The sequence below is a fragment of the Cellulomonas jepli genome, from assembly GCF_047229345.1.
GTDB lineage: Bacteria > Actinomycetota > Actinomycetes > Actinomycetales > Cellulomonadaceae > Cellulomonas_A.
This window is the reverse complement of the sequence record NZ_JBFTER010000022.1, coordinates 1-52,279: the sequence shown is the minus strand read 5'-3', so window position 1 is coordinate 52,279 and position 52,279 is coordinate 1. Positions and strand designations below refer to the sequence as shown.

Below are 52,279 nucleotides of genomic sequence, written 5' to 3'. Positions count from 1 at the left end.
GCCCGGCCCGGCGCGGCCCGACGTGCGCGTGACCGTCGGCCAGCTGCGCGTGACCGCCGACCGCGGGGCCGCCCGGGAGGTCGCGCTCGACGCGCTCGCGACCGCGGCCCGTGCCGGTGCCGACCTGCTGGTGCTGCCGGAGTACGCCTCGGCGTTCGACCCGCGTGGGGTCGGCCCCGAGCACGCCGAGCCGTTGACCGGGCCGTTCGTGACCGCCCTGCGCGAGCGCGCGGCGCGCACGGGCGTGGCGGTGCTCGCGGGCACGACCCTGCCGGGCACGACCCTGCCGGCGCCGACCCCGCCGGGCCCGGCGGCGGAGGGCGGGGGTGCGGGTGCGGCCCCGGGAGCCACCGGCACCGCGCGGGCCGTCAACGCGGTGGTCGCGATCGACGCGCACGGCGAGCTCGTCGGCACGTACCGCAAGGTGCACCTCTACGACGCGTTCGGTGCGCGGGAGTCCGACCGGCTCGAGGCGGGGCCGCCCGACGCGCCGCCGCTCGTGCTGGACGTCGGCGGCCTGCGGTTCGGCGTCCTGACCTGCTACGACCTGCGCTTCCCGGAGTCGGCGCGGCGCGTGGTGGACGCGGGCGCGGACGTACTGGTCGTGCCCGCCGCGTGGGCGTCGGGCGAGCTCAAGGCGATGCACTGGCGGGCGCTCGCCGTCGCACGCGCGATCGAGAACACCGCGGTGGTGATCGGCGTCGGTCAGGCGGGCCCCGGGGTCGTCGGCCGGTCCCTCGTCGTCGGGCCGGACGGGGTCGTCGGGCTCGAGCTGGACGAGCGGCCCGACGTCCGCACGGTCGACGTCGACGGCGCGGGCCTGGCTGCGGTGCGGGCGCGCAACCCGTCGCTCGCGAACCGGCGGTACGCGGTCGTCCCGCGCGGCTGACCCGGCCGCGCCCGCCGTCAGGTGCGCGCGATGGCGACCGCGACGGCCGCGAACGTGCACGCCCAGCCGATCACGGTGAGCACGTGGAAGATCTCGTGGAACCCGAACCACCGCGGGCTCGGGTTGGGCCGCTTCGTGGCGTACACGACGGCGCCCAGGATGTACGCGACGCCGCAGCCGACGATGAGCGCGACGATCGCGGCCCCGCCGGCCTCGGCGCGCGCGAACTGCGGCAGGTAGCCGAGCGCCGCGCACCCGAGCAGCACGTAGAGCGGCGTGTAGAGCCAGCGCGGGGCGTCGAGCCACAGGACCCGCATGAGCAGGCCCGCGAACGCCCCGGTCCAGACGATCCAGAGCAGGACCGTCGCGTCCCGGGGGCTCAGCAGGAGCACGGCGAGCGGCGTGTAGGTGCCGGCGATGATCAGGTAGATGTTCGAGTGGTCGAGCCGGCGCAGCACGCCCGCGACGCGCGGCGACCACGTGCCCCGGTGGTACACGCCGCTGGTGCCGAACAGCAGGATCGACGTGATCCCGAAGACGGCGACGGCGGTGCGCGGGGCGCCCGCGGGTGCGGCGACGAGCAGCAGGACCGCCCCGACCAGGGCCACGGGGAACATGCCGGCGTGGATCCAGCCCCGCAGGCGCGGCTTGACCGCGGCCGCCACCTGCTCGGCGGCGTGCTCGACAGAGCGCGGGATGTCCACGGGCGGTCCTCCTCGTCGGGCGCACGGCTCGGGTGGCGGTCGCCGAGCACAACTTACGTCTCCGTAGGTTACGTCAGCGTAGGTCCTTCGTCCGCACCGGGCGCCAGGATCCGGACGTACCGTCCGTCGCACGCAGGGTGGGCGAGTAGCGTGAGCGCGGACCGTCCCCAGCCCGCTGACGAGGAGTTCGAGCGTGCGCCTGCCCCATCTGCTGTACGGGCTCTACGAGCGCCGGATCGCGGCCTCGCTCGACCCCGCGCAGATGCCGCGCCACGTCGGGGTCATCCTCGACGGGAACCGGCGCTGGGCCCGCAACCTCGGCGAGTCGGCCGCGACGGGCCACCAGCGCGGTGCGGACAAGATCGTGGACCTGCTCGGCTGGAGCGAGGACATCGGTGTCGAGGTCGTCACGCTGTGGATGCTCTCGACCGACAACCTGACGCGCTCGGCGGAGGAGCTGGACGCGCTCCTGAGGATCATCGAGGACGCGGTCGACGACCTCGCCGCGAGCGGGCGCTGGCGCGTCCAGGTGGTCGGGTCGCTCGACCTGCTCCCGCGGGCGACCGCCGACGCGCTGTGCGCCGCGCAGGAGCGCACGCGCGACGTGGAGGGCCTGCACGTCAACGTCGCGATCGGCTACGGCGGCCGGCGTGAGATCGCCGACGCGGTCCGCTCGTTCCTGCGCACGCACGCCGAGCGCGGCGCGAGCCTCGACGAGCTCGCCGAGCAGTTCGACGTCGAGCACATCGCCGAGCACCTGTACACGCGCGGCCAGCCGGACCCGGACCTCGTGATCCGCACCTCGGGCGAGCAGCGGCTCGGCGGCTTCCTGCTGTGGCAGAGCGCGCACTCGGAGTTCTACTTCTGCGAGGCGTACTGGCCGGACTTCCGCCGCGTGGACTTCCTGCGGGCGGTGCGCTCGTACGCCGCGCGCGAGCGGCGCCTCGGACGCTGAGCACGCAGCGCGGGCGACGGGAGGGCGCGGAGCACGCCCAGCGGGCGACCGGCGGGCGGACGCCTGGATCGGCCCGGCCGCGGCCCGTGTGTGTCGCCCGGGTATCCATCGGATGAAGATGTCGCCCGCCGCGCGCGTCCGTGCCCCGCGTGTCGGAGCCCGGGCGTAGCGTCTGGCTCACCGGACGGCGCCCGCCGTCCTCGGGAGGCCAGCCCATGGAGCAACCGCTCCGGGAGGAGGGCCGGTCCTGGCCCTGCGGGGCCGGCCGACCTCGTCTCGTCGCCGACTGCCGGCGCACACCGCTCACGCGGGCCGGCACGAGGTGCCCGATGCGGCGCTGACGCGCCGGAGGGAGCCTGCCGTGGGCAACAAGGATCTGGGACCCCGCACGAGCGCGGCCGCCACCACGAGCACCGCGGGTGCGACAGCGCCGGTCGGGCCCGACGAGGGCCTGCGGACGCACGTCCTCGACACGTCGGTCCTGCTCTCGGACCCCAAGGCCGTCTACCGCTTCGCCGAGCACGACGTCGTCCTCCCGATCGTCGTCATCACCGAGCTCGAGGCCAAGCGGCACCACGCCGAGCTCGGGTACTTCGCGCGGTCCGCGCTCCGGCTCCTCGACGACCTGCGCGTCGCGCACGGCGGGCTGGACCACCCCATCCCGCTCGGCACCGCGGGCGGGACCCTACGGGTCGAGCTCAACCACGCCGACGTGAGCGTGCTGCCCGCCGGCTTCCGGCTCGGCGACAACGACACGCGGATCCTCGCCGTCGCGGCGAACCTCGCGGCCGAGGGCAAGGACGTCACGGTGGTCTCGAAGGACCTGCCCATGCGCGTGAAGGCGTCCGCCGTGGGGCTGCGCGCCGAGGAGTACCGCGCGGAGCTCGCGGTCGACTCCGGCTGGACCGGGATGGACACGCTCGACATCTCCGAGCAGCAGATGGCCCGGCTGTGGGAGCACGAGTCCTTCGCGCTCGCCGACCTCGACCAGGACCTGGAGGCCGGCGGCGTCGAGGAGCTCGCGACGAGCGCCCGTGGCGCGGCGGCCCGCGACCTGCCGTGCCACACCGGCCTCGTGCTGCACAGCCCGCGGGGCTCGGCGCTCGGGCGCGTGACCGCCGACAAGCACGTCCAGCTCGTGCGCGGCGACCAGGACGTCTTCGGCCTGCACGGGCGCAGCGCCGAGCAGCGCGTGGCCATCGACCTGCTGCTCGACGAGGAGATCGGCATCGTGTCGCTCGGCGGGCGCGCCGGGACCGGCAAGTCGGCGCTCGCGCTGTGCGCCGGGCTCGAGGCGGTGCTCGAGCGCCGGCAGCACCGCAAGGTGATGGTGTTCCGGCCGCTCTACGCGGTCGGTGGCCAGGACCTCGGCTACCTGCCGGGCGGGGAGTCCGAGAAGATGAACCCCTGGGCGCAGGCGGTCTTCGACACGCTGAGCGCGGTCGTCAGCAAGGAGGTCGTCGAGGAGGTCCTCGACCGCGACCTGCTCGAGGTGCTGCCGCTCACGCACATCCGCGGCCGGTCGCTGCACGACGCGTTCGTGATCGTCGACGAGGCCCAGTCGCTCGAGCGCAACGTGCTGCTCACGGTGCTCTCGCGCATCGGCCAGAGCTCCCGCGTCGTCCTCACGCACGACGTCGCGCAGCGCGACAACCTGCGCGTCGGGCGGCACGACGGGATCGCCGCGGTCATCGAGGCGCTCAAGGGCCACCCGCTGTTCGGGCACGTGACCCTCACGCGCTCCGAGCGCTCGCCCGTCGCGGCGCTCGTGACCGAGCTGTTCGAGGGCATCGAGATCTGACGCGACGGGCCGCGCGGGCGACGGCCGGTCGGGTGAGACCCGCACCCGGGACCAAGGTCCCGGGTGCAACCCCTCACGAGCCTGGGAGCGCGTCCGAAGGGGCGGGTGCCACCGCTGGTCGTCCAGGGGGCTGGCGGACGACCGGCACCGCCGTCTCGTCCCCGGGAGCCCTCGCGTGCCTGACCTCACCTCACGTCTCCGCCGGAGCCTGCGCCTGCAGCTCGTCGCCACCGGGGGCGGCGCCGTCGTCGTCACGGCGGTGCTGCTCACCGCGCTCGGCGGGTCGCAGGTCGCGGGCCTCGCCTCGAGCGCCGAGCGGGACGTCCGGACCCTGACCGACGAGTCGATGCGCCAGACCTCGCAGCAGGCGCTCACCCTCGTCGAGACCCAGGTCGCGACCGTGACGGAGCGGCTCGAGTCCGAGCTGCGCGTCGCGTCGCAGGTGCTCGCGCAGCGGGGCAGCGTCGCGTTCGCCGAGCCGGAGCGGTGGACCGCGACGAACCAGGTGACGCAGGAGCGGACCGAGGTCGAGGTCCCGCGCCTGACGGTGGGCGGGGCCGACCTCGGCCGCAACGCGGACCCGGCGGTGCGGACGCCCGTGGTGGACGACGTGACGGAGCTCCTCGGGTCCGCCACGACGCTGTTCCAGCGGGTCAACGAGGCGGGCGACATGCTGCGCGTCGCGACGAGCGTGCAGAACGCCGAGGGTCGGCGCGCGATCGGGACGTACATCCCCGCCGTCGGACCGGACGGCACGCCCAACGCGGTGGTCGCGGCCCTGACCGCGGGCCAGCCGTTCTACGGCACCGCGACGGTCGTCGGCCAGCCCTACGTCGCGGCCTACACCCCGCTCCTCGAGGGCGGGCAGGTCGTCGGCGCGCTCTTCGTCGGGACGCCCCAGGCGGCGGTCGACGAGCCGCTGCGCGAGGCCCTGAGCACCGTCACGGTCGGCGAGCACGGGTACCTCACGGTGCTCTCCGACGCCGGCGAGTGGGTCGTGCCGCCGCCGGGTGCCGACGCGGGACCGGCGCTCGAGGCGACCGACGCCGACGGCGAGCCGTACGCGCAGGCGCTCGTCGACGCGGCCGCCGGGGCGAGCGGCGACGAGCCCGTGCAGCACCGGGTCGAGCTCGCGGGCGACGGGTTCGCGACGGTCGACGTCAGCCGCTACGCGCCGTGGGGCTGGACGGTCGCCGCGTGGGGCTTCGACAGCGACCTGCGCGCGGTCCCCGACCGGCTCGCGGACGGCTCCCGCACGCTCATGACGACGCTCCTGCTCGCGGGGCTCGCGGTCACGGTCGTCGCCGGGACGGCGGTCGTCGCCCTCTCGGGGCGCATCGTCGCCCGCGTGTCCCGGCTCACGGCGGCGCTGCGCCGGGTCGCCGCACGGGACCTCGCGGTCGACGTGCGCGGGGAGGGCGTCGACGAGATCGGCGTCATGGGCGACGCGCTCGGCGAGGCGATCGACGGCATGCGCGGCGCGGTCGTGCGGATGCAGGCGGGTGCCGAGGCGGTGCGCGTGACCGCCGGCCGGCTCGACGCGTCGAGCGGCACGCTCGAGGGGGCCGCCGGGCAGACCGTCGAGCGCGCGGACGGGGCCGCGCAGAGCGCCGTCGTGGTGAGCTCCGAGGTGCAGGCGGTGACCGCGGCCATGACGGAGATGCGGGCGTCGATCGAGTCGATCGCGCACGGCGTCCACGCGGCGTCGGCCGAGGCCGCGACGGCGGTGACCGCGACGCGCGCCGCCGCGGAGAACGCCGAGCGCCTCGGGTCCTCGTCGTCGCAGATCGCCGCGGTGCTCGACACCGTCACCGCGATCGCCGGGCAGACGCACCTCCTCGCGCTCAACGCGACCATCGAGGCGGCCCGCGCCGGGACCGCGGGCAAGGGCTTCGCCGTCGTCGCGGGCGAGGTCAAGGAGCTCGCCGACCAGACGTCCACGGCCATCCAGACGATCAGCCCCGTGCTCGACGCGGTCGCACGCGACTCGGCCGACGTGCGGGCCGCCGTGGAGCGCATCTCGGCCTCGATCACGACGGTCGACGAGCACCAGGCGTCGATGTCCGCGGTCGTCGAGCAGCAGACCGTCACGACGTCGGAGATCGAGCGCAACCTCGTCGTCGCGGCGGGCAGCTCGCGCGACATCGCGGACAGCGCCTCGCACGTCGCCCAGGCCGCGGGGAGCTCGTTCGACAGCGCCGAGGACGTGCGGCACGCCGTCGGCGAGCTCGGGCGGGTCGCGTCCGAGCTCGCCGCCGGGGTGGACGAGTTCACGCTCGCCTGACCGCGGCAGCGCGTGGACGGGCCGCTCGCCGTGGCGGGGTGGGCGGCCCCGCCCGACCGCGCAGCCGTCCCGCCCCCTCAGCCCTCGACGAGCCGCCCGTCGGCGAGCCGCACGACGCGGTCCGCGAGCTGGATCATCAGCGGGTCGTGCGTCGAGACGATCGCCGTCATGCCCTCGGCCTGCACCACCGCCCGCAGCAGCGCCATGATCGCGAGGCCCGTCTCGGTGTCGAGCTGGCCGGTCGGCTCGTCGGCGATGAGCAGCCGCGGGGAGTTCGCGAGCGCCCGCGCGAGACCCACGCGCTGCTGCTGACCGCCCGAGAGCTCGCCCGGCCGCTGCTTGGTGTGGGCCCCGAGCCCGACGAGGTCGAGCAGCAGCTCCACGCGCGCCTCCCGGACCGCGGTCGGGACGGCGTGCAGGCGCAGCGGGACACCCACGTTCTCGGCGGCCGAGAGCACCGGGACCAGGCCGAACGTCTGGAACACGAACGACACGACGTCGCGCCGGAGCTCGACGAGCCCGCGCTCGTCCAGCCGCGACACCTCACGCCCGTCGACCACGACGCGCCCCTCGTCGGGCCGGTCGAGACCGCCGATGATGTTGAGCAGCGTCGTCTTGCCCGAGCCGGAGCGGCCCACGAGCGCGACGAGCTCCCCGGGCTGCACGGTGAACGACACGTCCTGCGTCGCGTGCACCGCGGCGGGTCCCGAGCCGTAGGTGCGGCTCACGTGCTCGACGACGACCATCGGTGCGGCCGCGGCGGGGGCGCCGCCCACGGCGGACCAGGGGGCGGTCCCCGTGACGGGTGTGCCGGTCATGACTCCTCCTCGCGGGTCTGCTGCTGCGTGCCGGGGCCGGCGGGGGCGCCGGTCGTGCTGTGCCGGCCGGGGCGCGGCCGGTCGGGCCACACCTCGACGTGGCGGGCCTCGAGGGCGAGCCGGACGCGGCCCGAGAGCTCGAGCGCCTCGCGGTAGTCCGCCGGCAGCTGGACGCGTCCCGCGCGGTCGAGCACCGCGTACTCCTCGGCGACGACCTGCTCGGTGCCGTGCTCGTCGGTGTGCGTGCGGCGCAGCACCTCCGACGACGTCCGGCCGTCGCGGATCTCCACGGTGCGCTGGACGTGCTCGCTCACGCTCGAGTCGTGCGTGACGATCACGACCGTGACGCCGAGCTCGCGGTTCGCCGCGCGCAGGGTGTCGAAGACCTCGACGGAGGTCGCGCTGTCGAGCTCGCCGGTCGGCTCGTCGGCGAACAGCACCTGCGGGGAGTTCGCGAGCGCGACCCCGATCGCGACGCGCTGCTGCTCGCCGCCCGAGAGCTGGCCGGGGCGCCGGTCGGCGCAGTAGCCGACGCCCAGCGCGTCGAGGAGCTCGACCGCGCGACGGTGCCGGGCTGCCGACCGGACGCCGGCGAGGGCCTGGGGGAGCGCCACGTTCTCGGTCGCCGACAGGTACGGCACGAGGTTGCGCCCCGTCTGCTGCCACACGAAACCGACCATGCTGCGCCGGTACTCGACCCGCTCGCGCGCCGACATCCCCATGAGGTCCCACGGCCCGACGCGCACGCGCCCGGCCGTCGGCACGTCCAGGCCCGAGAGCACCGACAGCAGCGTCGACTTCCCGGAGCCCGACGCCCCGACGATCGCGATCTCCTCGCCGGGGTCGACGAGCAGGTCCAGGCCCTGCAGGGCCTGCACCTCGATGCCCTCGGACTGGTAGATCCGCACGAGGTTGTCGCACGCGATGAGGGCGTGCTCGCCGTACGCGCCGGGACGTGCGCGCGCCCGGTCCTCGAGGGTCGCGAGCGACTGCTGCGGGGTCTGCGTCGTGGTCACCGGGCTGCTCCTCGGACGGTGGGCGGGACGGGTGCGGGGGCCGGGCCGCGGGGCGGCCCGTGACGGGGGAGCGCCCGGCCGGCGCGAGCGCCGCTCACCGGTCACCGACCCGCAGCACGTCGCCGAGCCGGTCGCGCCGGCGCACGGCGGCCTCCGCGACGACGCTCACGAGGAGCGCCAGCACCGCGACGCCGACCGCGAGGGCGAAGGGCAGCGGCGTGACCACGAGCTCGGTCGTGCCGAGCTCGCCGGTGACCCGGCGCAGGCCCAGCGCGCTCGTGAGCACGACGGGCACGGCCACCCCGATGAGCGCGCCGGCGAGCACCGCCGCGACGACGAGCGGACTGAGCTCGCCGAGCGTCACGAGCCGCGCGCCGCGTGCGTCGAGCCCGAGGGTCCGCAGCGCCGAGAGCGTGCGCCCGCGCTCGGGGGCGGTCGCGACGACGGTCAGGACGAGCGTCACCGCCGCGAACATCGCGAGCACGAGGCTCGTGAGGAGCAGCAGCTGCTGCAGCGCGCGGACGAGCGCGGAGGACCGCTCCGAGGCGAGCCGGTCGGCCCGCACGGTGACGTCGAGGTCGACGGCCTCGACCTCGACGATCGCGCGCTCGACGGCGGCCGGAGCGCCCGGGCCGGAGACCCACAACGTGTCCTCCGCGAGCGGGACCTCGGTCGCCGCGGTGTAGGTGCCGAGGTCCGCCACGACGACCGGCTCCGGCCCGAACGTCATCGTCGTGTCGCCCACGACGTCGAGCACCACGCGCTGCTCGCCGTCGTAGACCCGGGCCCCGGCGACGTCGGTCTCGGCGCGCAGCGACGGGCTGACGAGCACCCGCGGACCGTCGGTCCCGGCCCCGTCGAGCCCGGCCAGCTCGCCGCCGTACCGCGGGTCGACCGCCGCACGGACCCGCTCGTAGGCCGCGGCCTCGAGGAGGACGAGCGTCACGACCTCACCGCCGTCGCCGTTGAGCCGGCGCGTGCCGATCGTCGTCCCGAGCGCGGCGGAGTCCACGCCGTCCTGCCGCAGCACCTCGTCCGCGAGCTCGCGGGTCACCCCGCCCTCGACGAGGACGTCCGCCCCGACCTGCTCGATCGACGCCCGCTCCTGCCCGACGCCGACGGTCGCCGCCGTGAGGCCCGCGAACACGACCAGCGCGAGCGCGACCGTGAGCGAGAGCAGCGGGACGCCGAGCCCGGCGGCCTGCGCCGCGCGAGCCGCCGCCACGACGCCCACGAGCCCGCGGCGCCGTGCCGCGAGCCGCCCGATCGCGCCGAGCACGACCGGGAACGCCCGCAGGACGAGGATCGTCGCGCCCGCCGCGAGGAGCGCCGGGGTCGCGGCGAGCAGGAGGTCCACGCCGGACGTCTGCGTCTGCAGCAGCCCGCGGCCGCGCACCGCCGACGCCGCGCCGGCCGCGAGCACCACGACCGTGACCTCGGCCGTCCGGCGCTGCGCGCGCCGCCGGCCGAGGACGCGCTCGCGGTCCTGGCGGTTCGCGGGCAGCTGGCGCCCGGTCCACGCGCGGGCCACGAGCGCGGCCCCGAGGACGGGGGTGGCGAGGACCGCCACGACCGCGACGGCGATCGCAGGGCCCCACACCACGGCCGTCGGGCCGGGCGTCGCCAGCAGCGCGGCCACCAGGCCGAGGACCAGGCCGACGAGCGTGACCGGCACCGACTCGAGCAGGAGGCGCAGCGCCACCGACGCGACCGACGCGCCGCGGGCCCGCTCGGCCTCGAGCAGCGTGCGGCGCCGGGTGACGAGCAGGCGCGCCGCGAGGACGAGGGCCAGGCCCGCGACGGTGACGATGCCGACGAGGAGCAGCGACGCCTGGGCGGTCACGCCGCGCAGCCGCGTCGCGAACTCGCCGAGCACCTCGTCCAGCCCGGTCGACACGGCCAGGGTGCGCCCACCGGAGAGGACCAGCTGCTCCGGGTTCGCCGTGATCGAGGCGACGTCGTCCGCGACCGCACCCGCTCGGGCCGCGGTGAGCGCCGGGACGTCGACGGCGAGCCGGACGATCGTGCGGTGGCCCGAGGCCGGCAGCGCCGAGCGGGCGTCCGCGATCGACTCGCGGGAGAGGAGGAGGCCCGTCGTCGTGTGGTCGCCCCGCTTGGCCTGCCGGACGACGGGTTCGAGGAGCTCCGGAGCGCCGGCCCAGGTGTCCTCGGCCGCGTCGACCGGCTGGAAGATGCCCGTCACGACCGCCACGGCCTCGTCGCGCACCGCGCCCGCGAGGCCGATCTCCGACCCGACGGACAGACCGAGGACGTCCGCCGTGGCGCGCGTGACCCCGACCTCGACGCGCTGCGGGCGGAGCTCGACGGGCGCGTCGTAGCCGGCAGCCTCGCGCTCGGCCGCGTACTCGGCGCGCACGTCCGGCGAGGCGCCGGGCTCGGCGCCCTCGACCCAGCGGACCCCGGCCGAGCGCTCGCTCCACACCCAGCCCAGGCGCAGCGCCCACAGGCCGGTCTCGGGCGGGGCGGCCAGGCTCAGGTCCGTGCTCTGGAACGACAGCACGGGCTCCTGGACCGTCGCCCGCAGCTCGTCGGGCAGCACGGCGCGCAGGTCGTTCGCGGCGGACTCGAGCTTGTCGGCCAGGCGCGGGTCACGGACCCCCTCCCGTACCGTGCCCATCGCCGGCGGCATCTCCGCGAGCACGTCGCCACGGGAGCCGGCCTCGGTCACGGCCTGGCGCACGCCGCGGTCGGCGGACTCCACGAGGTAGCGGGGGCCGGCGAGCGCGAGGAACGCGGTCACCGCGACGAGCGCGAGGCACACCGCGACGAGGCCGCGGTCGGCGATCGCGCGACGCCGTGCGAGCAGCGGCGAGCCGGCGACGAGGGGCAGCACGCGGGGCGCCCTCATCGGTCGTCCCCGAGCCGGAGGAGCTCAGCGGACGCGCGGCGCAGGAGGGTCATGGTGGTCACCCCGACGGTGATGGCGATGGCGGCGAGCAGGGACAGGAGGAGCACGGCCTCGTCGGCCCAGGGCCACTGCACGAGGACCGGGGGGACCGGCCGTCGGCCGTCGGCGGCGACCGTGAGCAGCGGGGCCACGAGGTGACCGAGCAGCAGGCCGAGCAGCAGCCCGGCGGCGCTGCCGAGGACGGCGAGCAGCCCGTGCTCGGCGAGCACCGCCCGGACGAGGGCGCCGCGCGAGGCCCCGAGCGCCTGCAGGCGCGCGAGCTCGAGCCGGCGCAGCCGCACCGAGACGGTCGCGCTCATCAGGAACCCGGCGATCGCGAGCGCGACCGCGGCGATCGTCACGATCCACAGCGCGGCCTGCATGCCGACCCGCAGCGGGCCGTCGGTGAGCAGGTCGCGGACCTCGACGCGGCTCTCGATCGTCCCGTCGTCGCGGCCGCGGACGTCCGCGAGGGCCGGGGCGAGGCCGTCGTCGGGCACCGCCGCCCACCACTCGTCGATCATCGGGTCCGTCAGCCCGATGCCGGCGAGCGCGCGCCACAGGGTGTCGTGGTCCGCGAGCGCCGCCGGGCGCGTCGGGCTCCCGGGCACGTGGGGGACCCCCGCGACCAGCCGCACCGGCACGGTGACGGCTCCGAACGCGAGCAGCGCCTCGTTGCCGACCTCGGACTCCAGGAGGTCGAGCATCGCGTCGGACGCGATCACCGGGATGTACTCGGGGGCCTCGAACGCGGTGACCGAGAAGCCGCGCCCGCCCTCGATCATGTCGTCGAGCGGCAGGGTGCCCCTCGCGCTCAGCGCACCGGCGTCCCCCGCGGTGAGGTCGACCGGCGTCACGATGCCCCAGGAGTTGGGCAGCGACCGCCCGGACCACTCGTCCGCGACGAACGCGACCGGCTCCGAGGCGGTGCCGCCGGTGCGCGCGCGCAGGTCCGTGACGTCGAGGTCCCAGAAGATCAGCGGCGAGGAGCCGTTGGGTGGGGCGACGGGCAGGGCGTCGCCGAGCGCGACGACGGCGTCCGCGGGCAGGTAGACCTGGCCGACGAGGGCGACGACGCTCAGCGGGGTCGCGAGGCGAGCGCCGGCCGCCGCGACGGCCACGGTCTGCTGCACGGGGGTGCCGTCGGCCGGCATCGGGTCGAGCTCGAAGGACATGCGAGCGCCGTGCGCGTCCTGCAGCGTCACGGTGACGAGCACCTGCGTGCCGGTGAGCGCGGGCGTCACGGACGCGGCGAGCGTGAGCTCGACCTGCTCGGGCGTGCCGGGCAGCGCCGGCCCGCGGACCGGATCCTCGGGTGCGAGCCGCTCGACCTCGCCGACCCAGCCCTCGGGGTGCGTCGACCGCCCGCGCAGCACCGCGGGCCCGTCCACGGTGTCGACCGCGAGCAGGTCGATGCTCTTGTTGGTCGACGGGAGCTGGCTGTCCGTCACCGGCCGCCCGATCCGCACGGACCGGGACGTCACCGGGCTGACCACCGTCGCGCCGGGCAGCGCGCCGATGGTCACGGACTGGTCGAACGGCGTCCCGGCGAGCCCGTCGACGCGCACGTCGGTGCCGACCCTCAGCTCGGCCTGGTCGGCCTGCGACACCCGCCACGTCGCGAGGAACGACTGCGAGAACGAGCTCACGGCGACCGCGAGCGTGAGCAGCAGCACGGCGCCCGACGCGCGTGCCGGCCGGCGGGAGACCTCCCACGCGGCGAGCGGGAGGACGAGCGAGCGGCTGCGCCGGGCGAGCCGCTCGACGCCGCGCGCCACGAGCGGGGCCACGCGGAGCGTGAGCGCGCCGCCGGCGAGCAGGAACAGCGCCGGTCCGGCGACGAGGACGGGGTCGATCCCGCCGCCCTCGACGACCGGGGACCGGTACACGCGCAGCTGCCAGAACGCGACGCCGGCGAGCGCGACGAGCGCGAGGTCGAGGCCCGAGCGGGCGAACGAGCCGCGGCCCTCCTGACGGACGAGCTGCTGCTCGTCGTCGACGGCGCTCGTCGACCGACGCAGGAGCGGGGCGAGCAGCACGGCGGCGAACAGGACGGCGGCCGACGCGCACGTGACGAGCAGCTGCAGCGGCAGCCCCGGGTCGTGGTCCAGGCCGGCGGCGGCGAGCACGGGCTGGGCGACGACGGCGCCGTACAGCGCCCGTGCGACGAACGGGGCGAGCACCGACGTGAGTGCTGCGATGGCGAGCGCCTCGATCCCGGCGAAGCGCACGAGCTGCCGCGTCGACGCGCCGCGGGACGTGAGCAGCGTGCGCTCGGCGACGCGGCGCTCGGCGAGCAGGCGGGCGGCGATGAGCAGCACGGTCACGGCCAGCACCGCGAGCATGATGCCGAGCACCGCGAGACCCACGCGCGTCACCGCGAGCTGCGTGCGCGCGCCCTCGACGGTCGTCGCGAGCTCGGTCAGGACGTAGCCGCCGAGCGCGACGTCGGACAGCGCGGCGATGAGGGCGGGCCGTGCGTCCTCGACTCGCTGCGGGAGCTCGGCGAGCGTCGCGGGCGTCGCCCCCTCGAGCCGAGGGTGGGCTACCACGCGTGCGGACTGCGTCTCGACGACCTGATCGGTCAGGACCTCGGGCAGCGCGACGAACGGGCCGTAGGCCGTCGTCTTCACGAAGCCGAAGGACCCCGGGACCGGGAAGTTGCGGTCGACGAGCGCGCCGTCGAGCAGGTCGCGTTCCCACAGCGCGAGCGCACCGGTGCGCTCGAACACACCGACGACGACGGCGTCGACGGAGCTCCGCGACGACGAGCTCGTGAGCGGGAAGGCGCTGCCGGCGCTCCACCCGAAGGCCTCCGCAGCGGTCACGGGCACCGCGATCTCGATGCGGCCGTCCCCGTCGGCCGCCGCTGCGGGCCACCGGCCCTCGACGAGCGTGGCGCGGTCGTCCAGGGCCGGCTGCGCGGCGACGTAGGCGAGCGGCGCGGGGTTCAGGTCCCCGGCGGGGATCCGGTACGGGACGGAGCTGATCCACCGGTCGTACGTGGTCGGGACGCCCTCGGTGACGGTCGCGAGCACGTCCTCGGCTGCCCCGATCGACCAGAGGGGGGCCTTCGCGCCGGGCGTCACCTCGACGTCGATGTCGGTCGCCGTCAGGGGCTCGCGGCCGAGCGCCGTCTGCAGCGAACGCGCCTCGCTCTCGGTGAGGAGCAGCCCGAACGTCCCCAGCAGGCCGGAGCCCAGCACGGCGACGGCGAGCACCGTCACGAGCAGCGACGCCTGCGTCAGCGCCCGGTGCGCGAGCAGCCGCATCGTCCAGCCCACAGTTCCCCCTCGACCTCGTCGTCGCCCGTCCTGCGCCCCGCACGGTGCTGCGCGGCTCGTCGAACGTAGTGGGGCGGGACGCGGCGGTGGGAGCGGTTGCACGCAATGGTGTGATGATCGTTACGGCCCCGTGACCTGCGTACTCAGATCGCGACGGAACCGTGACGAGCGGGACTCAACCTTTTCGCGAACGGTCTGCGGAGGCCCCCGTGCGGGTGGTCGGCGCGAGCCGCCGACGGGATCCGGCACGGGTCCCGGCGCCCTCCCGACCGCCTCCGGGCCCGGGCCCGCCCCGGACGGCGCGACGCCCGGTCCGGCACGCACGTGCGCGCCGGACCGGGCGTCGGGTGCGGCGACCCGCGGCGCGCGTCAGGCCTGCGGCGGCCGGGTCATGCTCAGCACGTCGAGGGCCTGGTCGAGCTGCTCCTCGGTGACCTCGCCGCGCTCGACGTAGCCGAGGTCGACGACCGCCTCGCGGACCGTCAGCCCCTTCTTCACGGAGTGCTTCGCGATCTTCGCGGCCGCCTCGTAGCCGATGACCCGGTTGAGCGGCGTCACGATCGACGGCGACGACTCCGCGAAGGCGCGGGCGCGCTCCTCGTTGGCCTCGATGCCGGCGACCGTGCGGTCCGCGAGCACCGTCGAGGCGTTCGCGAGCAGCCGGATCGACTCGAGCACTCCGAGCGCGATCACGGGGATCTGCACGTTGAGCTCGAACGCACCGCTCGCGCCGGCCCACGCGACGGTCGCGTCGTTCCCGATGACCCGGGCCGCGACCATGAGCACCGCCTCGGGGATCACCGGGTTGACCTTGCCGGGCATGATCGACGACCCGGGCTGCAGGTCGGGGATCGCGATCTCGCCGAGGCCCGTGTTGGGGCCCGACCCCATCCAGCGCAGGTCGTTGCAGATCTTCGTCAGGCTCACCGCGATCGTGCGCAGGGCGCCCGAGAGCTCGACGAGCCCGTCGCGCGCGCTCTGCGCCTCGAAGTGGTCGCGCGCCTCCGTCAGCGGCAGCCCCGTGTCCTCGACGAGCAGCGCGATGACCCGCTGCGGGAACCCGGCCGGGGTGTTGATGCCGGTGCCGACCGCGGTGCCGCCGAGCGGGACCTCGGCCGCCCGGGGGAGCGCCGCCTCGAGGCGCTCGATGCCGTAGCGGACCGCGGCGGCGTACCCGCCGAACTCCTGCCCGAGCGTGACCGGTGTCGCGTCCATGAGGTGCGTGCGCCCCGACTTCACGACGCCCGCGAACTGCGTGGCCTTGGCCTCGAGCGCCTCGGCGAGGTGCGCGAGCGCCGGGACGAGCGTGCCGACGACGCCCGCGGTCGCGGCGACGTGCACCGACGTGGGGAACACGTCGTTCGACGACTGGGACGCGTTGACGTGGTCGTTGGGGTGCACCGGGCGACCGAGCCGCGTGCTCGCGAGCGTCGCGACGACCTCGTTGGTGTTCATGTTCGACGACGTGCCGGACCCGGTCTGGAAGACGTCGACGGGGAAGTGGGCGTCGTGCGCGCCGGAGGCCACCGCGTCGGCGGCCGCGACGATCGCGTCCGCGACGTCCTGCTCGAGCACCCCGAGCTCGGCGTTCGCGCGCGCCGCGGCCTTCTTGATGCGCGCGAGCGCCTCGATGTGGCTGCGCTCGAGCCGCGTCCCCGAGATGGGGAAGTTCTCGACCGCGCGCTGCGTCTGCGCGCGGTACAGCGCGTCCGCCGGGACGCGCACCTCACCCATCGTGTCGTGCTCGATGCGGAAACCGGACCCGGAAGCGACGTCGCTGCTCATGCCCCGCATCCTCTCACCGGGCCCCGGGGAGCGTCAGCGGGTCACCGGCGTGGCCTGCGCCACGGCGTCGGGCTCGGACGCGGGGTCGGGCTCGGGCTCGGACGCGGGCTCGGGTGCGCGGTCCCGGCCGAGCGCGCGCCACCCGACGAGCGCCGCGAGGGCGATCCCCGCGCCGCCCGCCGCGAAACCGACCCGGGGCCCGGCGTGGTCGGCGAGCGTGGCGACCGCGAGCCCCGTCACCGGGCTGAGGCCCGGCAGCGCCATGGTCCACACCCCGAGCGTCCGGCCCCGCAGCCCGGGGGCCGCGCGCAGCTGCACGAGCGTGTTCGCGGCGGTGATGCACCAGATCGACACGAAGCCGGTGACGGCCATCGCGGCGAACGCGACCCCGGCGGTCGGGGACAGCCCGGTCAGCGCCATCGCGACCCCGGTCCCGAGCGCGAGAACCCGGACGCCCGCGCCGGTCGGCTGCCCGAGCCGTGCGGCGACCAGTGCGCCCGGCAGCGCGCCGAGCCCGAAGCTCGCGAGCAGCGCCCCGTACCCGGCACCGTCCATCCCGAGCGCGCGCGTCGCGAGCAGCGGGAACAGCAGCGAGGCGTTGAACAGCACGCCGCTCGCGGCGGCCACGAGCACGCACGCGCGCAGCACCGGCGTCGACCACACGTAGCGCAGGCCCGCGCGGGCGGCGCCGCGAGCACGGGGTGCGGAGCCGGGAGCCGGGCCGCTCGACGCCGGCCGGTAGCGCCACAGGACGAGCAGCGGGGCGACGTACGAGACCGCGTTGGCCGCGAAGCACGCGGTGGGGCCCGAGAGCGTGAGCAGCAGCCCGCCCACCGCCGGCCCGACGACGCGCGAGGTGTTGAGGATCACCTCGTACAGGCTCACGGCGCTCGCGAGCCGGTCCCGCCCGACGAGGTCCATGACGTACACCTGACGCGTCGGGGCGTCGATCGCGTTCACCGCTCCGCTCAGCGCGTTCACGAGCAGCAACGACTACAGCTGCGCGGAGCCCGACGCGCTCAGCGCCGTCAGGACCAGCGCGAGCGCGACGAAGGCCGACTGGGTGACCACGAGCAGGCGCCGCCGGTCGACGCGGTCCGCGAGCCCGCCCGTCCAGGCGCCCCCGAGCAGCACGGGCAGGAGCGTCGCGGCGGAGAGCAGCGCGAGGTCGACCGCGCGCCCGGTGAGCTCGAGCACGAGCCACGCCGTCCCGACCGACTGCGTGATGAGGCCCGACGCCGACAGGACCTGGCTCGCGAACCACGCGCGGTACGCGGGGACCTGCAACGACGCGAAGGTGCCGGGTCCGGGGCGCTGGGGGAGTCGGGGCACGCGTCGACCCTGGCATCCCCCCGCGGGTGGGGCGAACGCATTCTCGCGCCGTGGACCTCGTCGACGGCGGGACCGGCGAGCGCACCGCTGCGGGCCCGCCGCTGCGCGCCCGCCGCTGCGCGCCCGCGGAGCGGGCGGTGCCGCGTCGCGCGTCAGACCCCGGCGGGCCCGACCGACTCCGTGACCTGCGCGCGGCCGTCGGCGAGCGTGTACTCGACGCCCAGGATCGCGCAGCGGCCCTCCGCGACCGCCTCGGCGAGCGACTTCGAGTAGCCCTGCAGCATCTGCACGGTGTGCCGCACGTGCTCGTGCCCCAGCTCGGCCGCCGACAGCGACGCGAACGTGCGCCCGTCCGGGCCGCTCGCGATGTTCACGATGCTCGGGATCACGCGGTCGACGATCGCGCGCACGAACCCGTCGGGCAGCTCGCCGGTCGTGAGCGCCGTCGTCGCCGCCGCGACCGCACCGCAGCTGTCGTGCCCGAGGACGAGCACCAGCGACGCGCCGAGCACGTTCACGCCGTACTCGATCGACCCGATCACGGTCGTGTCGAGCACGTGGCCCGCGGTCCGGACGACGAACACGTCGCCGAGCCCCTGGTCGAAGATGATCTCGGCGGCGACCCGGCTGTCGGAGCAGCCGAAGACGACCGCGAAGGGCGCCTGCGCGACGCTCAGCTCGCTGCGCCGGTCGACGCCCTGCGACGGGTGCAGCATCTCGCCGCGGACGAAGCGCTCGTTGCCCTCCTGGAGCCGCTTCCAGGCCTCTGCGGGGGTGGTGGTGGGGGTCACGAGGCACATGCTGGCAGGTCGTCGGACGACCCGCGCGGTCGGCTCGCAGAGCGGTCACCCGGGGCTGTCGCCCTGGGCGGCCCAGGGTGCCGAGCTCCGGCCGTACTAGAGTTCCCGGGTGCCAGGCCGACGACTCCGACGTGCCGCCGTGCCCGCCGTGGTCGCGGCTGCGACGCTGCTCCTCGCCTCGTCGTCGGTCGGTGGGCCGCGCCCCTACGCGGAGCCCGCGCTGCGCACCCAGGCCGCGCTGCTCTCGGTCGACGACGTGGTCGTGGCGGTCGGCCCCGACGAGGAGGTCGCCCGGTTCGAGGGCAGCAACGTGACCGCCGCCGTCGTGAGCGCCGCCGACGAGGACGCACGTGCGGCCACCGAGCGGCACGCGGAGCTCGAGGCGCTCGCGGAGACCCAGCGCGACTGGCTCGCCGCGGGCACGGTGCCCGGGCCCGAGCGGTACGCGGACATGGCGCGGCAGGCGCTGCTCGACCTCGACACGCTCACGCTCGACAACGGCGCGGTCCTCGCCGGGCCGACCGCCGCGTGGCTCTACTCCTGGCCGCGGGACGCGAGCTTCGTCGCCGTCGCGCTCGCCCGCACGGGGCACGCCGACGACGCCGCCCGGATCCTGGGCCACCTCGCGCGCGTCCAGGAGGCCGACGGCACGTTCCAGGCCCGGTACCTGCCCGACGAGAGCGGCGTGCCCGACGACCGCGGCACGCAGCTCGACGGCGGTGCGTGGTACCTGTGGGCCGCCGCCGAGTGGTACGCGGCGGCCGACGACGAGACGCGCGCCTCGACGCTCGACTCCCTCGCCCCCAGCCTGACCAGCGCGCTCGCCGCGATCGAGGGCGCGATCGACCCGGTCACCGGGATGCCGCGACCGTCGCCGGACTACTGGGAGGTCCGCGAGACCCGCACGACGCTTGGCGTCGTCGCGCCGATGCTCCTCGGGGCGCGAGCCGCGCAGGAGCTCGCGCAGTCGGTCAGTGCCCGTGCGACCCCGACCGCGCCGGGCGCCGCGACCGGGCTGGACACCGCGACCGCGCTGGACACCGCGACCGCTCCGGGTGCCGCGACTTCGCCGGGCGCCGCGACCGCGCCGCGCGCCGGGACTCCTCCGGATGCCGGACCCGCGTGGTCGACGGCGTTCGAGGCGCGCGCCACGTCGGTCGAGGCGATGCTCGAGCGCGCAGTCGCGACCCGGTTCGCCCCGCTCGGGTACCCGCGGCACGACGGTGGCGACGTGCGGGACGCTGCGGTCGCCTTCCTCATGCCGCCCTTCGCGTCGGGCTCGCCCGACGTCACCGCGGCGTGGCTCGAGGCCGCGGACGGCATGGCGCGGCCCGCGGGCGGGCTCGCCCCCGGGGCCGGCTGGAAGGCCGACGGCATCTCGTGGACCCCGCAGACCGCGCTGTTCGCGCTGACGGCCGCCGGCTCCGGCCGGGTCGACGAGGCCCGCAGCCGGCTCGACTGGCTCGACGCGCACCGCACCGACGCCGGGTCGCTGCCCGAGAAGGTGCTGTGGGACGGGCGGCCCGCCGACCTCGCGCCGCTCGCCTGGACCGCCTCGCTCGTGCTGCTCACCCTCGACGAGCTCGACGCGCAGGACTGACGTCCGGCCCTGCGCGCCCGGCACGCCGTCCGCGTCGAGGTGGCCCACCGGGGCCGGGTGCGCGTACGTGCCAGGCGACCGCGGCGACCGCGCGTCAGCCCTCGCCGAGCTCCGCGGAGGTCGGGGGGTTCGCGCCCGGGCGCGAGACCGTGATGGCCGCGATCCGCACGCACCGCACGAGCACCTGCTCGAGCGTCGCCGCGTCGATCGAGCGCAGCGCCTCGCGGCGGTCCGCACCGAGCAGCCCGGCGGACCAGAGGCCGTCGATGAGCCCGGACATGAACGAGTCGCCCGCACCGACCGTGTCGGCGACCTCGACGCTCTCGGCGGCGATCGCGAGGCGGTCGCCGGACGCGGTGCACGCGAACGCGCCCTCGCCGCCGTGCGTCACGACCACGACGGCCGGCCCGCGGCGGACCCAGTCCTCGGCGATCTCCGCGGGCGCGACGCCCGGCATGAGCCAGGCGAGGTCCTCGTCGCTGACCTTGACCACGTCGGCCTGCGCGACGAGCGCCTCGACGAGCGGCAGGGTGACCGCGGGCGCGGCCATGAGCGCGGGGCGCAGGTTCGGGTCGTACGTGACGGTCGACGTCGCGCGGTGCTCCGCGAGGAGGCGGGCGACGGCCTCGCCGCCCGGGGGCAGCACCGCGGCGATCGACCCGGTGTGCACCACGACCGGGGCGCCGTCGGAGGAGTCCCACGTCGCCGGCAGGTCCCACTCGAGCTCGAAGTCGTAGGTCGCGCCGCCCTCGGTGTCGAGCGTCGCCGCCGCCGTGGACGTCGCCGGTGCGACCCGGTCCCCGCGCAGCACGTGAACGCCGTCCTGCTCCAGGTGCGCGCGCACGAGGTCGCCGTGCGGGTCGTCGCCGAGCCACGTCAGCAGCTCGGCGGTGCGGCCGAGCCGCGCGAGCCCGAGCGCCACGTTCGCCGGGCTGCCGCCCGGGTGCTCGCTGACCGAGCCGTCGGTGCGCCGGACGATGTCGACGAGGGCCTCGCCGACGACGAGCGCGCGCTCGTTCGCGGCGTTCACCGCGCACCGCCCGCGGACGCCGTGGCGTCGGACGCCTCGGGATCACGCCCGGGCTCGTCGCCCCGCGCCGAGGCGAGCCGCTCGCGCGCGCCGTCGAGCCACTCCTGGCAGCGTGCGGCGAGGACCTCACCCCGCTCCCAGAGCACGAGGGACTCCTCGAGCGTCGCCCCGCCGGCCTCGAGCCGGGCGACGACGGCGACGAGCTCGTCGCGCGCCTGCTCGTAGCTCAGGTCGTGCGCGTCGTCGAGGGGTGCAGCGGGTGTGGGCGCGGGCTCGGTCGTCTTCGGCACGAGGTCAAGTCAACCAGCACCCGCCCACCTCGCGCGCGTGCGGTCACGACGAACGATCACCGAGGTGCCCGGACCGAGGTGGCGGGGACCCGGTCGTGGGCGGCCCGTGCCCTCAGCCGCCGCTCGTGACCGCCGCGTGGATCTCGCCGTGCGCGACCCGGACGCGCAGGTCGTCGCCCGCCGTGACGTCCTGCGGGTCGCGGACGACCGCCCCGTCGGCCCGCTGGACCACCGCGTAGCCGCGGGCGAGCGTCGCGGCCGGCGACAGCGCCCGGACCTGGGCGGCGAGCCGGGCGGTGTCGGCCCCCGCGCGCACGAGCGCCTGCTCGAGCGCGCGCCGCGCACCGTCGCGCAGCCGGTGCACGTCCTGCTCGCGGGACTCGACGAGCCGCTCGGGCGTCGCGAGCACCGGGCGGCTGCGCAGCGAGTCGAGCCCCGACTGCTCGCGCGTGACGCGGTGCACGAGCGCGCCCCGCATGCGGCTGCGGGCCTGCGTGAGGCGCGCCCGCTCCTCGCCGACGTCGGGCACGACGTGCTTCGCGGCGTCGGTCGGAGTCGACGCGCGGTAGTCCGCGACGAGGTCGAGCAGCGGGCAGTCGGTCTCGTGGCCGATCGCGCTGACGAGCGGCGTGCGGCACGCGGCGGCCGCGCGCACGAGCGCCTCGTTGCTGAACGGCAGCAGGTCCTCGACGGCGCCGCCGCCGCGCGCGACCACGATGACCTCGACCCGCGGGTCCGCGTCGAGCTCGGCGATCGCCGCGCTCACCTGGGCGACCGCGCCGACGCCCTGCACCGCGACCTCCCGGATCTCGAACTCGACCTGGGGCCACCGCGCCCGGGCGTTGACGACGACGTCGTGCTCCGCCTTCGACTCCCGCCCGCACACGAGGCCGACGACGCGCGGGAGGAACGGCAGCGGCACCTTCCGGCGGGCGTCGAACAGCCCCTCGGCGGCGAGGACGCCCTTGAGGTGCTCGATCCGGGCGAGCAGCTCGCCGACCCCGACGGCTCGCACCGCGTCGGCCTGCATCTGCAGCGACCCGCGCTTGGTCCAGAACTCCGGCTTGGCGTGCACGACGACGCGCGCGCCCTCCTCGACGGCAGCCCCGGACGCGGCGAGCACCCCGACCTTGAGCGAGACGGGCAGCGACATGTCGACGTCCGTGTCGCGGAGCGTGAGGAACGCGACCCCGGCGCCCGGGCGCCGGTTGAGCTGGACGACCTGCCCCTCGATCCACACCGGAGCCATGCGCGCGACGTACTCGGCGATCTTCGAGGAGAGCAGGCGGACCGGCCACGGGCGCTCCGCCGTGGTGTCGAGCGCCCGCAGGGGCATGCGGCGCGGCGCGGCGGCGTCCGTCGGGTCCACGGGAGCAGGCGCTGCGGGCGCCGAGCCGGCCCCGGGCAGGCGCGCCGCCGCGGGTCCGGACACCGGCACCGCACCGCCCGAGGGCCCGGCTCCGCCCGTGCGTCCGCTGTCCTGCGCCTCACCCGTCGACCTCACGCGCACACCCTGCCACGACCCGCGGACACACCCGCTGTCACGGCCCAAGGCCCTGAGGTGCCCGGCGCCGCGCTCCTCGCGCCCGTCGAGGACCGCCGCGGGCCGTCCCCACACACCGTCCCCGCAGGACCTGCGCATTCCCGCCCGAGGGGTGACCCACCCCACGCACCGGCGCCGGTCCGCGCGCCCGACCCGTTGCCTAGACTGAGGACGTGAACCTCGATACCGCGACCCCCGCGCGCAAGCGGGTCCTGCTCGCCGCGCCCCGCGGGTACTGCGCCGGCGTGGACCGCGCGGTCGTCGCCGTCGAGAAGGCGCTCGACCACTACGGCGCCCCGGTGTACGTCCGCAAGGAGATCGTCCACAACAAGCACGTCGTCGAGACGCTCGCCGCGCGCGGCGCGATCTTCGTCGACGAGACCGACGAGGTCCCGGTCGGTGCGCGCGTCGTCTTCTCGGCGCACGGGGTCTCCCCGGCCGTGCACGCGGCGGCCGCCGCGCGCTCGCTCGAGACGATCGACGCCACGTGCCCGCTCGTGACGAAGGTCCACAAGGAGGCCGTGCGCTTCGCGTCGGACGACTACGACATCCTGCTCATCGGCCACGACGGCCACGAGGAGGTCGAGGGCACGTACGGCGAGGCCCCGGACCACATCCAGGTCGTCAACTCGCCCGACGACGTGGGCTCGGTGACGGTGCGCGACCCCGACAAGGTCGTGTGGATCTCGCAGACCACGCTGTCGGTCGACGAGACGATGGAGACGGTCCGCCGCCTGCGCGAGCGCTTCCCGACGCTGCAGGACCCGCCGAGCGACGACATCTGCTACGCGACGCAGAACCGCCAGGTCGCGGTCAAGAAGCTCGCCCCGGAGTGCGACCTCGTGCTCACGGTCGGCTCGGCGAACTCGTCGAACTCGGTGCGCCTCGTCGAGGTCGCGCTCGATGCGGGAGCCCGCTCGTCCTACCGGATCGACAAGGCCGCGGAGATCGACCCCGCGTGGCTCGAGGGCGTCACGACCGTCGGCGTGACCTCGGGGGCGTCGGTCCCGGAGATCCTCGTCCGCGACGTGCTCGACGCGCTCGCGGCGCACGGCTTCGGCGAGGTCGAGGAGGTCCGGACGGCGACCGAGGACCTCATGTTCTCGCTGCCCAAGGAGCTGCGGACGACGCTCAAGAAGAGCGGTGGCAACCCGGGCCGGGGCGCCCGGCGGGAGCTCAGCGTCCAGCCGCTCTGACGTCCGGCGGCGCCGGTTGGGGGGACACCTCGAACGGGGTCGCGTCGGGTCAGAGGCGCCAGTCGTACGCGTAGACCCCGACGAGGGTCAGCGCCGACCCCTCGGGCGTGCCCGCACCCCGGCGGGCGTCGTGGTCGTAGACGAGCACCAGCCCGGTGTGATCGTCGGTACGCAGCCGCGCGAGGTCGACCGCCGCCGCGTCCGCGAACGAGGCACCGGCGGAGTACCCGGTGAGCTCGGCGACCGGGTCGTCAGCGGGTTCGACGAACGCGTCCACCTCGAGCAGCTCGGGGTCCACGGAGACGAGCCCCGCGTCGACCTCGAGCCGGAACGGGCTGCGGTCCCCGTCGGCGTCGAGCGGCAGCAGGCGGTACTCGTCGAGCCGCTCCGGCTGCACGGTGGTCAGGAAGATGCTGACGACGCCGGCCCGCGCGCTGCCCGGGCCGACCGGGGCGTCCTCGCCGACCGGGGTGTCCTGGTCCGCGGTGTCGTTGTCCGCGGTGTCGTGGTCCGCGGTGTCATGATCCGTCATTTCGGTCATCCTGACATGTTCTCGGTGGATCGCACCCAGGCGCCGCGGTGCTCACGCGTTGGACGCCGCGTGGCCGCCCCCGCTCAGGTCGTCGAGCGCCACGGCGTGCTCGCTCGCGAACGCCACGAGCTCCGGGGCGCTGACGGCCGACAGGCGGGGGTTCGACGCCGGCGGGGTCTCGAGGTCACCGTCGACGACGTGCAGGTCGGAGAACCGTCGTGCGCTCACCAGGACGCGGGTCTCGAGCGAGGAGACCGTCTGGTTGTACGCGCCGGCCGCGGCGTCGATCGAGCGGCCGAGCCGGGCGAGGTGCGAGCCGAGCGTCGCGAGCCGGCCGTGCAGCTCCTTGCCGAGGCTCAGCACGGCCTGCGCGTTGGACGCGAGCGCGTCCTGCCGCCAGGCGTACGCGACCGTCCGCAGGAGCGCGAGCAGCGTCATCGGGGTCGCGATCACGACGTTGCGCTCGAACGCGTGCTCGACGATCGTCGGGTCCTCGTCGAGCGCCGCGTGCAGGAACGACTCGGCGGGCACGAACATCACGACGAACTCGGGCGCGGGGGCGAACTGGTCCCAGTACCGCTTCGCGGCGAGGTCGTCGACGTGGGCGCGCAGGTGGCGCGCGTGCGCCGCGAGCCGGTCGGCGCGCACGGCCTCGTCGGTCGTCGTCGAGGCGTCGAGGAAGCCGAGGAACGCGACCTTGGCGTCCACGACGACCTGCTTGCCGCCCGCGAGCCGCACGACCATGTCGGGGCGCAGGAGCCCGTCGTCCGTGCGCACCTGCGCCTGCTCGACGAAGTCGACGTGCGCGAGCATGCCGGCCGACTCGACGACCCGGCGCAGCTGGATCTCGCCCCAGCGCCCGCGCACCTGCGACGAGCGCAGTGCGGTCACGAGCTGGGCGGTCTCGGTGCGCAGCAGCTCCGACTGCTCGCGCATCGCCCGGACCTGCTCGCGCAGCGACGCGTGCCCCTCGACACGCGCCCGCTCGGCGGTCGTCAGCTCGGAGCGCACGGCGTCGAGCGTGCGGCTCAGCGGCTCGACGAGCGCCCGGACGGCCTGCTCGCGCTGCGCGAGCTCGCCCGCCTGCGTCTGGTGGCTCGCGGCGAGGCGCTGGTCGGCGAGCGCCAGGAAGTGCTCGTTGTTGTCGGCGAGCGCGTCGGCCGCGAGCGCGCGGAACTGCTCGGCCTGGCGGGCCTGGTCCGCCGCGAGGGCCTCGAGCCGCTCGGCGTGCGCGGCGGCCTCGGCCTCGAGCCGGGCGCGGGCGCGCACCGCGTCGACCTCGGCGGCGCGCAGGCGCCCGGCGGAGCGCGCGGCCGAGGCGAGCCAGCCCACGAGGCACCCGACGAGGAGCGCGGCGAGCGGGAGCAGGAGGTCCATGGCCGTCACCCTGCCAGAGCGCACCGACACGCCGGCCACGACCCGCGCCGTGTCCGTCCGGACCTCGCTGCGAACGTCCCCGCACGTCAGACGGCCGGTCTATCCTGACGCGATGCCGCCCGTGCCCGACGACACACCCTCCGACGCCCCGGCAGCCGCGGCCCACGCCGCACCGGCCCCCGGCGTCGCGCCCGTGCCCGACCGTCCGGCCGCCCTCGAGGTGCGCGGGCTCTGGAAGCGCTTCGGCGAGAAGATCGCCGTCGCCGGCGTCGACCTCCGGGTCCCGGCGGGGTCCTTCTACGGGCTCGTCGGGCCCAACGGCGCGGGCAAGACGACCACGCTGTCGATGGCCACCGGGCTGCTGCGGCCCGACTTCGGGCAGGTCCTCGTGCAGGGCCACGACCTGTGGGCCGACCCGGTCCGCGGCAAGGGCCTCCTCGGGGTGCTCCCCGACGGCGTCAAGCTGTTCGACCGGCTCTCCGGCGCGCAGCTCATCACCTACACGGGCCTGCTGCGCGGGATGGACCGCGAGACCGTCGCGCAGCGCGTCGGGGACCTGCTCACGGCTCTGGACCTCGCCGCGGACGCCGACACGCTCGTCGTCGACTACTCCGCGGGGATGACCAAGAAGGTCGCGCTCGCGTGCGCCCTCGTGCACGCCCCGCGCGTGCTCGTGCTCGACGAGCCGTTCGAGGCGGTCGACCCGGTCTCCGCCGCGAACATCCGCGAGATCCTCGCCGGGTACGTGGCCTCGGGCGGCACGGTCGTCGTGTCGTCGCACGTCATGGACCTCGTGCAGCGCATGTGCGACCACGTCGCGATCATCGCCGGCGGCCAGGTCCTCGCGGCCGGGACGATCGACGACGTGCGCGCGGGCTCGAGCCTCGAGGACCGGTTCGTCGAGCTCGTCGGCGGTCGCTCGACGGGAGAGGGGCTCGCGTGGTTGCGCACCTCGTCCGCCTCAAGCTGACCCTGCTGCGCAACGGGCTGCGGCGCAGCGCGTGGCAGGTCGTCGGGCTCGTGCTCGGGCTGCTGTACGGGCTCGGCATCGTGGCCGCGGTGCTCGTGGGCCTCGCCGCGCTGAGCACCCAGGACGTCGAGACGATCCGCCTCGCGCTCGTGCTCGGCGGCAGCCTGCTCGTCTTCGGGTGGTGGGTCGTGCCGCTCGTGGCGTTCGGCGTCGACTCGACCGTCGACCCGGCACGGTTCGCGACGCTCCCGCTCCCGCGGCGCACGATGCTCGCCGGGCTGAGCGCCGTCGGCCTCGTGGGGGTCCCGGGGCTCGCGACGACGCTCGTCACGCTCGGCACGGTGCCGACCTGGTGGCGTCAGCCGCAGGCGCTCGGGCCGGCGGTCGTCGGGGCGCTGCTCGGGCTCGCGCTGTGCGTGGTCGGCTCGCGCACCACGACCACGGTGCTCGCGCCGCTCGTGACCCGGCGCCGGTTCCGGGAGGTCGCTGCCGTCGCGGCGTTCCTGCCGTTCATGCTGATCGGTCCCATCGGGAGCGTGCTCGAGGAGCGGCTCTCGGGCAGCGAGGACATCTGGCCCGACGTGGTCCGGGTCCTGGGCTGGACGCCGTTCGGGGCCCCGTGGGCGCTGACGGCGGACGCGGCCGAGGGCGACTGGGCGGCGGGGCTCGCGAAGCTCGGCATCGCCGGGGCGACCCTCGCGGTGCTGCTGGTCGCCTGGTCGCGCGGGCTCGACGCCGCCCTCGTCCGCGGCCCGCAGGAGGGCCGGACGCGCAGCCGCACGCACGGCCTCGGCTTCTTCGGCCGCGTCCCGGCGACCCCGACGGGCGCCGTCGCCGCGCGGTGCCTGACCTACTGGCTGCGCGACGCGCGCTACGCCGCGGGCGTGGTGATCGTCCCGCTGCTGCCGGTGATCCTGTGGTTCAGCGCGGGCGACAGCTGGGTCATGCTCACGCTCGGCCCGCTCGTCGGCTACCTCATGGGGTGGACGGTCTCGGCGGACGTGGCCTACGACGGCACGCCGTTCTGGACGCACGTCGCGGCACCGATCGACGGGCGCGTCGACCGGGCCGGGCGCGCGTGGGCGGCCGGGGTGCTGGGCGTTCCCGTGACGGTCCTGCTCGCGCTCGTCTCGCTCCAGCTCACGGGGCGCTGGTCGCTCGCGCTGCCGGTGATCGGGGCCTCCGTCGGGGTCTTCGCGACGTCGCTCGGCGTCGCGAGCGCGGTCTCGTCGCGGCTCGTCTACCAGGTGCCCAAGGCAGGGGAGAGCCCGTTCTCGAGCGCGCAGGGCGGGGCGAGCGCGGGTCTGGTCGCGCAGCTCGTCGGCACCGGCGTGGTCTTCCTGCTGGGGCTGCCGACGCTCGGGCTCGCGGTCGCCGCCATCGTCACGGGCTCGACGCTCCTCGGCGTGCTCGCGCTCGTGGTGGGTGTCGCCGTCGGCGCCCTCGTGCTCGTGCTCGGGGTCCGGCTCGGCGGGACGATCTACGACCGGCGCGCCCCCGAGCTGCTCGAGCGCCTCGTCTCGTTCGGCTGAACGGCGCCCGCCGCTGCCGAGGCCGGGGTCCGTCGGCGCGACCCGGGGCTCCGAGCCCGGTCCGGTGTGCCCACCGGGCGTCCGCCCCCGCGACCGGGCGCCCAGGCGGGCCCGTAGGATGGCACGTCGTGGCACTCACCATCGGCATCGTCGGCCTGCCCAACGTCGGCAAGTCCACCCTCTTCAACGCCCTCACGCGCGCCCAGGTGCTCGCCGCGAACTACCCGTTCGCGACGATCGAGCCCAACGTCGGCGTCGTGCCCCTGCCGGACCCGCGCCTGCAGACGCTCGCGGAGATCTTCGGCAGCGAGCGGATCCTGCCCGCGACCGTGTCGTTCGTCGACATCGCCGGCATCGTCAAGGGCGCGAGCGAGGGTGAGGGGCTCGGCAACAAGTTCCTCGCGAACATCCGGGAGGCCGAGGCGATCTGCCAGGTCACGCGCGCGTTCGCGGACCCGGACGTCGTGCACGTCGACGGCAAGGTCTCCCCGAAGGACGACATCGAGACGATCAACACCGAGCTGATCCTCGCGGACCTGCAGACGCTCGAGAAGGCCGTGCCGCGCCTCGAGAAGGAGGTCCGCGCGAAGAAGGCCGACGCTGCGCTGCTCCAGGCGGCCCAGCAGGCGCAGGCCGTGCTCGAGGCGGGCGACACGCTGTTCCAGGGTGCGGCGAAGGCGGGCATCGACCCCGACCAGCTCGCGCAGCTCCAGCTCATGACGGCCAAGCCGTTCATCTACGTCTTCAACACCGACGACGCCGGGCTCGCCGACGAGGCCATGCAGGCCGAGCTGCGCGCGCTCGTCGCTCCGGCGGACGCGATCTTCCTCGACGCGAAGTTCGAGTCCGAGCTCGTCGAGCTCGAGCCCGACGAGGCCCGGGAGATGCTCGCCGAGAACGGCCAGGAGGAGGCCGGCCTCGACCAGCTCGCACGGGTCGGCTTCCACACCCTCGGCCTGCAGACCTACCTGACGGCAGGCCCCAAGGAGTCGCGCGCCTGGACCATCCACCGCGGCTGGACGGCGCCGCAGGCCGCGGGCGTCATCCACACCGACTTCCAGCGCGGGTTCATCAAAGCCGAGGTCATCGGCTTCGACGACCTCGTGGCTGCCGGGTCCGTCGCCGCCGCACGCGCCGCGGGCAAGGCGCGCATCGAGGGCAAGGACTACGTCATGGCCGACGGCGACGTGGTGGAGTTCCGCTTCAACGTGTGACGGTCCGGTGTGGCGGCGCTGCCGTCCGGTGCCACGCTCCGGACGAGGCCGCCGGCCACCGGTGCGGTGCTCAGGCCAGGGGGTAGATGATCCGCGTCTGCCACATCGCCGGCTCCAGCCCGCTCTCGGGTCCCGTGAGGTACTCCTCGTACATCGTGTGTCCCCCGGTGAGCCCGTTCTCCGTGATCCACCGCAGCAGCTCGTCGTAGGTCCGCTCCATGGCGTCGTACGGCCCGGTGTGGACCGCGACCACCGCTGGCCCCGTCGGCAGGTCGACGACCACGACGTCCCCGCTCGGTTCGAGCCGGTCGCGCGTCGGGAACCCGGCGGTCACGTCCACGGTCTCCGTGACGTCGCCCCGGTACAGACCTATCGGCGGCCCAGCAGGCTCCGTGCCGTGACTGCCGAGCTCGTCCGCCGCGGCGGTGAACGCTCGTGCGAAGAAGTCGGTCATCTGCGCCACGGGCACCACCTCCCGCAGCCCGACCAGCACCCGAGGCTCGAGCGTGATCCGTTCGACGTCCATGTCGTCCCTCCCGATGTTGCCGTGCACGGTCCTGCGCTTTTCATGCCTAACCCGCCGGCAGCGCGGGCGGCGACGGCCAAAGGTCCCGACATGGGGTGGTGCGCCCGTTCCGATGCACGCCACCGGGACCTACGACTCTGGCGCCGTCCGGCGCGTCGACGGGCAATGGATGTGCGGGGCGCATGAGCGACGGACCGCCGCCCCGCGCGGGAAAGGGGAACGGTGATGGACGCGAAGCAGGCTGTCCGAGCATACGAAGGTCTCGACGCCGCGGACCGCGAGGACTTTCTCAGGGACTGCGGCCTCCTGGTCCGCAGCAGCGGAGTGCCGCTGCCACCGCCCCTGGACGATGTCGCCGCGTCCGCGGAGCGGCTCGCCATAGCGATGAGCGTCCTCGGCACGAAGGACGAGCGGCGCGACGCGTCTGGGCCGGCCGCCGTGTTAGGCGGGGTGGCGACGAGCGTCGCCGCTCTGGAGGCGACCTCGACCGCGCTCGCGAAGTGGTGGGCGTCGGGAATGGCGCTCGTGGCTGCCGGAGGCACCGGACTCGTCGCGTGGCGTGTGGCGGCGGAAGGCTTCTGGGCGGATGCGGACACCGGCGTCCAGGTCGCACTGGTGATCGGCGCGGCAGTCGTGCTGTCTGCGGCCTTCATCGCGCTCGCGCTGGTTCTCGACGCTGACCTCCGGGCACGGAGCGGCGCGGGAGCCGCGCAGTACGCGGCGCGGGCGCGGATGGTGGACGCATACCTGCGGACCGCGAGATCGGGTCGCGCGGGCTCGGGAGACGACGACCTGCTCCTGGCGGCCGGAGTCTTCCACCAGCGAGCGCACGACGGGAGCTCGTCGCAGGCGACCGTCTAGGTCCTGCCTGGCTCGCGATCGGGCGTCGGCCTGGTGAGTCGCCGGTGGAGCCTCCGCCGCGACCGTGCGCCCAAAGCCGCGAGCGGGCCGCCTGGGAGCGAGCGCGGGCTTCCGGGCTGACCGCGGTCGATCAGGCGGCGGCGCGGGCCACGAGCTCGCGGATGCGCCCCTCGACGTCGTCCGAGAGCCCGGTCAGGGCGAAGGCCGTGGGCCACATCGAGCCGTCGTCGAGCCGGGCGACGTCGTTGAAGCCGAGGGTCGCGTACCGGCCCTTGAACTTCTCGGCCGCCGTGAAGAAGCACAGCACCTTGCCGTCCTTGGCGTACCCGGGCATGCCGTACCAGGTCCGGGGCGTGAGGTCCGGCGCGACCTCGCGCACGAGGGCGTGGACCCGCTCGGCGAGGGTGCGGTCGAGGCCCGTCATCTCGGCGATCTTCGCGAGCACCTCGGCCTCGGGGTCCACCTTCGCCTTGCCCTTCCGGCTCTGCGCCTTCAGCTCACGCGCGCGCTCCTTCATCGCGGCGCGCTCCTCGGCGCTGAACGTCGCGTCCCCGTCGGCGGGGGCGGTGTCGGCGTTCCTCTGGCTGGTGCTCATGGGTGGCTCCTCGTCCGGGGCTGGGGCGTCGTGTCGACCCTAGGCAGCGCGGCGTCGCTGCTGCTTCTCCGATCCTGACGGACCGACGGACCCGACGGACCGACGGACCGACTGGCTTCCGACCCCGCGACCGGCGGCCCGGCAGCCCGGCGCCGTCAGACGTCGGCGTCCGCAGCCTCGCGCGCCGCCCGCTCGAGGCGCTCCCGGTACGTCGCCCACCAGGTGCCGTCGACGTCGGGCAGGTTGTCGCCCGGCCTGCGCAGGCCGACGGAGCCGTCGACGAGCTCGCGCACGATGTCGGCGTGCCCGGCGTGACGGCTGAGCTCGGCCACCATGTGGACGAGGACGCGGTGCAGCGTGACCTCGTTGCGGTCCTCGGGCCACCACGGCACGCGGCCCACCGCGTCGAGCGGCAGCGCCTCGATGGTCGCGTCGGCGTGGTCCGCCGACCGCCGGTAGAACGCGACGACCTCGTCGCGGGACTCCTGCGCGGTGGCCCACATGTCGGCGTTGGTCTCCGCGTCGTCGGCGAGCCAGGGGAGCGACTCGCCGGAGGGGCGGCCGAACGTCACGCCGAAGTAGTCGAGCTGCACGCTCGCGGTGTGCTTGACGAGCCCGAGGAGGTTGGTCCCGGTCGGGGTCAGCGGACGGCGCGCGTCGTACTCGGAGAGCCCGTCGAGCTTGCTCAGCAGCGAGTCACGTGCCTCGCGCAGGTACCGGTGCAGGTCGGCCTTGGGGTCCGGGGGAGTGCTCATGCAGGTCACCCTGCCACCGAGCGCCGACGCTCGGGGCGGTCCTCGCGCCCCTGCCCGCCGGCCGGCGTGACGCGCCGAGCCCGATGCCACCCAGCACCAGCAGCATGCCGGCGACCTGGAGCGGCGTCAGCCGCTCCGCCGCGACCACGACGCCCAGGAGCGCGCCGGTCACGGGATTGAGGAGCCCGACGAGACCCACCGTGCCCGCCTCGAGCCGGGCGAGCCCGGCGAACCAGCAGACGTAGGCGAGGGCGGTCGCGACGAGGCTGAGGAACGCGAACGCGGCGACCTCGGTGCCGTCGAGCCGGGGCGGTGCGCCCTCGACGACGGCCGCGACGGGGACGAGCACGACGGCTCCGCCGAGCAGCTGCCACGCCGTGAGCGGCAGCACGGGGACGTCCGCGGACCAGCGCGTCGAGAGCACGAACCCGAGCGAGGACATCAGCATCGCGACGACCGAGGCGACGACGCCGCGCGGGTCGGGTGCGGACGCGCCGGTCAGCAGCATCGCACCGACGCCGACGACTCCGAGCGCCACCCCGGCCACGGACAGCCACCGCGGACGCTGGGCGAGCAGCGGCCATGCGAGCACCATCATGACCGCGGGCGAGGCCGACATGAGCGTCGCGGCGAGGCTCGAGGGCAGCAGCTGCGCGGCGACGTACACGAGCACGAAGAACGCGCCGATGGTGAGCGTCCCGAGCACGACGGAGCGCCACCACCACGAGCCGCGGGGCAGCCGCCGGGCGACGGCGAGCAGCACGAGGCCGGCGGGCAGGGCCCGCAGCACGCTGCCCCACAACGGGCTCTCGGCCGGCAGGAGCTGGCGGGTCACGACGTAGCTCGCCCCCCAGAGCACCGGCGCGACCGCGGTCAGGGCGACCCACCGCCATCTGTCTTCCATGGAAGGAACAATACCTTCCGTGGAAGATATAGTCCCGGGATGCCGCGCCGACCCGTGACCGACGCTCCCGTGCCCGCCCAGCCCGGCCGCCGCGACCTCCCCGACGAGCGGCACGAGCCGGACCGCGTCGCGCAGATCCAGCGGGAGTGGGCACGCGAGCGCCCGGACCTCGACGTCACGCCGCAGGGCGTCCTCGGGCGGCTGCACCGGCTCGCGGGCTTCCTCACGGAGGAGCTGGTCGACGTCTACCGCCGCCACGGGCTCGGCGAGGGCGACTTCGACGTCCTGGCGACGCTGCGCCGGGCCGGCGCCCCCTACGAGCGGGCGCCCTCCGAGCTCGCCGACCACACCATGGTCACGTCCGGGGCGATGACGAAGCGGGTCGACCGGCTCGTCGCGGCAGGGCTCGTGACCCGGCGCCGGAGCGAGGTCGACGGCCGGGGGCGCGTCGTCGCGCTCACGGACCGCGGCCGGGAGCTGATCGACCGCGCGATGGACGACCACATGGCGAACGAGCACCGGCTCCTCGAGGTGCTCACGCCGGAGCAGCGCGCCGAGCTCGAGGCCCTGCTCACGCACTGGCTCCGCGCCTACGGCGGCTGACCGCCGACCCCGGCGGGGGTACGGTGAGTCGCACCCGGACCAGGAGGCTGACTCATGGCGAGCACGAACCCCCTCACCGACGCGATCTCGCAGCTCGTGTCCCGCACGAACGGGGTCGTCAACGACCCGCAGGTGCGCACCTCGGTACGCCAGCTCGGCTCGGACCTCAAGGGGTTCGGCGGCGCGGTGGTGGACGGCTGGAAGAGCGCACGGACGACCGCTCCCGCCGCGTCCACGGAGGCCGCCGCGCCGCCGCCGCCCGCGCCCGAGTACCCGCCGGCCGCGGCCCCGCCCCCGGCCGCCGCCTACCCGCCGCCCGCCGCACCGCCGCCGGCCGCGTACCCGCCCGCACCGGAGCAGCCCGCGACCGGTTACGCCCCGCCCGCCCCGGAGCAGCCCACGACCGGCTACGTCCCGCCCGTGCAGCCTGCGGCCGAGCAGCCGGGGGAGCCCTACCGGCCGCAGTGACCGGCGGCCGGCCTCGGGACGCGGCGCGCGCACACGTGCGCGCGACCGCGCCCGGCACCGGACGCAGGATCCACCTCGCGGCGAGCGCCCGGAAAAGCGCGCGACCACCTCGCCGGACGTCCGTAGGTTGCTGCCGTGACCGACATGACCGACCCGACCGACGTGACCGACCCGACCGACCTGCCGTCCCCCTCGCTGCCCTTGTCCGGCCGGGTGGCCGTCGTGACGGGCGTGAGCCGTCGGCGCGGCATCGGCTTCGCGGTCGCCGCACGCCTCGCGTCGATGGGTGCGGACCTCGTCGTCCACCACTTCGCGCCGCACGACGCCGCTCAGCCGTGGGGGAGCGACGACGTCGCCGAGGTGCTCGCTGAGCTGCGCGGCCGGCTCGCCCCCGGCAGGCGCCTGGTCGACGTGAGCCTCGACCTGGGGCAGGCCGACGCGTCCGACGCCCTCGTGGCGGCGGGTGTCGCGGCGTTCGGCCACCTCGACGTGCTCGTGTGCAACCACGCGCGCAGCGGGGGCGACGGCCGGCTCGCGGACGTCACGGCCGCGATGCTCGACACGCACTGGGACGTCAACACCCGCGCGACGCTGCTCGCGACCCGCGCGTTCGCGGCGCAGCACGACGGCCGGCCGGGCGGCCGTGTCGTCTGGATGACGTCCGGGCAGCTGCACGGGCCCATGAGCGGTTCGATCGCCTACGCGGCGTCCAAGGCCGCGCTCGCGGGAGTCACCGCGTCGGTCGCTGCCGACCTCGCGGATCGCGGCATCCTGCTCAACACGGTGAACCCCGGACCCGTGAACACCGGCTACCTCGACGACCGGTCGGACCCGGGGATCGCCGGGGTGCACGCGAGCTTCCCCGGCGGCAGCGCGGGCGAGCCCGACGACCCGGCGCGGCTCATCGCGTGGCTCGTGAGCGACGAGGGGCGCTGGGTCGTGGGCCAGACGCTCAGCACCGAAGGCGGCTTCCGGCGCTGACCCGGTCCCGTGCGACGGGCCCGCGCAGGTGCGCGTCGCCGCGTCAGCCCGAGGCGTGGACCACGGGTGCGGGCCGGGGCTCCGCGCTCGGCCCGCGGCACACGGGGCCCGACGCCGTCCAGTCGAGCGGGTCGAGGCAGATCCGGCGGGCCTGCCCGTCGACGTCCCACGCGTGGTAGACCAGCCAGTCCTGGCCGTCGTCGTCGGTCACGACGCTGGCGTGCCCCGGCCCGATCGCGGGTGGGGTCGTCCGGACGACCGTCGGCAGCTCGCCGGGCTCCTCGGTCCACGGCCCGAGCGGGTGCGGGGCCGACGCCGCCGCGACGCCGTAGCTCTCCTGCTGCCAGTTCCCGCCCGAGTACAGGCACCAGTACCGTCCGCCGCGACGGACGCAGAAGGCGCCCTCGCACGTGTACCAGTCGTGCACCGCGTCGTACATCGAGCGGTCCGCGAGGAAGAGCTGCCAGTCGCTCGACGCCGTCACGACGGGCCGGGGTTCGCCCGCGAGCTGCGTGGGGCTGACGAGCCGGTCGACGACGACCACCGTGCCGACGCGTCGACCCTCGAGCCGGTCGACGCAGTAGAAGAGGTAGAGGGTGCCGTCCTCGTCGCGGAACGGGTGCGGGTCGATCGCGAACGGCTCGCCCTCCGTGAGGTCGACGCCCTGGTCGCGGTACGGCCCGCCGGGGTGGTCGGCCACGGCGACGCGGATCCGGTGCCCCGTGTCGTAGAGCCCCGCGGAGTAGTACAGGAGGTAGCGGCCCTCGTGCTCGATCACCTCGGGGGCCCAGTGGTGCGGGCGCCCGTCCGGCACGGTCGCCGCGTCGAGCACCGGCCCGTGCGGCTGCCAGGTGACGAGGTCGTCGGACACGAGGCCGAGCAGCTCCTGCGCGTGCTCGCCGCCGCCGGTCCCGAACGCCCAGAACCGGCCGCCGGCGCGCAGCACGAAGGGGTCGGCGAAGTACCCGTCCCACACGGGGTTGGTGTACTCCCGCGCGGTCGCCCCCGAGAGGCCGGACCCGCCGGCGGGCCCGGGATCCCCCGCAGCGCCCGCCGTCATCCCTTGAGCCCGGCGCGTCCGACGCCCTCGACGACGTACCGCTGCGCGGCCATGTAGATCAGCAGCACCGGCACGCTCGCGATCACGGCGCCCGCCATCAGCAGGTCGTAGCGCACGGCGTTCGCGTTCTGCAGCGTCGACAGGCCTGCGGGGAGCGTCTGGTTCTCCGGGGAGAACAGCACGTACACCGGCCACAGGAAGTCGTTCCAGTTGGTCAGGAACGACAGCAGCGCGAGCGTGACGAGCGCGGGGCGGGACAGCGGCAGGATGATCTGCCGGAACGTCCGCCAGCGCGTCGCACCGTCGATGAACGCCGCCTCCTCGAGCTCCTTGGGCAGGCTCAGGAAGAACTGCCGCAGGAAGAACACCCCGAAGGCCCCGGCCGCGCCGGGCACGATCACCGCGAGCAGCGTGTCGAGCCAGCCGAGCCGCCCGACGATCAGGTAGTTCGGGATGAGCAGGATGACGGGCGGGACGAACAGGGTCGCGATGATGAGCCCGAAGACCCAGCGCTTGCCCGTGAAGTCGATCCGGGCCAGCGCGTACGCGGCCATCGACGCCGTGATCAGCACGAGCAGCGTCTGCGCGGTCGCGGACGCGAGGCTGTTGAGCAGCCAGCGCAGCACCGGCGTGCCCTCGGTCGTCAGCACCGACTCGTACGCCTGCAGCGTCGGGTTGGCCGGGATCCACTGCGGGGTCGTCGACGCGGCGTCGGCGGTCGTCTTGAACGACGTCGACACCATGTAGATCAGCGGCGAGATGAACAGCAGGCTGAGCACCCCGAGCGCGACGTAGAGCAGCGTGCGGGTCGCGCCGTTGCCGCGGCGCGCGTCGGGGCGCACGGGGCGGTCCCGCCGGGTGGTGGTTGCGGCGACGGCCATCACGCGTCCCCTTCCGTCGTGGTGCTGCGCTTGGCCTCGCGCTCGCGGAACAGCACGAACACGAGGATCGAGACGATCGCCAGGAACACCGTGAAGATCATCGACATCGCCGACGCCATCCCGGAGTTGAAGTTCGTCAGGCCGGTGTCGGCGATCTGATAGATGGCGGTGCGGGTCTCGGTGCCGGGGCCGCCCTGCGTCATGAGGAAGCTCTGCCCGAACATGTTGACGCTCGCGATGATCGTCACGCTCGTGACGAAGAGCAGCACGGGCCGCAGGCCGGGGAGCGTGACGTTCCGGAACCGCTGCAGCGCGCTCGCGCCGTCCATCTTCGCGGCCTCGTAGAGCTCGGGGGAGATGTCCTGGAGCGCCGCCAGGTAGATGACGGCGTTGAACCCGATGGTCCACCAGACGGTGACCCCGACGAGCGAGATCCAGCCCCACGGGAGCTGGGTGAGCCACGGGATCGTCGAGTCGAGCCCGACGGCCCCGAGGTACTGGTTCACGAGCCCGATGTTGGTGTCGAGCAGGTAGCGCCAGAGCACCGCGACGACCGCGACGCCGAGCACGTAGGGCGCGAAGTAGATCGCCCGGAAGAAGTTCCGGCCCTTGAACTTGAGGTTCATCATGAGCGCGACGAGCAGGGGCAGGACGAGCAGGAGCGGCACGGACGCGAGCGTGAAGATCCCGGTCCCGCGCATCGCCTGCCAGAACGTCGCGGCGAACGCCGAGTCGCCCGTGATCAGGCCGGAGTAGTTGTCGAGCCCCACGAACGGCTTGTCGGGGAGCGTGTAGTCGTAGTCGTGCAGGCTGATCCAGATCCCCCAGCCCAGCGGCAGCAGCACGAAGACCGTGAACAGCACGAGGTACGGCGCGAGGAACAGCCACCCGTCCCGGTTGTCCCGCTGGTGCGTGCTCGCGGTCGCGCTGCGCGCTGCGGTGTCCGCGGTGGTGCGTGCGGCGACGCCGTGTCGGCGCCCTACGGCGATGTCGGCCATGACCTCCCCCTCACCCCTCGAACTTCCGCAGGTTCGACTGCATGAGCTGGCTCGCCTGCGCGGCGGCCCCCGCGAGGGCCTCCTGCGGCGACTCCCGGCCGAGGATCGCGTTCGCGAGCGCGACCTCGAGCGTCTGGGCCTGGACCTCGCCGATCGCGGCGACCGAGGGCAGGAACCGCATGCTCGGCACCGCCTCGGCGATGGGCGCCTGCGGGCTCGCCAGGAACTCCTCGCTCTCCCGGGCGGCCGCGCGCGCGGGGACCATCCCGGCCTGCGACCACACCTCGGAGTTCTCCACGAGGTAGCGCATGAACGTCTTCGTGGCGAGCAGCCGGTTGTCGTCGGGAGCGCGGCTCTTGAACATCACGAGCTGGTGGGAGTTCGCCCACACGGCCGGCTGCTCGCCGATCGTCGGGATGGGCGAGAGCCCCCAGCGCAGGTCCGGCGCGGTGGTCAGCAGGTCGTTGATCTGCCAGATGCCGTCCCACGTGTAGGCGCCCTCGCCGTTCTTGAAGGCGGTGTACTGCGAGTCGGGGGCGACGTTCTCGGGGCTCACGCCCGTCTGGATCTGGGTCACGAGCCACTGCAGCGCCTCGACGCCGGCCTCGCTGTCGAACGTCGCGGAGCTGCCGTCCTCGGAGTACGGCTCGCCCCCGAACTGCCAGAGCAGCGACAGGAAGACCAGGTGCGCGGGCCAGCGGTTCGGCACCCAGAACGGGGTCTGCACGCCGGCGCCCATCAGGGTCGCGAGGCTCGCCTCGAAGTCCTGGCGGGCCTCGGGCAGCCCGCGGACGCCGTTCGCCTCGAGGACGTCGAGGTTCGCGTAGGACGCGAGCGAGTGGACGTCGAACGGGATCCCGTACCGCTCCCCGGCGTACGTCCCGCGCTCCCACACCTCGGTGGGGTACTCGTCCTCGCTGACGCCGAGCTCGTCGACGATCTCGGTGATCGGCGCGATCGTCTGCCGCGCGGCCTGGGTCGCGAGCTGCTCGACGTGCATGGCCCCGATGTCGGGGCCCTTGCCGGCGTGCACCGCGGCGACGACGCGCTGGTAGTACTGCGCCCACTGGACCACGTTCATGCGGACGCGGATGAGGTCCTGGCTCTCGTTGAACCGCGCGACGATCTCCCGCATCGCGGGGCCGTCGCCACCCGTGAACCCGTTCCAGTACTCGAGCTGCACCGGCGGGCCCGTGTACTCGCCGTCGAGCGGCGGGCCGGAGCTCGCGAGCGGCACGGGGGACCCGCACGCGCTCAGGCCGAACCCGGCTCCCGCAGCGAGCGCTCCGAGACCGAGCACCTGACGCCGGGACATCGCGACGTCGGAGAGTCGCCCCATCGGTCACCACCTCGTCGTGGATCCACGTGGCGGTCTGCTTCCGCCGTTCCTCACCTTGCTCCGGTCCTGGGCGGCTGTCCACCGGAAGGTGCAGCGCGTGCCGCGCGCCGAACTGCGAGGTCAGAAGCGGAACGGGATGGGGATCGGGCCGCAGCAGCACACCCCCCGCACGTCGCTCGCCATGAGCAGGCGCGCCGCCTGGTAGCACGCCACGAACCGGGTCGCCGTCGGCAGGAGCGCGCGCACGACGCCGCGGCCCCGGACGAGCTCGCGGACCGCGCCGGAGCAGGAGGCGCCGCCGTGCGCGACGCGGTGGGCGCACGCGTAGCCCTTCCGGGGCGAGAGGCGGACCTGGTACTGGCCGATGAGCGCGTCGACGGCGCGGGACACGGGAGTCATGCGGCGACGCTAGCCACGGCCCGGCCATCCGGCACGGCGAGGACCGACGCGGTCCGAGGGAGTCGGTCCGGGGCGGCGTGGGGGCGGGGGCGGGGATCATCGCGCGCGGAACTGCGCGTCATGTACCACACTGGAACCCGTGCTCTGGCCACTGAGCAGGGCGAGCGCCGCCGACCGAGGGAGGTCGGCGCGTGTCTCGCCCGCGCGTCGGGAACGTTTCCCCCAAGTTTCCGCGGCGTTGGTCTCGTATGGTGGACACTACCGGCCAGTATCAATCGGGTAACGATCGGGGGTCCGGGGCAACGGCGCCCCGTTTGTCGCGAGTCGCTTGGTTAGCGTGACCACATCCCACGGCAGCACGGCCCGCGTGCGGGACGGCCCGGCCCGCGTCGGAGCCGCCCCCCGCCCAGCGAGGCGTGCGCCACCTTTTCAGGAGGAACAGTGAAGATCAGGCGAACGAGCGCCGTGGTCGCGGTAGCGGCCACAGGCGCCCTGGTGCTGTCGGCGTGCACCAGCGAGGGCCCGGCCGAGAGCGAGATCGAGGAGACCACCTCGGTCAACGTCGGGTGGAACCAGCCGTTCTACTCCCAGAACAACCTGACGGCCTCCGGCAACGCGACGGCCAACGCCAACATCATCTACATGACGGCGGGCAACGGGTTCTGGTACTACGACGGCGACCTCAAGATCGCCAAGAACGAGGACTTCGGGACCTACGAGGTCGTCACCGAGGACCCGCTCACGGTCAAGTACACGGTCAACGAGGGCGTCACCTGGTCGGACGGCACCCCCGTCGACGCGGCCGACCTGATGCTGTTCTGGGGCGCCCAGAACGACAAGTTCGACTCCGTCGAGCCGGAGACGGACGAGGAGGGCAACGTCACCAACCAGGACGTCGTCGACGCCGGGGTGTTCTTCAACAGCACCTCCGAGGCGATGAACGTCGTGACGGAGACCCCGGAGATCGGCGACGACGGCCGCTCGCTCACCATCACGTACAGCGAGCCCCGCTCCGACTGGGAGGTCTCGTTCTACATGCCCCCCGTCGCGGCCCACGCCGTCGCGGCCCTCGGCCTCGACATCACGGACCCCGAGGAGGGCAAGCAGGCCGTCATCGACGCGTTCACCGAGAACGACACGGCGGCCCTGAGCCCGCTCTCGAAGAGCTGGAACGAGGACTTCAACTTCACCTCGATGCCGGACAACGAGCTGCAGTACCTCGCTCACGGCCCGTACGTCCTCACGGACTTCGTCGAGAACGAGTACCTCACGCTCCAGCTGCGCGACGACTACGACTGGGGCCCGATCCCCAAGGTCGACTCCGTCACGGTCCGCTACAACGAGGACCCGCTCGCCGCGGTCACCGCTCTCCAGAACGGTGAGCTCGACCTGATCGCCCCGCAGTCCTCGGTCGACGTCCTCGCGACGCTCGACACGCTCGAGGGCGTCAACGTCGAGGGCGCGCCCGAGGGCACGTTCGAGCACGTCGACCTGCAGTTCACCAACGGCGGTCCGTTCGACCCGGCGACCTACGGCGGTGACGCCACGAAGGCCCTCAAGGTCCGCCAGGCGTTCCTCAAGACGATCCCGCGCCAGGAGATCATCGAGAAGCTCATCAAGCCGCTCCAGCCGGACGCCGAGACGCGTGACTCGTTCATCTACGTCCCGGGCTCCGAGGCGTACGACGAGGTCGTCGCCAACAACAAGTCCGAGCTGTGGACCGACGTCGACATCGAGGGTGCCAAGGCGCTCCTCGCCGAGGTCGGCGTCCCCGCGGTCGACGTGCGTCTCATGTTCGGCCAGGGCAACGTCCGCCGCGAGAACGAGTTCCAGCTGATCGCGGCCTCCGCCGCGCAGGCCGGCTTCAACGTGATCAACGCGAGCAGCACCGACTGGGGCGACCGCCTCGACACCGACCGCACGGGCTACGACGCCGCGCTGTTCGGCTGGCAGTCGACCAACACGTTCGCGCTGAACTCCGAGGCGAACTTCATCACGGCTGGTCAGAACAACTTCTACGGCTACTCCGACCCCGAGGTCGACGCGCTGTGGAAGGAGCTGCGGGCCAACACGGACCCCGACGCCGAGGCCGACCTGGTCGCCCAGATCGAGACGAAGCTCAACGAGGCCGCGTTCGGCGTCACGATCTTCCAGTTCCCGGGTGTCGTCGCCTCGCGTGACGTGCTCCAGGGTGTCTCGACGATCCCGCTGTCCCCGACCATCTTCTGGAACTTCTGGGAGTGGGAGGTCTCCTCGGAGTCCTGACCGGACCTCTGAGCAGACCCAGCACGACGTCCGACGGCGGGGGTGCCGAGGCCACGGTCTCGGTGCCCCCGCCGCACGCCCGGCGCCTACCGGCGCGCGGGGCTGCACGGGCGCCGTCGCCCAGCTCTGCGCGGGCCGCACGGGCCACGCGTAGAATCGCGAAGTTCACCAGACACAGCTGCGAGGATCGAATTCCATGGCCACCACAGTGACGAGCCGTGCCGAGATCGAGTCCCCGGCGCCCCCACCCCGGGCGTCGTCAGGGATCGCCGCCCGGCTCCATGCGGGGGCACCGATGCTCGCGTTCATCGGACGGCGGCTGATCTCGTCGATCATCGTCCTGATCGGCGCGACGTTCATCGTGTACATGCTCCTGGCGTACTCGATCGACCCGCTCGAGGACCTCCGCACGAGCACCTCCCCGAACAAGGAGGCGCTGATCGAGGCGCGGGTCCAGGCCCTCGACCTCGACACCCCGCCGGCGATCCGGTACCTCAAGTGGCTGCGGGGGGCGAGCGGCTGCGTCGTCGGCGTGTGCGACCTCGGCACCAGCTGGGTGACGGGCCAGCCCGTCACGGCGATGCTCGCGACCGCGGTCCCCTCGACCCTCCAGCTCGTCCTCGCCTCGACGCTCCTCGCGATCGGCCTCGGCGTCGTCGTCGGCATCTCGAGCGCCCTGCGCCAGTACACCGGCTTCGACTACGGCGTCACGCTCATGTCGTTCGTCCTGTACTCGCTGCCGTCCTTCTGGGTCGCGGTGCTCCTCAAGACCTGGGGCGCGATCGGCTTCAACGACTTCCTGCGCGACCCGACCTTCTCGGTCCCCGTGATCATCGGCGCGTCGGTGGTCAGCGGGCTCGTGTGGTCGGCGCTCGTCGCGGGTGACGCACGGCGGCGCCTCATCACCTTCCTCTCGGCCGCCGTCGCGACGGGCGCCGCCATGGCGTACCTGTCCGCGAGCGCCTGGCTGCTCGACCCCGCGCTCGGGCCGGTCGTCATCGGCGTGCTGGGTGCGGCGATCGCCTACGGCGTCAGCGTGCTGACCGCGGGCACCCGCAACCGTCGCGCGCTGTTCTCGGCGCTGACCATGGCCGCCCTCGGGGTCGTCCTGTACGTCCCGCTGCAGTATGTCTTCGCCGGTGCGACGACGGCGCTCATCCTCGGCCTCGCGGTCCTCACGGTCGTGGTCGGCCTCGTCGTCGGCTACCTGTTCGGCGGCCCGGACCGCGCGCTGTCGATGCGCGCCGCCGCGATCACCGGGATCGGCGTCGGTGCGCTGCTCTACGTCGACCGCGTCATGGGCGCGTGGCAGGTGTACTCGAGCTCGAGCCGCATCAACGGCCGCCCGATCGCGACGATCGGCTCGCAGACCCCGGGCCTCAAGGGCGACTACTGGGTCTCGACGCTCGACACCTTCACGCACCTGCTGCTGCCCACGATCGCGCTGATCCTCATCTCGTTCGCGGCCTACACGCGCTACTCGCGCTCGAGCCTGCTCGAGGTCATGAACCAGGACTACATCCGCACCGCGCGCGCCAAGGGCCTGCCGGAGCGGGTCGTGATCGTGCGCCACGCGTTCCGCAACGCGCTCATCCCGCTCGCGACGGTCGTCCCGCTCGACATCGCCGCGCTGTTCGGTGGCGCCATCATCACCGAGCGGATCTTCGCCTGGAGCGGCATGGGGACGATGTTCCTCCAGGCGCTCGAGACGTCGGACGCCAACCCGGTGATGGGCTACTTCGTCGTGGCCGGGTCGCTGCTCGTCCTCGCCAACATCATCGTCGACTTCGTCTACGCCGCTCTCGACCCCAGGATCCGGGTGAACGCATGACCACGCCGCCTCCTCGCGCGCTCGAGCCCGACACCGGGCACCACGACCCGGTCGAGAACCTCGAGAACGCGATCGAGCTCAAGGAGGTCGAGGGCCTCTCGCAGGGCCGCATCGTCCTGCGCCGCTTCCTGCGCCACCGCGGGGCGATGACGTCGGCCGCGGTGCTGCTCTTCATCATCCTGCTCGCGACGACCTCGATCGGCTGGGGCCCCATCCCCGGCTGGTGGAAGTGGACGACGAGCGACCTCCCGCCCATCACGAACGCGGGCGGCGCACCGACGATGGGCTTCGAGGGTGGCTTCCACATCGGCGACCACCCGTTCGGCCAGGACAACATCGGCCGCGACGGCTTCGCGCGCGTCATGCGCGGGACCCAGACGTCGCTGCTCGTCATGTTCATCGTCGGGCTCCTGAGCACCACGATCGGCATCGTCGTGGGCGCGGCCGCCGGGTTCTTCCGCGGCCGCCTCGACAACCTGCTCATGCGGTTCACCGACATGATCATCACGATCCCGGTCATCATGATCGGCGCGATCCTCGGCCGGCTCGTCGGCGGCAGCAGCGCGATCGGCCTGGCCCTCGCCCTGTCGGTGGTCACCTGGACGTCGATGGCCCGGCTCGTGCGCGGGGAGTTCCTCGCCCTGCGCGAGCGCGAGTTCGTCGACGCGGCGCGGGTCGCCGGCGCCAGCAACGGCCGGATCATGTTCCGGCACATCCTGCCGAACGCGGTCGGCGTCATCATCGTCAACGCGACGCTCGTCATGGCGTCGGCGATCCTGCTCGAGACCGCGCTCAGCTACCTGAACTTCGGGATCAACCCGCCCGACGTCTCGCTCGGAAACCTGATCAGCGAGTACCAGAGCGCGTTCGCGACGCGGCCCTGGCTGTTCTGGTGGCCCGGCCTGTTCATCGTGTCGATCGCGCTGTGCATCAACTTCATCGGAGACGGCCTGCGCGACGCCTTCGACCCGCGGCAGCGCCGCATCCCGAGCAAGCGCAAGATGGCGAAGGCCTGACTTGCGCTCACGCCGAGAGCGCGACCCAGGTCAGTGCGCTCAGCACCGCGAGCGCCCCGAGCGTGCGCACGTGCCAGCGCACGCGCGGTCGCTCCCGCTCGAGGCGGGGGTCGTCGAGGTGGCCGGCGTCGCGGAGCTGCTCCCAGCGCCGGCGCACCAAGAGGGCGGCCTCGCCCGACGGGGTGCTCGGCAGGTCGCCGGGCCGGACGGACCCGCCGGCAGCGCGTGCGGAGCCGGGCACCGGGGCGAGGTCCCCGGGCCCGGCGCGCAGCGCGGTCGAGCGGCTCGGGGCCGGCGCCGCCCAGGCGGCGTAGGTCCCGTACGCGGTGCGCAGCGTCAGGGCGTACCGAGTGTCGACGAGCTGGATGGTCGGCCACGGGAGCTCGACCGTGCGCAGCACGTTGCGCAGCTCGACGCCCGCGGGGGTCACGAGCACCGCCGGGCGCCCGAACAGCGCCCACACCACGAGGGACACCAGGGCCGCCGGCGCGGCGACGCGCAGCCCCTCGACGGGGTCGTCCAGCGCCGTCGTCACGACGGTCACGGCGCACACCAGCCACGTCCCGTACGTCAGCACCCGGCCGAAGCCCGGCCGCAGCTCCACGTCGTCGGCCGGATCCATGCGGCCATGCTCGCAGATCGTCCACGGAAAGGTTCGGTCAGACCGTGACCACACAGACACCCCCCAGCGCCGCCGCGAAGGCCCCGATCCTCGAGGTCCGCGACCTCGGCGTCGAGTTCTTCGTCGAGGACGAGTGGTTCCCGGCCGCGGTCGACGTCAGCTACGAGGTGCGCTCGGGCGAGGTCCTCGCGATCGTCGGCGAGTCCGGCTCGGGCAAGACGCAGTCGTCGATGTCGCTCATCGGGCTGCTCCCGCCGAACGGGCGGGCGACCGGCAGCGCCAAGCTCGCCGGGCGTGAGCTCATCGGGCTCAAGCACTCCCAGCTGAGCAAGGTCCGCGGCAACGACGTCTCCGTGATCTTCCAGGAGCCGATGACCGCGCTGAACCCGGTGTACACCGTGGGCTTCCAGATCATGGAGACCATCCGGGTGCACTTCGACGTGGGCCCCAAGGCCGCGCGCGAGCGTGCGGTCGAGCTGCTCACGCTCGTCGACCTGCCGAACCCGGTCGCGTCGCTCGACAAGTACCCGCACCAGCTCTCGGGCGGCCAGCGCCAGCGCGCGATGATCGCGCAGGCGCTCGCGTGCTCGCCCAAGCTGCTCATCGCCGACGAGCCGACGACCGCGCTCGACGTCACGGTGCAGGCCGAGATCCTCAAGCTCATGCGGGACCTGCGCACGCGGATCGACTCCGGGATCGTCCTCATCACGCACGACATGGGCGTCGTCGCGGACCTCGCCGACCGCGTGCTCGTGATGAAGAACGGCCGCGTCGTCGAGTCCGGCCCGGTCGAGGAGATCTTCAACCGCCCCCAGCACCCCTACACGCGCCAGCTCCTCGACGCCGTGCCGCACCTCGGTGCCGCGACGCCGGGCGGCGCAGCCGTCGTCGGTGCGTCGGACACGTCCGCCGTCCCGCGCACCGCGCCCGACCTCACGAAGGACGCGGTCCCGGCGCTCGAGGCCCGCGACCTGGTGCTCGAGTACCCCTCGCGGGGGCGGGTGCCCGCGTTCCGGGCGATCGACGGCGTCGACCTGACCATCGGCCGCGGCGAGGTGGTCGGTCTCGTGGGGGAGTCCGGCTCGGGCAAGACGACGGTCGGCCGCGCCGCGGTGGGCCTGCTCCCCGTGGCGGACGGCTCGCTCAAGGTCAACGGCCTCGAGCTCAAGGGCGTCGACCCGAAGGCGCTGCGCGCCGCGCGCCAGGACGTCTCGATCGTCTTCCAGGACCCGGGCTCGTCGCTCAACCCGCGCCTGCCGATCGGTGAGTCCATCGGCGAGCCGCTCAAGCTGCACAAGGTCGCCTCGGGCGCGGCGCTCAACGCCAAGGTCGAGGAGCTCCTCGACCAGGTGCACCTGCCGCGGGCGATGCGCAACCGGTACCCGCACGAGCTCTCGGGCGGCCAGCGCCAGCGCGTCGGCATCGCCCGGGCGCTCGCGCTCAGCCCCAAGCTGCTCATCGCGGACGAGCCGACGTCGGCGCTCGACGTGTCCGTCCAGGCGCGCGTGCTCGACCTGTTCCAGGAGCTGCAGCGCGAGTACGGCTTCGCGTGCCTGTTCATCAGCCACGACCTCGCCGTCGTCGAGATCCTGTCGAGCCGCATCGCTGTCATGCACAAGGGCCGGCTCGTCGAGGTCGGTCCGCGCGACCAGATCCTGCGGTCGCCCCAGCAGGACTACACGCGCCGGCTGCTCGCGGCCGTGCCGGTGCCCGACCCAGCCGAGCAGCGCGTCCGCCGCGAGGCGCGCGACCGGCTCCTCGAGGAGGAGCTCGTCGCCGCGGGCGTCCGCGTCTCCGGCCCGGACCGCTCGGGCGTCCAGCGCACCGAGGACGCGTTCGCCGCGGAGCAGATCGCGCGCAACGCCGGCCGCGGCGGCGCCGACGGCAGCGTCTGACCCGGCCCCGGCCGATCCGTCGACCCCCGTCCCGGCCTCCGGGGCGGGGGTCGCGGCCGTCCGGGCAGGTCGTCGACCCGGGCTCGCGTAGGCCCCGCGCCGCGGGTGCCGGTAGAATCGATCGGCGCCCCACGACGCGGCGCGCTCCCACCACCCTGAGATGAGTACTCCTATGTCTGTGCCCGCCGGCACCAGCGTGCGCGCCGACCTGCGCAACGTCGCGATCGTCGCCCACGTCGACCACGGGAAGACGACCCTCGTCGACGCGATGCTGTGGCAGTCCGGGTCCTTCGGGGACCACGCCCACGTCGACGAGCGCGCGATGGACTCGGGGGACCTGGAGCGCGAGAAGGGGATCACGATCCTCGCGAAGAACACCGCGATCCGGTACACCGGTCCCGCGGCGGCCGCGGCGGGTGCGCCCGACGGCATCACGATCAACGTCATCGACACCCCGGGCCACGCCGACTTCGGCGGCGAGGTCGAGCGCGGCCTGTCGATGGTCGACGGCGTCGTCCTGCTCGTCGACGCGAGCGAGGGCCCGCTCCCGCAGACCCGCTTTGTGCTCCGCAAGGCGCTCGAGGCCAAGCTCCCCGTGATCCTGCTGGTCAACAAGGTCGACCGCCCGGACTCGCGCATCGAGGAGGTCGTGCACGAGTCGACCGACCTGCTGCTCGGGCTCGCGAGCGACCTGCACGAGGACGTCCCGGACCTCGACCTCGACGCGATCCTCGACGTGCCGGTCGTCTACGCCGCGGCCAAGGCGGGGCGCGCGTCGCTCACGCAGCCCGCGGACGGCAGCCTGCCCGACTCGGAGAACCTCGAGCCGCTGTTCCAGACGATCATCGAGAAGATCCCGGCCCCGACGTACGACGAGACCGCGCCGCTCCAGGCGCACGTCACGAACCTCGACGCGTCGCCGTTCCTCGGCCGCCTCGCGCTGCTGCGCCTCTTCAACGGCACGATCCGCAAGGGCCAGACCGTCGCGTGGGCCCGCGCCGACGGCACGCTGCAGAACGTGCGCATCACCGAGCTCCTCGAGACGAAGGCGCTCACGCGCGTGCCCACCGAGTCGGCGGGCCCGGGCGACATCGTCGCCGTCGCGGGCATCGAGGACATCACGATCGGCGAGACGCTGACGGACCCGGACGACCCGCGCCCGCTGCCGATGATCACCGTCGACGACCCCGCGATCTCCATGACCATCGGGATCAACACCTCGCCGCTCGCCGGCAAGGGCGGCAAGGGCCACAAGGTCACGGCGCGTCAGGTCAAGGACCGCCTCGACAAGGAGCTCATCGGCAACGTGTCGCTGCGCGTCCTGCCGACCGAGCGTCCCGACGCCTGGGAGGTCCAGGGCCGCGGCGAGCTCGCGCTGGCGATCCTCGTCGAGCAGATGCGCCGCGAGGGCTTCGAGCTCACCGTCGGCAAGCCGCAGGTCGTCACGCGCAAGATCGACGGCAAGGTCCACGAGCCGATGGAGCGCATGACGATCGACGTCCCCGAGGAGTACCTCGGCTCGGTCACGCAGCTCCTCGCGCAGCGCAAGGGCCGCATGGAGACGATGTCGAACCACGGCACCGGCTGGGTCCGGATGGAGTTCATGGTCCCGGCGCGCGGGCTCATCGGCTTCCGCACCCGCTTCCTCACCGACACGCGCGGCACCGGCATCGCGTCGTCGATCGCCGAGGGCTACGAGCCGTGGGTCGGGAACATCGAGACCCGCATCAACGGCTCGCTCGTCGCCGACCGCTCGGGTGTCGTGACGCCGTTCGCGATGATCAACCTGCAGGAGCGCGGGTCGTTCTTCGTCGACCCCACGCAGGAGGTCTACGAGGGCATGATCGTCGGCGAGAACTCGCGCAACGAGGACATGGACGTCAACATCACCAAGGAGAAGAAGCTCACGAACATGCGCGCTGCGAGCAGCGACACGTTCGAGAACCTCACCCCGCCGCGCCACCTCACGCTCGAGGAGTCCCTCGAGTTCGCCCGCGAGGACGAGTGCGTCGAGGTCACGCCCGAGGTCGTGCGCATCCGCAAGGTGATCCTCGACCAGACCGAGCGTGCCCGCGCGTTCGCGCGCAGCAAGAAGTCCTGACGCGATGAGCGCGCCCGTCCCGGCGCACCCCGCCCCGGCGACGGGCGGGCTCCTCGCGGTGCACGCCCACCCCGACGACGAGACGCTCGCGACGGGCGCGCTGCTCGCGACGTGGGCCGCCGCCCGGCTGCCCGTGACGGTCGTGACGTGCACGCGCGGCGAGGAGGGCGAGGTCATCGGCGACGAGCTCGCCCACCTCGAGCACCACGGTGCGGCGCTGGCCGCGCACCGCGAGCGCGAGCTCGCGCACGCGCTGGGCGCGCTCGGCGTCGGGGACCACGTGTTCCTCGACCGCGTCGGGGCGCCGGGTGCGCGCTTCGCCGACTCCGGCATGGCGTGGGCCGGGGCCGCCCAGGCCGGGCGGCTCGACGTGCTGCCCGAGCACGCGTTCGTCGCGGTCGACCTCGACGACGCCGCGGGACGCCTCGCGACGGTGCTGCGGGTGCGCCGCCCCGACGTCGTCGTGACGTACGAGCCGGGCGGCGGCTACGGCCACCCCGACCACGTCCGCGCGCACGAGGTGACCCGGCGCGCCGTCGCGCTCGCCGCCGACCCCGCGTGGGGGCGTGCGGCGGGCGGGCACCCGCCGCACACCGCGCCCGTGGTGCTGGTGGCCGCACTCGGTGCGACAGCCCTGCGCTCGGCCTACGCCGAGCTCGCGCAGGCGCCCGCCGTCGCGGCGCTGCGCGACGAGCACCCGCACCTCACCCTGCCCGACGCCGGCGGCCCGCTGCCGACGGTCGCGGTCCCCGACCAGGCGCTCGACGTGCTCGTCGACGTCGCCCCGGTGTTGCCGCGCGTCGTCGCCGCGCTGCGTGCGCACGGGACCCAGGTGCAGGCGGTGACCGCGCTCGAGGTGCCCGGTGCGAGCACCGGCCGGCGCCGCGCCTCGGGTGCGACCCTCGTGGGCGCCTACGCGCTGAGCAACGGGGTCCTCGCGCCGCTGCTCTCGACCGAGGCGTACCGGTTCGCCGACGGGGGCAGCGATCGCCCGGTGCGCTGGCCGCTCGGCGTGCGCCGGGTAGCCTGACGCCGTGCAGCCCCTGACCCGCGGAGCCGTCCTGCGCGCGGCCGCCGCCCTGCTCCTCGGCGGTCTCGTGGCGGCCGTCGGGACGACGATGCACCGGTCCGTCGAGCCGTGGGGCCTCGTCCTCAGCCTCGCGCTCGTGCTCGCCTCCGCGGTCACCGTGCGCGCGTGGTCGGGCTTCTCGGCGCTCGTCGGCTATGCCGGCGGCCTGTTCCTCGTGGTGCAGCTGCTCTCGCAGCCCGGCCCGGGCGGAGACGTGCTCGTGACGGCGCAGGGTCTTCTCGGCTGGACCTGGGTCATCGGCGCCGCCGTCGCGACCGGGCTGGCCGCGTTCGCGCCGCGGTCCTGGTTCCGCGACGTGCGGCCCCCGGCCGCGCCGCCCGCGCCGTGACCGACGACGGCACGGGCAGCGCGCACGACGCCGTCGACCCGGCCGTCTACCGGGCCGCCGTCGGGCGGCTGCCCGCAGGGGTCGCCGTCGTCGCGCTGCGCTGGCGCGGCGTCGACCACGCGATCACCGCCAGCTCGGTCGCCTCCGTCTCGCTCGACCCGCCGCTCGTGCTGTTCTGCGTGCACGTCGACGCGCGCCTGCGCGAGGCGCTCGACGACGTCGACCTGTGGACGCTCAGCGTGCTCGGCGACGCTCAGGCACCCGTCGCCGACTGGCTCGCCTCGCCCGGCCGGCCCGCGTTCGGGCAGCTCGACCGGGTCCCGCACGTGCGCGCCCCCCGGTCCGGTGCGGCGTGGGTCGAGGGAGCCGCCGCGTGGTTCGAGTGCCGGACGGCCGCGGTGCACCCGGCGGGGGACCATGACGTCGTCGTCGGGACCGTGCTCGAGGCCCGGCAGGGCGACCCGTCGACCGGGGGCCTGGTGCACCTGCGCGGGCGCACGCGCGGCCTCGCCTGACCCGATGCGTGGGGCTCGCGCCGAAGGCGTGGGTGGATGGTGAATCCGCGCCAAACCCTGCACGAAACGGTTCGACGTGGACCGTAGAATCGAGCCCGACGCGAGCACGCGCCTGGTTTGAGCAGCAGGGGGACGATCCATGGCCAGCAGCACCGAGCGCGACGACTCGGCCGCGACGCCCGCGCCGCCCACGTCGGGCGACACGGCGCCGGGCTCGACGTCCGCCACGCCCGATGCTGCGCAGCCGGGCGAGTCGGCCGGCCGCGGCCAGGGTGCCTCCGCCGCGTCGCCCGGCGTGGCGGAGCCGAAGCCCGCGAGGGGCTCGAGCTCGTCCGTGTCACGACCGACGACGCGCGGGGCGACGTCCGTGTCGTCTTCCCCCAGGA

At 74.4% G+C, this 52,279-nt stretch carries 44 protein-coding genes and 1 pseudogene; 22 read left to right on the top strand and 23 right to left on the bottom strand.

All coding sequences use genetic code 11. The features are described 5' to 3' along the window. Positions 1-889 (top strand): nitrilase-related carbon-nitrogen hydrolase (locus AB6N24_RS07615; RefSeq protein ID WP_412868808.1); only part of this gene is annotated, 889 nt, incomplete at its 5' end. A 17-nt stretch (positions 890-906) separates the two neighbouring features. Here the strand turns inward: AB6N24_RS07615 and trhA are convergent. Then, positions 907-1,593 (bottom strand): PAQR family membrane homeostasis protein TrhA, encoded by a 687-nt coding sequence (gene trhA, locus AB6N24_RS07610; RefSeq protein ID WP_412868807.1) that lies wholly within the window; start codon positions 1,591-1,593, stop codon positions 907-909. Between the two features lie 193 nt (positions 1,594-1,786). Between trhA and AB6N24_RS07605 the strand changes: the two genes are divergently transcribed. The 3 genes from AB6N24_RS07605 to AB6N24_RS07595 all read left to right on the top strand — a co-directional run bounded on the left by AB6N24_RS07605 (position 1,787) and on the right by AB6N24_RS07595 (position 6,633). After that, on the top strand, positions 1,787-2,548 hold the full coding sequence (locus tag AB6N24_RS07605; RefSeq protein WP_412868806.1) for an isoprenyl transferase: 762 nt from the start codon (positions 1,787-1,789) through the stop codon (positions 2,546-2,548). Positions 2,549-2,999: 451 nt separating this feature from the next. After that, positions 3,000-4,349, top strand: coding sequence for an RNA 5'-3' helicase PhoH2 (phoH2, locus tag AB6N24_RS07600; protein ID WP_412868812.1), 1,350 nt, complete (start codon positions 3,000-3,002; stop codon positions 4,347-4,349). 175 nt (positions 4,350-4,524) lie between these two features. Continuing rightward, complete coding sequence (locus tag AB6N24_RS07595) at positions 4,525-6,633, top strand: methyl-accepting chemotaxis protein (RefSeq protein ID WP_412868805.1); 2,109 nt, start codon at positions 4,525-4,527, stop codon at positions 6,631-6,633. A gap of 77 nt (positions 6,634-6,710) precedes the next feature. On the opposite strand, the gene AB6N24_RS07590 is transcribed toward AB6N24_RS07595, so the two are convergent. The 7 genes and pseudogenes from AB6N24_RS07590 to AB6N24_RS07560 form a co-directional block, all read right to left on the bottom strand. Further along, entirely contained in the window at positions 6,711-7,379 is a 669-nt protein-coding gene (locus AB6N24_RS07590) for an ABC transporter ATP-binding protein (RefSeq protein WP_412868811.1), read from the bottom strand. 68 nt (positions 7,380-7,447) lie between these two features. Then, the gene (locus AB6N24_RS07585) at positions 7,448-8,467 is read right to left on the bottom strand and encodes an ABC transporter ATP-binding protein (protein ID WP_412868804.1); all 1,020 of its coding nucleotides are present in this window, start codon (positions 8,465-8,467) and stop codon (positions 7,448-7,450) included. Between the two features lie 94 nt (positions 8,468-8,561). Continuing rightward, positions 8,562-11,336 carry an FtsX-like permease family protein gene (locus AB6N24_RS07580; protein WP_412868803.1) on the bottom strand — a complete coding sequence of 925 codons (2,775 nt, stop codon included), beginning with the start codon at positions 11,334-11,336 and terminating at the stop codon, positions 8,562-8,564. Next, positions 11,333-14,659 carry an FtsX-like permease family protein gene (locus AB6N24_RS07575; RefSeq protein ID WP_412868802.1) on the bottom strand — a complete coding sequence of 1,109 codons (3,327 nt, stop codon included), beginning with the start codon at positions 14,657-14,659 and terminating at the stop codon, positions 11,333-11,335. Before AB6N24_RS07575 ends, AB6N24_RS07580 begins: the two co-directional genes overlap by 4 nt. 369 nt (positions 14,660-15,028) lie before the next feature. Continuing rightward, entirely contained in the window at positions 15,029-16,444 is a 1,416-nt protein-coding gene (locus AB6N24_RS07570; RefSeq protein WP_412868801.1) for a class II fumarate hydratase, read from the bottom strand. A 33-nt stretch (positions 16,445-16,477) separates the two neighbouring features. Beyond that, positions 16,478-17,776, bottom strand: a pseudogene (locus AB6N24_RS07565) (MFS transporter). Positions 17,777-17,928: 152 nt separating this feature from the next. After that, on the bottom strand, positions 17,929-18,576 hold the full coding sequence (locus AB6N24_RS07560; protein WP_412868800.1) for a carbonic anhydrase: 648 nt from the start codon (positions 18,574-18,576) through the stop codon (positions 17,929-17,931). 139 nt (positions 18,577-18,715) lie between these two features. On the opposite strand from AB6N24_RS07560, the gene AB6N24_RS07555 reads away from it, so the two are divergent. Beyond that, positions 18,716-20,176 (top strand): glycoside hydrolase family 15 protein, encoded by a 1,461-nt coding sequence (locus tag AB6N24_RS07555; RefSeq protein WP_412868799.1) that lies wholly within the window; start codon positions 18,716-18,718, stop codon positions 20,174-20,176. A 94-nt stretch (positions 20,177-20,270) separates the two neighbouring features. On the opposite strand, the gene AB6N24_RS07550 is transcribed toward AB6N24_RS07555, so the two are convergent. The 3 genes from AB6N24_RS07550 to xseA all read right to left on the bottom strand — a co-directional run bounded on the left by AB6N24_RS07550 (position 20,271) and on the right by xseA (position 22,832). Then, positions 20,271-21,206, bottom strand: coding sequence for a carbohydrate kinase family protein (locus tag AB6N24_RS07550; RefSeq protein WP_412868798.1), 936 nt, complete (start codon positions 21,204-21,206; stop codon positions 20,271-20,273). Continuing rightward, the gene (locus AB6N24_RS07545; protein WP_412868797.1) at positions 21,203-21,496 is read right to left on the bottom strand and encodes an exodeoxyribonuclease VII small subunit; all 294 of its coding nucleotides are present in this window, start codon (positions 21,494-21,496) and stop codon (positions 21,203-21,205) included. The genes AB6N24_RS07550 and AB6N24_RS07545 overlap by 4 nt, the downstream gene beginning before the upstream one ends. Before the next feature lie 112 nt (positions 21,497-21,608). Continuing rightward, positions 21,609-22,832: an exodeoxyribonuclease VII large subunit gene (gene xseA, locus AB6N24_RS07540; RefSeq protein WP_412868810.1), complete on the bottom strand. Its 1,224-nt coding sequence runs from the start codon at positions 22,830-22,832 to the stop codon at positions 21,609-21,611. A 380-nt stretch (positions 22,833-23,212) separates the two neighbouring features. Between xseA and AB6N24_RS07535 the strand changes: the two genes are divergently transcribed. Continuing rightward, positions 23,213-24,235, top strand: a complete 1,023-nt coding sequence (locus AB6N24_RS07535; protein ID WP_412868796.1) for a 4-hydroxy-3-methylbut-2-enyl diphosphate reductase — start codon at positions 23,213-23,215, stop codon at positions 24,233-24,235. 49 nt (positions 24,236-24,284) lie between these two features. On the opposite strand, the gene AB6N24_RS07530 is transcribed toward AB6N24_RS07535, so the two are convergent. Continuing rightward, on the bottom strand, positions 24,285-24,776 hold the full coding sequence (locus AB6N24_RS07530) for a hypothetical protein (RefSeq protein WP_412868795.1): 492 nt from the start codon (positions 24,774-24,776) through the stop codon (positions 24,285-24,287). A gap of 42 nt (positions 24,777-24,818) precedes the next feature. Continuing rightward, the gene (locus AB6N24_RS07525) at positions 24,819-26,144 is read right to left on the bottom strand and encodes a DNA recombination protein RmuC (RefSeq protein WP_412868794.1); all 1,326 of its coding nucleotides are present in this window, start codon (positions 26,142-26,144) and stop codon (positions 24,819-24,821) included. 112 nt (positions 26,145-26,256) lie between these two features. On the opposite strand from AB6N24_RS07525, the gene AB6N24_RS07520 reads away from it, so the two are divergent. The 3 genes from AB6N24_RS07520 (at position 26,257) to ychF (ending at position 29,860) form a co-directional block, all read left to right on the top strand. Further along, on the top strand, positions 26,257-27,114 hold the full coding sequence (locus AB6N24_RS07520; protein ID WP_412868793.1) for an ABC transporter ATP-binding protein: 858 nt from the start codon (positions 26,257-26,259) through the stop codon (positions 27,112-27,114). Further along, positions 27,084-28,646, top strand: coding sequence for a hypothetical protein (locus AB6N24_RS07515; RefSeq protein WP_412868792.1), 1,563 nt, complete (start codon positions 27,084-27,086; stop codon positions 28,644-28,646). The genes AB6N24_RS07520 and AB6N24_RS07515 overlap by 31 nt, the downstream gene beginning before the upstream one ends. A 128-nt stretch (positions 28,647-28,774) precedes the next feature. Next, complete coding sequence (gene ychF / locus AB6N24_RS07510; protein WP_412868791.1) at positions 28,775-29,860, top strand: redox-regulated ATPase YchF; 1,086 nt, start codon at positions 28,775-28,777, stop codon at positions 29,858-29,860. A 70-nt stretch (positions 29,861-29,930) separates the two neighbouring features. Here ychF and AB6N24_RS07505 read toward each other — a convergent pair whose 3' ends face one another. Further along, complete coding sequence (locus AB6N24_RS07505) at positions 29,931-30,386, bottom strand: GyrI-like domain-containing protein (protein ID WP_412868790.1); 456 nt, start codon at positions 30,384-30,386, stop codon at positions 29,931-29,933. A gap of 225 nt (positions 30,387-30,611) precedes the next feature. Here AB6N24_RS07505 and AB6N24_RS07500 point away from each other — a divergent pair, with 225 nt between their 5' ends. Beyond that, complete coding sequence (locus AB6N24_RS07500) at positions 30,612-31,247, top strand: hypothetical protein (RefSeq protein ID WP_412868789.1); 636 nt, start codon at positions 30,612-30,614, stop codon at positions 31,245-31,247. Positions 31,248-31,377: 130 nt separating this feature from the next. Here AB6N24_RS07500 and AB6N24_RS07495 read toward each other — a convergent pair whose 3' ends face one another. The 3 genes from AB6N24_RS07495 to AB6N24_RS07485 form a co-directional block, all read right to left on the bottom strand. Then, a complete protein-coding gene (locus AB6N24_RS07495) occupies positions 31,378-31,842 on the bottom strand; it encodes an iron chaperone (protein WP_412868788.1) in 465 nt (154 codons plus the stop codon). Between the two features lie 155 nt (positions 31,843-31,997). Beyond that, the gene (locus tag AB6N24_RS07490) at positions 31,998-32,597 is read right to left on the bottom strand and encodes a DinB family protein (RefSeq protein ID WP_412868787.1); all 600 of its coding nucleotides are present in this window, start codon (positions 32,595-32,597) and stop codon (positions 31,998-32,000) included. Continuing rightward, complete coding sequence (locus AB6N24_RS07485; RefSeq protein ID WP_412868786.1) at positions 32,539-33,501, bottom strand: DMT family transporter; 963 nt, start codon at positions 33,499-33,501, stop codon at positions 32,539-32,541. The genes AB6N24_RS07490 and AB6N24_RS07485 overlap by 59 nt, the downstream gene beginning before the upstream one ends. A 39-nt stretch (positions 33,502-33,540) precedes the next feature. On the opposite strand from AB6N24_RS07485, the gene AB6N24_RS07480 reads away from it, so the two are divergent. The 3 genes from AB6N24_RS07480 to AB6N24_RS07470 all read left to right on the top strand — a co-directional run bounded on the left by AB6N24_RS07480 (position 33,541) and on the right by AB6N24_RS07470 (position 35,553). Then, a complete protein-coding gene (locus AB6N24_RS07480) occupies positions 33,541-34,104 on the top strand; it encodes a MarR family winged helix-turn-helix transcriptional regulator (protein ID WP_412868785.1) in 564 nt (187 codons plus the stop codon). Between the two features lie 54 nt (positions 34,105-34,158). Continuing rightward, positions 34,159-34,572, top strand: coding sequence for a hypothetical protein (locus AB6N24_RS07475; protein ID WP_412868784.1), 414 nt, complete (start codon positions 34,159-34,161; stop codon positions 34,570-34,572). Between the two features lie 144 nt (positions 34,573-34,716). Continuing rightward, complete coding sequence (locus tag AB6N24_RS07470) at positions 34,717-35,553, top strand: SDR family oxidoreductase (protein WP_412868809.1); 837 nt, start codon at positions 34,717-34,719, stop codon at positions 35,551-35,553. A gap of 43 nt (positions 35,554-35,596) precedes the next feature. Here AB6N24_RS07470 and AB6N24_RS07465 read toward each other — a convergent pair whose 3' ends face one another. From AB6N24_RS07465 to yidD, 5 genes are all read right to left on the bottom strand, one after another. Further along, complete coding sequence (locus tag AB6N24_RS07465; protein WP_412868783.1) at positions 35,597-36,613, bottom strand: glycoside hydrolase family 43 protein; 1,017 nt, start codon at positions 36,611-36,613, stop codon at positions 35,597-35,599. After that, positions 36,610-37,494, bottom strand: coding sequence for a carbohydrate ABC transporter permease (locus AB6N24_RS07460; RefSeq protein WP_412868782.1), 885 nt, complete (start codon positions 37,492-37,494; stop codon positions 36,610-36,612). Before AB6N24_RS07460 ends, AB6N24_RS07465 begins: the two co-directional genes overlap by 4 nt. Further along, positions 37,494-38,492 carry a carbohydrate ABC transporter permease gene (locus AB6N24_RS07455; RefSeq protein WP_412868781.1) on the bottom strand — a complete coding sequence of 333 codons (999 nt, stop codon included), beginning with the start codon at positions 38,490-38,492 and terminating at the stop codon, positions 37,494-37,496. Before AB6N24_RS07455 ends, AB6N24_RS07460 begins: the two co-directional genes overlap by 1 nt. Positions 38,493-38,502: 10 nt before the next feature. Then, positions 38,503-39,831 (bottom strand): ABC transporter substrate-binding protein, encoded by a 1,329-nt coding sequence (locus AB6N24_RS07450; protein WP_412868780.1) that lies wholly within the window; start codon positions 39,829-39,831, stop codon positions 38,503-38,505. Between the two features lie 120 nt (positions 39,832-39,951). Continuing rightward, a complete protein-coding gene (yidD, locus tag AB6N24_RS07445; RefSeq protein ID WP_412868779.1) occupies positions 39,952-40,230 on the bottom strand; it encodes a membrane protein insertion efficiency factor YidD in 279 nt (92 codons plus the stop codon). 441 nt (positions 40,231-40,671) lie between these two features. Between yidD and AB6N24_RS07440 the strand changes: the two genes are divergently transcribed. The 3 genes from AB6N24_RS07440 to AB6N24_RS07430 all read left to right on the top strand — a co-directional run bounded on the left by AB6N24_RS07440 (position 40,672) and on the right by AB6N24_RS07430 (position 45,342). Then, positions 40,672-42,495, top strand: a complete 1,824-nt coding sequence (locus AB6N24_RS07440) for an ABC transporter family substrate-binding protein (protein ID WP_412868778.1) — start codon at positions 40,672-40,674, stop codon at positions 42,493-42,495. Positions 42,496-42,691: 196 nt separating this feature from the next. Next, positions 42,692-44,326: an ABC transporter permease gene (locus AB6N24_RS07435; protein ID WP_412868777.1), complete on the top strand. Its 1,635-nt coding sequence runs from the start codon at positions 42,692-42,694 to the stop codon at positions 44,324-44,326. After that, positions 44,323-45,342 (top strand): ABC transporter permease, encoded by a 1,020-nt coding sequence (locus tag AB6N24_RS07430; protein ID WP_412868776.1) that lies wholly within the window; start codon positions 44,323-44,325, stop codon positions 45,340-45,342. Before AB6N24_RS07435 ends, AB6N24_RS07430 begins: the two co-directional genes overlap by 4 nt. 7 nt (positions 45,343-45,349) lie before the next feature. On the opposite strand, the gene AB6N24_RS07425 is transcribed toward AB6N24_RS07430, so the two are convergent. After that, the gene (locus AB6N24_RS07425; protein WP_412868775.1) at positions 45,350-45,964 is read right to left on the bottom strand and encodes a PH domain-containing protein; all 615 of its coding nucleotides are present in this window, start codon (positions 45,962-45,964) and stop codon (positions 45,350-45,352) included. A 44-nt stretch (positions 45,965-46,008) separates the two neighbouring features. On the opposite strand from AB6N24_RS07425, the gene AB6N24_RS07420 reads away from it, so the two are divergent. The 6 genes from AB6N24_RS07420 to AB6N24_RS07395 form a co-directional block, all read left to right on the top strand. Beyond that, entirely contained in the window at positions 46,009-47,859 is a 1,851-nt protein-coding gene (locus AB6N24_RS07420) for an ABC transporter ATP-binding protein (RefSeq protein ID WP_412868774.1), read from the top strand. A gap of 172 nt (positions 47,860-48,031) precedes the next feature. Further along, a complete protein-coding gene (gene typA, locus AB6N24_RS07415; protein WP_412868773.1) occupies positions 48,032-49,960 on the top strand; it encodes a translational GTPase TypA in 1,929 nt (642 codons plus the stop codon). Between the two features lie 4 nt (positions 49,961-49,964). Beyond that, on the top strand, positions 49,965-50,990 hold the full coding sequence (locus AB6N24_RS07410) for a PIG-L family deacetylase (protein WP_412868772.1): 1,026 nt from the start codon (positions 49,965-49,967) through the stop codon (positions 50,988-50,990). Between the two features lie 4 nt (positions 50,991-50,994). Next, positions 50,995-51,378 carry a hypothetical protein gene (locus AB6N24_RS07405; protein ID WP_412868771.1) on the top strand — a complete coding sequence of 128 codons (384 nt, stop codon included), beginning with the start codon at positions 50,995-50,997 and terminating at the stop codon, positions 51,376-51,378. After that, entirely contained in the window at positions 51,375-51,893 is a 519-nt protein-coding gene (locus AB6N24_RS07400; RefSeq protein WP_412868770.1) for a flavin reductase family protein, read from the top strand. Before AB6N24_RS07405 ends, AB6N24_RS07400 begins: the two co-directional genes overlap by 4 nt. A 139-nt stretch (positions 51,894-52,032) precedes the next feature. Next, positions 52,033-52,279: hypothetical protein (locus AB6N24_RS07395; RefSeq protein WP_412868769.1), on the top strand; the 247-nt coding region annotated here is incomplete at its 3' end.

What these genes read in the sequence shown, in the direction of transcription:
- AB6N24_RS07590 (WP_412868811.1), bottom strand. Translation starts at nt 7,379, where the DNA reads ATGGTCGTCGTCGAGCACGTGAGCCGCACCTACGGCTCGGGACCCGCC.
- AB6N24_RS07580 (WP_412868803.1), bottom strand. Translation starts at nt 11,336, where the DNA reads ATGAGGGCGCCCCGCGTGCTGCCCCTCGTCGCCGGCTCGCCGCTGCTC.
- AB6N24_RS07570 (WP_412868801.1), bottom strand. Translation starts at nt 16,444, where the DNA reads ATGAGCAGCGACGTCGCTTCCGGGTCCGGTTTCCGCATCGAGCACGAC.
- AB6N24_RS07560 (WP_412868800.1), bottom strand. Translation starts at nt 18,576, where the DNA reads ATGTGCCTCGTGACCCCCACCACCACCCCCGCAGAGGCCTGGAAGCGG.
- xseA (WP_412868810.1), bottom strand. Translation starts at nt 22,832, where the DNA reads ATGCCCCTGCGGGCGCTCGACACCACGGCGGAGCGCCCGTGGCCGGTC.
- AB6N24_RS07530 (WP_412868795.1), bottom strand. Translation starts at nt 24,776, where the DNA reads ATGACCGAAATGACGGATCATGACACCGCGGACCACGACACCGCGGAC.
- AB6N24_RS07525 (WP_412868794.1), bottom strand. Translation starts at nt 26,144, where the DNA reads ATGGACCTCCTGCTCCCGCTCGCCGCGCTCCTCGTCGGGTGCCTCGTG.
- AB6N24_RS07520 (WP_412868793.1), top strand. Translation starts at nt 26,257, where the DNA reads ATGCCGCCCGTGCCCGACGACACACCCTCCGACGCCCCGGCAGCCGCG.
- AB6N24_RS07505 (WP_412868790.1), bottom strand. Translation starts at nt 30,386, where the DNA reads ATGGACGTCGAACGGATCACGCTCGAGCCTCGGGTGCTGGTCGGGCTG.
- AB6N24_RS07500 (WP_412868789.1), top strand. Translation starts at nt 30,612, where the DNA reads ATGGACGCGAAGCAGGCTGTCCGAGCATACGAAGGTCTCGACGCCGCG.
- AB6N24_RS07495 (WP_412868788.1), bottom strand. Translation starts at nt 31,842, where the DNA reads ATGAGCACCAGCCAGAGGAACGCCGACACCGCCCCCGCCGACGGGGAC.
- AB6N24_RS07490 (WP_412868787.1), bottom strand. Translation starts at nt 32,597, where the DNA reads ATGAGCACTCCCCCGGACCCCAAGGCCGACCTGCACCGGTACCTGCGC.
- AB6N24_RS07485 (WP_412868786.1), bottom strand. Translation starts at nt 33,501, where the DNA reads ATGGAAGACAGATGGCGGTGGGTCGCCCTGACCGCGGTCGCGCCGGTG.
- AB6N24_RS07480 (WP_412868785.1), top strand. Translation starts at nt 33,541, where the DNA reads ATGCCGCGCCGACCCGTGACCGACGCTCCCGTGCCCGCCCAGCCCGGC.
- AB6N24_RS07475 (WP_412868784.1), top strand. Translation starts at nt 34,159, where the DNA reads ATGGCGAGCACGAACCCCCTCACCGACGCGATCTCGCAGCTCGTGTCC.
- AB6N24_RS07470 (WP_412868809.1), top strand. Translation starts at nt 34,717, where the DNA reads ATGACCGACCCGACCGACGTGACCGACCCGACCGACCTGCCGTCCCCC.
- AB6N24_RS07465 (WP_412868783.1), bottom strand. Translation starts at nt 36,613, where the DNA reads ATGACGGCGGGCGCTGCGGGGGATCCCGGGCCCGCCGGCGGGTCCGGC.
- AB6N24_RS07460 (WP_412868782.1), bottom strand. Translation starts at nt 37,494, where the DNA reads ATGGCCGTCGCCGCAACCACCACCCGGCGGGACCGCCCCGTGCGCCCC.
- AB6N24_RS07455 (WP_412868781.1), bottom strand. Translation starts at nt 38,492, where the DNA reads ATGGCCGACATCGCCGTAGGGCGCCGACACGGCGTCGCCGCACGCACC.
- AB6N24_RS07450 (WP_412868780.1), bottom strand. Translation starts at nt 39,831, where the DNA reads ATGGGGCGACTCTCCGACGTCGCGATGTCCCGGCGTCAGGTGCTCGGT.
- yidD (WP_412868779.1), bottom strand. Translation starts at nt 40,230, where the DNA reads ATGACTCCCGTGTCCCGCGCCGTCGACGCGCTCATCGGCCAGTACCAG.
- AB6N24_RS07435 (WP_412868777.1), top strand. Translation starts at nt 42,692, where the DNA reads ATGGCCACCACAGTGACGAGCCGTGCCGAGATCGAGTCCCCGGCGCCC.
- AB6N24_RS07430 (WP_412868776.1), top strand. Translation starts at nt 44,323, where the DNA reads ATGACCACGCCGCCTCCTCGCGCGCTCGAGCCCGACACCGGGCACCAC.
- AB6N24_RS07425 (WP_412868775.1), bottom strand. Translation starts at nt 45,964, where the DNA reads ATGGATCCGGCCGACGACGTGGAGCTGCGGCCGGGCTTCGGCCGGGTG.
- typA (WP_412868773.1), top strand. Translation starts at nt 48,032, where the DNA reads ATGTCTGTGCCCGCCGGCACCAGCGTGCGCGCCGACCTGCGCAACGTC.
- AB6N24_RS07410 (WP_412868772.1), top strand. Translation starts at nt 49,965, where the DNA reads ATGAGCGCGCCCGTCCCGGCGCACCCCGCCCCGGCGACGGGCGGGCTC.